This is a genomic window from Rhizobacter sp. P5_A1, from assembly GCF_056400745.1.
Map to the genome: position 1 here is coordinate 224712 of NZ_JBFUKR010000006.1, position 53127 is coordinate 277838.

Annotated in this window: 60 protein-coding genes and 1 tRNA gene (2 of these 61 running past the window's edge); 24 read left to right on the forward strand and 37 right to left on the reverse strand. The window is 68.8% G+C overall.

Going from position 1 to position 53127, the window contains the following annotated elements; genetic code table 11:
* A protein-coding gene (locus AC1DTW_RS09035; RefSeq protein ID WP_477980711.1) for a septal ring lytic transglycosylase RlpA family protein crosses the window boundary here: on the reverse strand, nt 1-170 show its 5' portion. Its footprint begins 862 nt before the window's first position; the window shows 170 of its 1032 coding nt (coding positions 1-170); it begins with the start codon at nt 168-170; the stop codon falls past the left edge of the window.
* A gap of 199 nt (nt 171-369) precedes the next feature.
* On the opposite strand from AC1DTW_RS09035, the gene AC1DTW_RS09040 reads away from it, so the two are divergent.
* Both AC1DTW_RS09040 and AC1DTW_RS09045 read left to right on the forward strand, forming a co-directional pair.
* A complete protein-coding gene (locus AC1DTW_RS09040; protein ID WP_477980712.1) occupies nt 370-729 on the forward strand; it encodes a PRC-barrel domain-containing protein in 360 nt (119 codons plus the stop codon).
* Between the two features lie 43 nt (nt 730-772).
* Nucleotides 773-2707: a B12-binding domain-containing radical SAM protein gene (locus AC1DTW_RS09045; protein WP_477980713.1), complete on the forward strand. Its 1935-nt coding sequence runs from the start codon at nt 773-775 to the stop codon at nt 2705-2707.
* Nucleotides 2708-2920: 213 nt separating this feature from the next.
* Here AC1DTW_RS09045 and AC1DTW_RS09050 read toward each other — a convergent pair whose 3' ends face one another.
* From AC1DTW_RS09050 to AC1DTW_RS09060, 3 genes are read right to left on the reverse strand one after another with little or no spacing between them, the layout of a single operon-like run.
* Entirely contained in the window at nt 2921-3520 is a 600-nt protein-coding gene (locus tag AC1DTW_RS09050; RefSeq protein ID WP_477980714.1) for a type I restriction enzyme endonuclease domain-containing protein, read from the reverse strand.
* Between the two features lie 24 nt (nt 3521-3544).
* The gene (locus tag AC1DTW_RS09055; RefSeq protein ID WP_477980715.1) at nt 3545-4672 is read right to left on the reverse strand and encodes a virulence RhuM family protein; all 1128 of its coding nucleotides are present in this window, start codon (nt 4670-4672) and stop codon (nt 3545-3547) included.
* Nucleotides 4662-6344: a type I restriction-modification system subunit M gene (locus AC1DTW_RS09060; RefSeq protein WP_477980716.1), complete on the reverse strand. Its 1683-nt coding sequence runs from the start codon at nt 6342-6344 to the stop codon at nt 4662-4664. Before AC1DTW_RS09060 ends, AC1DTW_RS09055 begins: the two co-directional genes overlap by 11 nt.
* 449 nt (nt 6345-6793) lie before the next feature.
* On the opposite strand from AC1DTW_RS09060, the gene AC1DTW_RS09065 reads away from it, so the two are divergent.
* Both AC1DTW_RS09065 and AC1DTW_RS09070 read left to right on the forward strand, forming a co-directional pair.
* Complete coding sequence (locus AC1DTW_RS09065; RefSeq protein WP_477980717.1) at nt 6794-7207, forward strand: VOC family protein; 414 nt, start codon at nt 6794-6796, stop codon at nt 7205-7207.
* Between the two features lie 40 nt (nt 7208-7247).
* Nucleotides 7248-7778: an SRPBCC family protein gene (locus AC1DTW_RS09070; RefSeq protein ID WP_477980718.1), complete on the forward strand. Its 531-nt coding sequence runs from the start codon at nt 7248-7250 to the stop codon at nt 7776-7778.
* A gap of 28 nt (nt 7779-7806) precedes the next feature.
* Here the strand turns inward: AC1DTW_RS09070 and AC1DTW_RS09075 are convergent, their stop codons facing one another.
* On the reverse strand, nt 7807-8934 hold the full coding sequence (locus AC1DTW_RS09075; RefSeq protein WP_477980719.1) for an MBL fold metallo-hydrolase: 1128 nt from the start codon (nt 8932-8934) through the stop codon (nt 7807-7809).
* Nucleotides 8935-8998: 64 nt separating this feature from the next.
* Here AC1DTW_RS09075 and AC1DTW_RS09080 point away from each other — a divergent pair, with 64 nt between their 5' ends.
* Nucleotides 8999-9289, forward strand: a complete 291-nt coding sequence (locus tag AC1DTW_RS09080; RefSeq protein ID WP_477980720.1) for a hypothetical protein — start codon at nt 8999-9001, stop codon at nt 9287-9289.
* Nucleotides 9290-9297: 8 nt separating this feature from the next.
* Here AC1DTW_RS09080 and pcaF read toward each other — a convergent pair whose 3' ends face one another.
* From pcaF to AC1DTW_RS09105, 5 genes are all read right to left on the reverse strand, one after another.
* Nucleotides 9298-10503, reverse strand: a complete 1206-nt coding sequence (gene pcaF / locus AC1DTW_RS09085; protein WP_477980721.1) for a 3-oxoadipyl-CoA thiolase — start codon at nt 10501-10503, stop codon at nt 9298-9300.
* A gap of 17 nt (nt 10504-10520) precedes the next feature.
* Nucleotides 10521-11156: a 3-oxoacid CoA-transferase subunit B gene (locus tag AC1DTW_RS09090; protein WP_477980722.1), complete on the reverse strand. Its 636-nt coding sequence runs from the start codon at nt 11154-11156 to the stop codon at nt 10521-10523.
* Nucleotides 11157-11169: 13 nt separating this feature from the next.
* On the reverse strand, nt 11170-11871 hold the full coding sequence (locus AC1DTW_RS09095; protein ID WP_477980723.1) for a 3-oxoacid CoA-transferase subunit A: 702 nt from the start codon (nt 11869-11871) through the stop codon (nt 11170-11172).
* Nucleotides 11872-11968: 97 nt separating this feature from the next.
* On the reverse strand, nt 11969-12277 hold the full coding sequence (locus AC1DTW_RS09100) for a hypothetical protein (RefSeq protein WP_477980725.1): 309 nt from the start codon (nt 12275-12277) through the stop codon (nt 11969-11971).
* Nucleotides 12278-12310: 33 nt separating this feature from the next.
* The gene (locus AC1DTW_RS09105) at nt 12311-12631 is read right to left on the reverse strand and encodes a hypothetical protein (protein WP_477980726.1); all 321 of its coding nucleotides are present in this window, start codon (nt 12629-12631) and stop codon (nt 12311-12313) included.
* A 127-nt stretch (nt 12632-12758) separates the two neighbouring features.
* Between AC1DTW_RS09105 and AC1DTW_RS09110 the strand changes: the two genes are divergently transcribed.
* The 3 genes from AC1DTW_RS09110 to AC1DTW_RS09120 all read left to right on the forward strand — a co-directional run bounded on the left by AC1DTW_RS09110 (nt 12759) and on the right by AC1DTW_RS09120 (nt 15088).
* A complete protein-coding gene (locus tag AC1DTW_RS09110; protein ID WP_477980727.1) occupies nt 12759-13745 on the forward strand; it encodes an NAD-dependent epimerase/dehydratase family protein in 987 nt (328 codons plus the stop codon).
* Nucleotides 13746-14567, forward strand: coding sequence for a helix-turn-helix domain-containing protein (locus AC1DTW_RS09115; RefSeq protein ID WP_477980728.1), 822 nt, complete (start codon nt 13746-13748; stop codon nt 14565-14567).
* Between the two features lie 68 nt (nt 14568-14635).
* Nucleotides 14636-15088, forward strand: a complete 453-nt coding sequence (locus tag AC1DTW_RS09120) for a VOC family protein (protein ID WP_477980729.1) — start codon at nt 14636-14638, stop codon at nt 15086-15088.
* Here the strand turns inward: AC1DTW_RS09120 and AC1DTW_RS09125 are convergent.
* The 3 genes from AC1DTW_RS09125 to garD form a co-directional block, all read right to left on the reverse strand.
* Complete coding sequence (locus AC1DTW_RS09125) at nt 15085-15846, reverse strand: ABC transporter permease (protein ID WP_477980730.1); 762 nt, start codon at nt 15844-15846, stop codon at nt 15085-15087. The two genes, AC1DTW_RS09120 and AC1DTW_RS09125, sit on opposite strands and share 4 nt — an antisense overlap.
* Nucleotides 15843-16772: an ABC transporter ATP-binding protein gene (locus AC1DTW_RS09130; RefSeq protein ID WP_477980732.1), complete on the reverse strand. Its 930-nt coding sequence runs from the start codon at nt 16770-16772 to the stop codon at nt 15843-15845. The genes AC1DTW_RS09125 and AC1DTW_RS09130 overlap by 4 nt, the downstream gene beginning before the upstream one ends.
* A gap of 102 nt (nt 16773-16874) precedes the next feature.
* A complete protein-coding gene (gene garD, locus AC1DTW_RS09135; protein ID WP_477980733.1) occupies nt 16875-18476 on the reverse strand; it encodes a galactarate dehydratase in 1602 nt (533 codons plus the stop codon).
* A gap of 176 nt (nt 18477-18652) precedes the next feature.
* Here garD and AC1DTW_RS09140 point away from each other — a divergent pair, with 176 nt between their 5' ends.
* The 3 genes from AC1DTW_RS09140 to AC1DTW_RS09150 are packed head-to-tail and all read left to right on the forward strand — an operon-like array spanning nt 18653 to nt 20885.
* Nucleotides 18653-19627, forward strand: coding sequence for a Bug family tripartite tricarboxylate transporter substrate binding protein (locus AC1DTW_RS09140; RefSeq protein ID WP_477980786.1), 975 nt, complete (start codon nt 18653-18655; stop codon nt 19625-19627).
* Complete coding sequence (locus AC1DTW_RS09145) at nt 19624-20532, forward strand: NAD(P)-dependent oxidoreductase (protein WP_477980734.1); 909 nt, start codon at nt 19624-19626, stop codon at nt 20530-20532. The genes AC1DTW_RS09140 and AC1DTW_RS09145 overlap by 4 nt, the downstream gene beginning before the upstream one ends.
* Nucleotides 20529-20885 carry a translation initiation factor Sui1 gene (locus AC1DTW_RS09150; RefSeq protein ID WP_477980735.1) on the forward strand — a complete coding sequence of 119 codons (357 nt, stop codon included), beginning with the start codon at nt 20529-20531 and terminating at the stop codon, nt 20883-20885. Before AC1DTW_RS09145 ends, AC1DTW_RS09150 begins: the two co-directional genes overlap by 4 nt.
* Before the next feature lie 23 nt (nt 20886-20908).
* On the opposite strand, the gene AC1DTW_RS09155 is transcribed toward AC1DTW_RS09150, so the two are convergent.
* Genes AC1DTW_RS09155 through AC1DTW_RS09195 form a run of 9 tightly spaced genes read right to left on the reverse strand, consistent with a single transcriptional unit; the run spans nt 20909 to nt 29789 of the window.
* Nucleotides 20909-22171, reverse strand: a complete 1263-nt coding sequence (locus tag AC1DTW_RS09155) for a YbfB/YjiJ family MFS transporter (RefSeq protein ID WP_477980736.1) — start codon at nt 22169-22171, stop codon at nt 20909-20911.
* Complete coding sequence (locus AC1DTW_RS09160) at nt 22168-22719, reverse strand: DUF3617 domain-containing protein (RefSeq protein ID WP_477980737.1); 552 nt, start codon at nt 22717-22719, stop codon at nt 22168-22170. The genes AC1DTW_RS09155 and AC1DTW_RS09160 overlap by 4 nt, the downstream gene beginning before the upstream one ends.
* The gene (locus AC1DTW_RS09165) at nt 22716-23567 is read right to left on the reverse strand and encodes an RDD family protein (protein WP_477980738.1); all 852 of its coding nucleotides are present in this window, start codon (nt 23565-23567) and stop codon (nt 22716-22718) included. The genes AC1DTW_RS09160 and AC1DTW_RS09165 overlap by 4 nt, the downstream gene beginning before the upstream one ends.
* A gap of 41 nt (nt 23568-23608) precedes the next feature.
* The gene (gene chrA / locus AC1DTW_RS09170) at nt 23609-24988 is read right to left on the reverse strand and encodes a chromate efflux transporter (RefSeq protein ID WP_477980739.1); all 1380 of its coding nucleotides are present in this window, start codon (nt 24986-24988) and stop codon (nt 23609-23611) included.
* 29 nt (nt 24989-25017) lie between these two features.
* Nucleotides 25018-26052 (reverse strand): lactonase family protein, encoded by a 1035-nt coding sequence (locus AC1DTW_RS09175; RefSeq protein WP_477980740.1) that lies wholly within the window; start codon nt 26050-26052, stop codon nt 25018-25020.
* Between the two features lie 50 nt (nt 26053-26102).
* Entirely contained in the window at nt 26103-27455 is a 1353-nt protein-coding gene (locus tag AC1DTW_RS09180; RefSeq protein ID WP_477980741.1) for a TRAP transporter large permease, read from the reverse strand.
* The gene (locus tag AC1DTW_RS09185; protein ID WP_477980742.1) at nt 27446-27940 is read right to left on the reverse strand and encodes a TRAP transporter small permease; all 495 of its coding nucleotides are present in this window, start codon (nt 27938-27940) and stop codon (nt 27446-27448) included. The genes AC1DTW_RS09180 and AC1DTW_RS09185 overlap by 10 nt, the downstream gene beginning before the upstream one ends.
* 22 nt (nt 27941-27962) lie before the next feature.
* Nucleotides 27963-28949, reverse strand: a complete 987-nt coding sequence (locus tag AC1DTW_RS09190; RefSeq protein WP_477980743.1) for a TRAP transporter substrate-binding protein — start codon at nt 28947-28949, stop codon at nt 27963-27965.
* Between the two features lie 45 nt (nt 28950-28994).
* Complete coding sequence (locus tag AC1DTW_RS09195) at nt 28995-29789, reverse strand: NAD-dependent epimerase/dehydratase family protein (RefSeq protein WP_477980744.1); 795 nt, start codon at nt 29787-29789, stop codon at nt 28995-28997.
* A gap of 203 nt (nt 29790-29992) precedes the next feature.
* Here AC1DTW_RS09195 and AC1DTW_RS09200 point away from each other — a divergent pair, with 203 nt between their 5' ends.
* The 8 genes from AC1DTW_RS09200 (at nt 29993) to AC1DTW_RS09235 (ending at nt 36454) form a co-directional block, all read left to right on the forward strand.
* Nucleotides 29993-30727: a FadR/GntR family transcriptional regulator gene (locus tag AC1DTW_RS09200; RefSeq protein WP_477980745.1), complete on the forward strand. Its 735-nt coding sequence runs from the start codon at nt 29993-29995 to the stop codon at nt 30725-30727.
* A gap of 134 nt (nt 30728-30861) precedes the next feature.
* Entirely contained in the window at nt 30862-31314 is a 453-nt protein-coding gene (locus tag AC1DTW_RS09205; protein ID WP_477980746.1) for a nuclear transport factor 2 family protein, read from the forward strand.
* A gap of 20 nt (nt 31315-31334) precedes the next feature.
* The gene (gene gudD / locus AC1DTW_RS09210) at nt 31335-32699 is read left to right on the forward strand and encodes a glucarate dehydratase (protein WP_477980747.1); all 1365 of its coding nucleotides are present in this window, start codon (nt 31335-31337) and stop codon (nt 32697-32699) included.
* 36 nt (nt 32700-32735) lie between these two features.
* Nucleotides 32736-33707 (forward strand): Bug family tripartite tricarboxylate transporter substrate binding protein, encoded by a 972-nt coding sequence (locus AC1DTW_RS09215; RefSeq protein ID WP_477980748.1) that lies wholly within the window; start codon nt 32736-32738, stop codon nt 33705-33707.
* A 24-nt stretch (nt 33708-33731) separates the two neighbouring features.
* Nucleotides 33732-34520: a 2-dehydro-3-deoxyglucarate aldolase gene (garL, locus tag AC1DTW_RS09220; protein WP_477980749.1), complete on the forward strand. Its 789-nt coding sequence runs from the start codon at nt 33732-33734 to the stop codon at nt 34518-34520.
* 30 nt (nt 34521-34550) lie between these two features.
* Nucleotides 34551-35459: a 2-hydroxy-3-oxopropionate reductase gene (gene glxR / locus AC1DTW_RS09225; protein WP_477980750.1), complete on the forward strand. Its 909-nt coding sequence runs from the start codon at nt 34551-34553 to the stop codon at nt 35457-35459.
* Between the two features lie 174 nt (nt 35460-35633).
* Nucleotides 35634-35879, forward strand: a complete 246-nt coding sequence (locus AC1DTW_RS09230) for a GlsB/YeaQ/YmgE family stress response membrane protein (protein ID WP_477980751.1) — start codon at nt 35634-35636, stop codon at nt 35877-35879.
* A 32-nt stretch (nt 35880-35911) separates the two neighbouring features.
* On the forward strand, nt 35912-36454 hold the full coding sequence (locus AC1DTW_RS09235) for a hypothetical protein (protein ID WP_477980752.1): 543 nt from the start codon (nt 35912-35914) through the stop codon (nt 36452-36454).
* 21 nt (nt 36455-36475) lie between these two features.
* Here the strand turns inward: AC1DTW_RS09235 and AC1DTW_RS09240 are convergent, their stop codons facing one another.
* From AC1DTW_RS09240 to AC1DTW_RS09260, 5 genes are all read right to left on the reverse strand, one after another.
* Nucleotides 36476-38260 carry a response regulator gene (locus AC1DTW_RS09240; protein WP_477980753.1) on the reverse strand — a complete coding sequence of 595 codons (1785 nt, stop codon included), beginning with the start codon at nt 38258-38260 and terminating at the stop codon, nt 36476-36478.
* A gap of 14 nt (nt 38261-38274) precedes the next feature.
* The gene (locus AC1DTW_RS09245; protein WP_477980754.1) at nt 38275-38676 is read right to left on the reverse strand and encodes a response regulator; all 402 of its coding nucleotides are present in this window, start codon (nt 38674-38676) and stop codon (nt 38275-38277) included.
* Between the two features lie 3 nt (nt 38677-38679).
* Complete coding sequence (locus AC1DTW_RS09250) at nt 38680-40158, reverse strand: PAS domain-containing sensor histidine kinase (protein ID WP_477980755.1); 1479 nt, start codon at nt 40156-40158, stop codon at nt 38680-38682.
* 74 nt (nt 40159-40232) lie between these two features.
* A complete protein-coding gene (locus AC1DTW_RS09255; RefSeq protein WP_477980756.1) occupies nt 40233-41225 on the reverse strand; it encodes a M14 family metallopeptidase in 993 nt (330 codons plus the stop codon).
* Between the two features lie 73 nt (nt 41226-41298).
* Nucleotides 41299-41374, reverse strand: a tRNA-Arg gene (locus AC1DTW_RS09260).
* A 156-nt stretch (nt 41375-41530) separates the two neighbouring features.
* Here AC1DTW_RS09260 and AC1DTW_RS09265 point away from each other — a divergent pair.
* Nucleotides 41531-42412, forward strand: a complete 882-nt coding sequence (locus AC1DTW_RS09265; protein WP_477980757.1) for a c-type cytochrome — start codon at nt 41531-41533, stop codon at nt 42410-42412.
* Between the two features lie 63 nt (nt 42413-42475).
* Here AC1DTW_RS09265 and AC1DTW_RS09270 read toward each other — a convergent pair whose 3' ends face one another.
* From AC1DTW_RS09270 to AC1DTW_RS09300, 7 genes are read right to left on the reverse strand one after another with little or no spacing between them, the layout of a single operon-like run.
* The gene (locus AC1DTW_RS09270) at nt 42476-43009 is read right to left on the reverse strand and encodes a DUF2946 family protein (RefSeq protein ID WP_477980759.1); all 534 of its coding nucleotides are present in this window, start codon (nt 43007-43009) and stop codon (nt 42476-42478) included.
* Between the two features lie 14 nt (nt 43010-43023).
* Nucleotides 43024-43989 (reverse strand): YheT family hydrolase, encoded by a 966-nt coding sequence (locus AC1DTW_RS09275; protein WP_477980760.1) that lies wholly within the window; start codon nt 43987-43989, stop codon nt 43024-43026.
* 7 nt (nt 43990-43996) lie between these two features.
* Entirely contained in the window at nt 43997-44443 is a 447-nt protein-coding gene (locus AC1DTW_RS09280; RefSeq protein ID WP_477980762.1) for a YybH family protein, read from the reverse strand.
* A gap of 6 nt (nt 44444-44449) precedes the next feature.
* Nucleotides 44450-45334, reverse strand: coding sequence for a formyltetrahydrofolate deformylase (gene purU / locus AC1DTW_RS09285; protein ID WP_477980763.1), 885 nt, complete (start codon nt 45332-45334; stop codon nt 44450-44452).
* Nucleotides 45335-45388: 54 nt separating this feature from the next.
* Nucleotides 45389-46393 (reverse strand): lipopolysaccharide heptosyltransferase II, encoded by a 1005-nt coding sequence (gene waaF / locus AC1DTW_RS09290; RefSeq protein WP_477980764.1) that lies wholly within the window; start codon nt 46391-46393, stop codon nt 45389-45391.
* 4 nt (nt 46394-46397) lie between these two features.
* Nucleotides 46398-46616 carry a zinc-finger domain-containing protein gene (locus tag AC1DTW_RS09295; RefSeq protein ID WP_477980765.1) on the reverse strand — a complete coding sequence of 73 codons (219 nt, stop codon included), beginning with the start codon at nt 46614-46616 and terminating at the stop codon, nt 46398-46400.
* An 11-nt stretch (nt 46617-46627) separates the two neighbouring features.
* The gene (locus AC1DTW_RS09300) at nt 46628-47551 is read right to left on the reverse strand and encodes a branched-chain amino acid transaminase (protein ID WP_477980766.1); all 924 of its coding nucleotides are present in this window, start codon (nt 47549-47551) and stop codon (nt 46628-46630) included.
* 284 nt (nt 47552-47835) lie between these two features.
* Here AC1DTW_RS09300 and AC1DTW_RS09305 point away from each other — a divergent pair, with 284 nt between their 5' ends.
* From AC1DTW_RS09305 to AC1DTW_RS09320, 4 genes are all read left to right on the forward strand, one after another.
* On the forward strand, nt 47836-48471 hold the full coding sequence (locus AC1DTW_RS09305; RefSeq protein ID WP_477980767.1) for a PEPxxWA-CTERM sorting domain-containing protein: 636 nt from the start codon (nt 47836-47838) through the stop codon (nt 48469-48471).
* A 280-nt stretch (nt 48472-48751) separates the two neighbouring features.
* Nucleotides 48752-49438 carry a PEPxxWA-CTERM sorting domain-containing protein gene (locus tag AC1DTW_RS09310; RefSeq protein ID WP_477980768.1) on the forward strand — a complete coding sequence of 229 codons (687 nt, stop codon included), beginning with the start codon at nt 48752-48754 and terminating at the stop codon, nt 49436-49438.
* A 277-nt stretch (nt 49439-49715) separates the two neighbouring features.
* On the forward strand, nt 49716-50333 hold the full coding sequence (locus AC1DTW_RS09315; RefSeq protein ID WP_477980769.1) for a PEPxxWA-CTERM sorting domain-containing protein: 618 nt from the start codon (nt 49716-49718) through the stop codon (nt 50331-50333).
* Nucleotides 50334-50435: 102 nt separating this feature from the next.
* A complete protein-coding gene (locus tag AC1DTW_RS09320) occupies nt 50436-50903 on the forward strand; it encodes an SET domain-containing protein (protein ID WP_477980770.1) in 468 nt (155 codons plus the stop codon).
* A 12-nt stretch (nt 50904-50915) separates the two neighbouring features.
* On the opposite strand, the gene AC1DTW_RS09325 is transcribed toward AC1DTW_RS09320, so the two are convergent.
* From AC1DTW_RS09325 to AC1DTW_RS09335, 3 genes are all read right to left on the reverse strand, one after another.
* Nucleotides 50916-51716, reverse strand: coding sequence for an isocitrate lyase/PEP mutase family protein (locus tag AC1DTW_RS09325; protein ID WP_477980771.1), 801 nt, complete (start codon nt 51714-51716; stop codon nt 50916-50918).
* A 74-nt stretch (nt 51717-51790) separates the two neighbouring features.
* Nucleotides 51791-52156, reverse strand: a complete 366-nt coding sequence (locus tag AC1DTW_RS09330) for a nuclear transport factor 2 family protein (RefSeq protein WP_477980773.1) — start codon at nt 52154-52156, stop codon at nt 51791-51793.
* A 19-nt stretch (nt 52157-52175) separates the two neighbouring features.
* A protein-coding gene (locus AC1DTW_RS09335; RefSeq protein ID WP_477980774.1) for a molybdopterin cofactor-binding domain-containing protein crosses the window boundary here: on the reverse strand, nt 52176-53127 show its end. It continues 2636 nt past the right edge of the window; 952 of the gene's 3588 nt are visible here — the last part of the coding sequence; its start codon lies beyond the right edge, outside the window — the gene reads right to left on this strand; it ends in the stop codon at nt 52176-52178.

The following is a 53127-nucleotide window of genomic DNA, read 5'->3' on the forward strand; positions in this document are numbered from 1 at the left end:
ACGCGCGCGAGATCGGTCGGCGGATTCGCGTCGGCGCCGTCGCGCTCGGAAGACGGCCCGCGCTGCGGCCCCGAGGCGCAGCCCGCGAGCACGGCCGCGCACAACAGTGCGGCGGCGCCGAGCGGCGTGCGCGCCCGCATCCAGGCGCGGAGCCGATCGGTCGATTGCATGGGGCCAGACCATACACGAGGCGCCCCGCGCCAGCGGTGACGGCATGCGTCAACCGTTTCCTACAAGGGCTCGGGCGCACGACCGATCCTCGCGCGCCCGGGCGAGGCGGATAAATGGGCCCGTCGGCGCGATGCCGCCGAACACGCACCGCGCCCTGCGCGCGGACTCCATTTCCAACCCTGCCTCCAAGGAGACTCGATGAACACCGCCACCTCCACCGTCACCAGCGACGTGATCTCGTCCGACATGGTCGAAGGCACCACGGTCTACAACCCGGAAGGCGACAAGCTCGGCTCCATCGACGACCTGATGATCGACAAGCGCTCCGGCCAGGTCCGCTACGCGGTGCTCGAATTCGGCGGCTTTCTCGGCATCGGCACCGACCGCTATCCGCTGCCGTGGGGCATGCTGAAGTACGACACCGCGAAGGACGGCTACGTCGTCCCGCTCGACAAGGCCAAGCTCGAGAAGGCGCCGCGCTACTCGCTCGACAACCTGCCCGACTACACGCCGGAGTACAGCAAGCGCGTCAACACCTACTACGGCATCGACTGGTAACCCGCGCGCCTGAAGAGCGGCCGCTGCGTGGCAGACTCGGGCCATGCCGGCCGCCCCACTTCCTTTGCCGCTGCGCGTGCTCTCGGTGATCCCGCCGATGACGCAGCTGAACACGCCGTATCCGTCGACCGCGTACCTGACCGGGTTCCTGCGCTCGCGCGGCGTCGATGCCGTGCAGGAAGACCTCGCGCTCGCGCTGGTGTTGACCTTGTTCTCGGCCGACGGGCTGCGCCAGTTGCGCGCAACGATCGACGCGCAGCCTGAACGCACGCCGCGCGTCGACGCGTTCGTCGCGCAGTTCGACCGCTATCTCGCGACGATCGACCCGACGATCGCGTTCCTGCAAGGCCGCGATCCGACGATCGGCCATCGCATCGCCAGCCGAAGCTTTCTCCCGGAAGGCCCGCGCTTCGATTCGCTCGAGGTCTACATCGCCGAGGAGGGCGAAGACCCGCTCGCCTGGGCCTTCGGCGCGCTCGGCATGCAAGACCGCGCGCGGCACCTCGCGACGCTCTACCTGAACGACGTCGCCGACGTGCTGCGCGACGCGGTCGACCCGCGCTTCGAGTTCGTGCGCTACGCCGAATCGCTGGCGCAGAGCCAGCCGACCTTCGAGCCGCTCGCCGACGCGCTCGCCGCAGCGCCGAACCTGATCGACCGCACGCTGGTCGATCTGACGCTGGCGGCCGTGCGCCGCCATGCGCCGCAGGTCGTGCTGGTCTCGGTGCCGTTCCCCGGTTCGGTCTACGCGGCGTTCCGGATCGCGCAGGCGATCAAGGCCTTCGACCCGGCGATCGTCACGGTGCTCGGCGGCGGCTTCGTCAACACCGAGTTGCGCGAGCTCGCCGAGCCGCGCGTGTTCGATCACTTCGATTTCGTCACGCTCGACGCCGGCGAGCGCCCGCTGCTCGCGCTGCTCGAGCACCTGCAGGGCAAGCGCTCGCGCCAGCGCCTGGTGCGCACGTTCGCGCGAGACCCCGGCACGCGGCGTGTCGACTACATCCAGTGGATCGAGGCCGACATCGCGTTCGCCGAGATCGGCACGCCGACCTGGGACGGCTTGCCGCTCGCGCGCTACCTGTCGCTGCTCGACATGCTCAACCCGATGCACCGGCTGTGGTCGGACGGGCGCTGGAACAAGCTGACCGTCGCACACGGCTGCTACTGGAAGAAGTGCAGCTTCTGCGACGTGAGCCTGGACTACATCTCGCGCTACGAAGGCGCCTCGGCCGCGCTGCTCGTCGACCGCATCGAGGCGATCGTCGGCGAGACCGGCCAGACCGGCTTCCACTTCGTCGACGAGGCCGCGCCGCCGAAGGCCTTGAAGACGCTCGCCGCCGAGTTGCAGCGGCGGCAGCTTTCGATCTCGTGGTGGGGCAACATCCGCTTCGAGAAGTCGTTCAGCGCCGAGCTCTGCCAGCAGCTCGCCGACAGCGGCTGCATCGCGATCTCGGGCGGGCTCGAGGTCGCCTCCGACCGGCTGCTGAACCTGATGAAGAAGGGCGTCTCGGTCGAACAGGTCGCGCGCGTGACGAAGGCGTTCTCCGACGCCGGCATCCTGGTCCACGCGTACCTGATGTACGGCTTCCCGACCCAGACCGTGCAGGACACGGTCGACGCGCTCGAGTACGTGCGCCAGTTGTTCGAGGCCGGCTGCATCCAGTCGGGCTTCTTCCACCGCTTCGCGTGTACGGTGCACTCGCCGGTCGGCCGTGACCCGAGCGAGTACGGCGTCACGTTGCAGGCGCTGCCGACGCTGCCGCCGAACACCGCATTCGCGAAGAACGACATCGGCTTCGTCGATCCGACCGGCACCGACCACGACGCGCTCGGCCTGGCGCTGAAGAAGGCGCTCTACAACTACATGCACGGCATCGGGCTCGATGAAGACGTGCGCAGTTGGTTCGCCGGCCCGGTGCCGAAGACCAAGGTGCCGCGCCACCGCATCGCACGGGCGCTGGCGGCCGCATCGGCCTGAAGTGAAATTCACCGCATTGAGCCGTGGGGGTGTGTCCGCTCTTCCACCCTCGGGCAGTTTCCCTGACGCTCACCTCGACCGAGCGAGTGACCGCTTCAACTTGGCAGCTCCTCAAGATTGACTACCGCCACTGGAGGCCAAGCATTCGCGCTCGCTCGGGGCCGCCTCGTGCATGCGGTAGTTCGGCCTTCCGAGACTGAGCGAAAGCCACTTCTACTGCTGCGAGTTTTCCGTCGACAATTCCGCCTGTCGCAACACGAGCAACGTCGCTCCTTCCGCGAGATCCGGCGGGTAGCCGTACCTGGCCAGCAGCCGGCGAACATTGCGGCGCAATGTTGCCCGCACCGACTCGCGCTCGGTCCAGTCGAGCTTGGGCATCTTCTTGACCATTTCGGTCAGCTCGCGTGCCATCAGTCGCAATGTGTCGCTCTTCATCACCTCTCTCGCCGAGCCGTTCTCGGCGAGCGCGTCGTAGAACGCAGTCTCTTCGCTGCTCAGGCCGAGCTCTTGTCCGTGGCTCTCGTCTATCAAACCGACTTGGCCGACAGTGCCCCAGCATGTGAAGATGAGATCGCCTCGGCGAACAATTGAGCGTGCGAACTCGGACGCTTTGGCCGGGCTGACGAAGACGAGGTTTTCGTCAATCAGTCGCAGATCTAGGGTGTCGGTTAGATTGCTTCCTCTTATGACGGGCACGCCGATCGGCTCAAAGAATCTCGAGCTGATCGCAGAACCGAAGGGGCCTGTTGCCAGTGCGTTAGAGGACTTCGCCGCAAGATCTACCACGGCCACTTCCTGCCAGTTGCTCGTCATAACGGCACTTGGCAAGTTAGAGCTTCATTCATCCCTGCCGCCTCCCGTCCTATCCTTCCGGACAGGTTTCTTCGCTGTTGTCTTCGCTCCTCGCCCTCGCGCCGGTGCTGCGCCGGCCCCCAGCCGCTTCACGTCCGAGACCGCTCGGTCGAAATCGCTACTTGGCTGCGCGGCCTCCAATCGTCGGCGCCCAGCGTCGTATTGCTCGAACTGCGCGTGCGCATGTTCCTCGGCCAGCTGATGCGAGACAGCGCCCGCGTGGGTAAGGATGTTGCGCTCGTTGAACTGCAAAAAGGCGTCGAGCCGCTGCACCCATTCGGCCATGTGCATGGTCTTCTTCCGCCGAGCCTGGTCTTCGGCGAAATCCAAGTACATGGTCACGGCGCGGTTGAGTTCGGTGATCTCTGCCTGCGACAGGTAGTTCTTGGCGACGGAAACATCGGCCTTCCGGATGGGGCCGTGCGGCGCGTTCTTCCACGTGGTCAGGCCCATGTTGGGCTTCACCGCGTCGGCACGGCCCCTGATGACCTCCGCGGCGGTGCCGCCGTGGATGGCGAAGTGCAGCTTGTTCTGTACGGTGGCGAAGAAGGTCTGGCTGAGCGGGTGGGCCGCGTCGTAGTCGATGCTGGTCGCGTAGATGTCGGTGATCTTTTGATAGAACATCCGCTCGGAGGCGCGGATGGCGCGGATTCGCTCGAGCAGCTCGTCGAAGTAGTCGGTGCCGAGGGATCGGCCTTCCTTCAATCGCTCGTCGTCCAGCGTGAAGCCCTTGACCAGCAGCTCGGACAAGCGGGCGGTGGCCCACTGTCGGAACGCGGTGCCGCGGGCGGAGCGGACCCGATAGCCGACGGCCAAGATCGCGTCGAGGCTGTAGTGGTCGACAGCCCGGCTGACCTGTCGGCTGCCCTCGGTTTGAACTATCCGGAAACTCCGGATAGTTGCCTCCGGGGCGAGTTCTCCCTCGCCGTAGATGTTGACCAGGTGCTCGTTGGCTGTCTTCACCGATACCTGAAATAGCTCGGCGATCAGGCGCTGCGACAGCCACACGGTGCGGCCCTCCAGGCGCACTTGGAGGTGGGTGGCCCCATCCTGATAGATGAGGACCTGACCGTCTGGCGGCGCCGGCTCAGTTGGCTCGGTCTTATCGGGCATCGCCCACCTTTTTCAATTGCTCACGCACGACGGCCATCAAGCGCTCGCCCTCGCCAAAGCACGCCTCCAGTTCAGCCAGCAAACGCGGGTACTTCTCGGCGAACGGTTCGCCGTCGTCCACTTGCTCCTCGGCGCCGACGTAGCGGCCAGGGGTGAGCACGAAGCCATGCTTGCCGATACCGGCGATCGTTTCGGCCTTGCAGAAACCGGGGATGTCGCGGTAGGCCCAGGTGCCATGCTGCGCCTCGTTCCACCACGCGGGCGCAGGCTCGCCGCGCCACTGGCGGAAGGCGTAGACGACGCGGCCGAGGTCGGAATCGAAGTTCGGGTCACCCATGCCGTCGGCCAGCATGCTCTCGCCATCGTCGCCGCCGGTCAGCACGCGCAGCGTGCGCGTCTGCATCGCGCCGAGCTTGCGCGCGTCGATGAAGAGCGTCTCGCCTTGGCGGTTGCGCCCGCCGTGCTTCAGGTTGCGGCCGGTCTTGTCGCGGGTGAGAAACCACAGGCAGGCGGGGATGCCGGTGGTCAGGAAGAGCTGGGCCGGCAGCGCGACGATGCACTCCACCAGGTCGGCCTCGACGATGCGTTGGCGGATCTCGCCCTCGCCACCGGAGCCTGAAGAGAGCGAGCCGTTCGCCATCACGAAGCCGGCCACGCCGCCGCCACGACCGTTGGGCGGGGCCAGGTGGTGGATGAAGTGCTGAATCCACGCATAGTTGGCATTGCCAACAGGCGGGGTACCGTAGCGCCAGCGCACGTTTTCAGCCAGCAGCTTGCCCGACCAGTCCGAAATGTTGAACGGCGGGTTGGCGAGGATGTAGTCGGCCTTGAGGTCCGGGTGTAGATCGCGCAGAAAGCTGTCGGCCGGCTGCGCACCGAGGTTGGCCTCGATGCCGCGGATGGCGAGGTTCATGTGCGCCAGCCGCCAGGTGGTGGGGTTGGACTCCTGGCCGAAGATCGAGAGGTCGGTCTTCTGCCCGCCGTGCGCTTCCACGAAGCGCTCCGACTGCACGAACATGCCGGCGGAGCCGCAGCAGGGGTCGTACACGCGACCCACGTACGGTTCGAGCATCTCGACCAGTAGGCGCACGATGCTGCGCGGCGTGAAGAACTCGCCGCCAAGCTTGCCTTCGGCGGCGGCGAACTTGCTGAGGAAGTATTCGTAGACGCGGCCGAGCGTGTCGCGCGCCTTGGATCGGTCACCCTTGAAGCCGATGTCCGCGATCAGCTTGACCAGTTCGTTCATCTTCTCCGGCGCGATGCCACGGCGGGCGTAGTCCCGCGGCAGCTTGCCCTTGAGGTTCGGGTTGTCGCGCTCGACGGCAAGGATGGCGTCGTCGATCAGTGTGGCGATCTCAGGGCGGGCAGCCTGGTTCTGGAGGTTCTGCCAGCGTGCCTCGGGAGGCACCCAGAAAACCCGTTCGGCGGTGTACTCGTCGCGGTTCTCCAGCAAACTTTCAAGGTGTGGTCCGGTGATGCCATCGGTGGCCAGCTCAGCCTTCAATTCCTCACGCCGCGCCTCGAAAGAGTCCGAGATGTACTTTAGGAAAAGTAGGCCAAGGACGACGTGTTTGTATTCAGCGGCATCCACCTGTCCGCGCAGCGTATCAGCCGCCTTCCAAAGAATCTCGGCACGTGCAAGGTCGGTGTTGTTGGTGTCGGCAATCGCCATCAGGGCTCCGTTTGGACTCGTCCTATCCGGCGAGCTGGGCGACAGCCAAAGTCTCGGCTACTACCCACCGTTGGCTGGCGACGCAGCTCTCGTAGCCGGTGGCAGGCGGCATGGTATCAAGAAGACCAGGCCGACCGAGAACGCTTGCGCCACCGCATAGCCGATCCGCAGTTGCGCGTCGAAGGACTGCAGGGGTCGACCGACAGCCAAGACCGCAGCCGCCTTCCATGCGTCGCGCCGTGGCGCACAACGCCATGGACGAGAGAGCGCGCGCCGCCTCGCGAGGCTCGGAGGCAGTCAACCGGCTCTGACACTGACACCGCGTCGGCGCCCGGTGTTGCCACGCTGATCCGTGTCCACCGGCGAGTGAACTGGGGGCTGGATGTCGGCCAGCGCATCCGCTATCTTCCTCGAGGGCGCACGACGCCCGAACCCTCAAGGAGACAGAGATGCAACTCGCCCCCTACCTGTTCTTCGATGGCCGCTGCGAAGAGGCCGCCGAGTTCTACAAGAAGGCCATCGGTGCGGAAGTCACGATGATGATGCGCTACCGCGACAGCCCCGAGCCGCACCCGCCCGGCATGGTGCCGCCCGGCTATGAGAACAAGGTGATGCACATGAGCCTGCAGATCGGCGCCAACAACCTGATGGCGGCCGACGACTGCACCGGTCATCCGACGTTTCAAGGCTTCACGCTGTCGCTCGCCGCGAAGGACGAGGCCGAGGCGGACAAGCTGTTCGCCGCGCTGGGCGCCGGTGGGGAGGTCAAGATGCCGCTGACGAAGACCTTCTTCTCGCCGAAGTTCGGCATGTTGACCGACCGCTTCGGCGTCGGCTGGATGGTGCTCGTCAGCACCGCCTGATCGCGCGGCCCGAGAACAACAACCGCCGGGGAGAAGAAGCATGCTGAAGACCATCGCCCTCATCGTCGCCGCGCTGGTCGCCGGCGTGCTGATCTTCGCCTCGACCAAGCCCGACACGTTCAGCGTGCAGCGCTCGGCGACGATCAAGGCGCCGCCCGAGAAGGTCTTCGCGGTGCTGAACGACTTTCACCGCTGGCCCGAGTGGTCGCCCTGGGAAAAGCTCGACCCGGCGATGAAGCGCACGCTCGGCGGGTCGGCGGCCGGCAAGGGCGCGACCTACGCGTGGGAAGGCAACGGCAAGGCCGGCGCGGGCCGCATGGAGATCATCGAATCGGTGCCGGCCCGCAAGGTCGGCATCCAGCTCGACTTCATCAAGCCCTTCGAAGGCCACGACATCGCCGAGTTCACGCTGACGCCGCAGGGCGACGCCGGCACCCAGCTGAACTGGTCGATGCGCGGCCCGACGCCGTTTGTCTCGAAGCTGATGCAGGTGTTCGTGAACATGGACACGATGATCGGCAAGGACTTCGAAGAGGGCCTCGCGAACCTGAAGGCGCTGGCCGAGAAGTGATGCCGCAGGCGACCTTGGGGTCGTCATTTCAGTCGATCGGCCAGGGCATCGACTTCGGCAGCGTCATCGGTTCGGCATCGGGCGTGGGTGCTCGCGGCGCGCGCTCGCGCACATCGACCTCGCGCCACCACGGCGTGACGGTCTCGGCCCGCGACGGCTCGACCGGCTCGCCGAGCCGCGGCATCACGAGTTGCGCACCCTGCTTCGGGCCGAGCGCGAGCAGCGTCTCGGCGGGCTCGTCCCAATCATGCACCGCGAGCGCGAACGTGCCCCAGTGCACCGGCAGGAACGCGCCGCCGCCGAGCAGCTTGTAGGCTTCGAGCGCGTGCTCGGGCCCGAGGTGGATGTCGCCCCACGACGGGTGGAACGCGCCGACCTCGAGCATCACCAGATCGAACCGGCCGAGGCGTTCGCGGATCGATGCGTACTCGCTCGTCAGGCCGGTGTCGCCGCTGAAGAAGACCGAGTGCTTCGCGCCGCGGATCGCCAGCGACGACCACAGTGTCGCGTTGCGATCTTTCAGCCCGCGGCCCGAGAAGTGCTGCGACGGGGCCGCGGTGATCGTCAGCTCGGAGCCTGGCAGCGTGTGCGATTCCCACCAGTCGAGCTCGGTGATCCGTTCGGGCGCGATGCCGAAGGCCTCGAGGTGCGCACCGACGCCGAGCGAGGTCACGAACGGCACGTTCGTGCGTGCGAGCTCGCGGATCGTCGGGTAGTCGAGGTGGTCGTAGTGGTCGTGCGAGACGAGCACGAGGTCGATCGGCGGCAATGCGCTCAGCGCCACCGGCACCGGCTGGAAGCGCTTCGGCCCGGCGATGCGCGACGGCGACGCGCGCGGGCCCCAGACCGGATCGGTCAGCACGCGCCGGCCGTCGATCTCGATCAGCACGGTCGAGTGGCCGAGCCAGGTCGCACGCAGCCCGGTGTCGGGCGGCTTCGCCCAGGTCTCGAGCGGGTTCAGCGACGGCAGCGCCGCGCGCGGCACGCGGCGCGGGCCGCCGCACAGGAACTCGCTCAGCGTCGGCTTCGGCGCGCTCAGGTCGCGCAGCCCCGGCGCGATCGGGTGCAGGTTGCGAAACGTTTCGCCGGACCACAGCTTCGAGGCCTTGATGCGCTCGAGCCGAGCGCCTTCCGGTCGTTTGCCGAGTGATTTCATCTGCGCTGCCACCCCGGATTGCAAAAGCCGCACGATACGCCGGGTTGCATGGCAAGATCGCCGCATGGGTCAGGGCTTCGGCATCGAATCGCATGGCACGCACGTCCACGGCGCTCTGCGCCAGCGCGTGCGCTATCTCGTGGTGATCGACGCGGCTGGCGAATCGCTCGCGCGGCTGTTCAGCGAGACACGCGAGCAGGTCGCCGAGTTCGATGCGAGCACCGAAGAGGTCGCGGTGATGACGCGCGGCCTCAATGCCGCGCGCGACGCAGGCGGCGCCGAATGGGATCGCGCGCTGCAAAGCCATAGCGCGGCCGAACGCGCGGCCGCCGAGGTCTACACGCTCGACGTATAGCGCTGCCGCTAGACCCGTTCGACGACGATCGCGATGCCCTGGCCGACGCCGATGCACATCGTGCACAGCGCGTAGCGGCCGCGGGTCTGGTGCAGCTGGTTGACCGCGGTCGTCACGAGCCGCGCGCCGCTCGCGCCAAGCGGGTGACCGAGCGCGATCGCGCCGCCGTTCGGGTTCACGCGCGCATCGTCGTCGGCGAGGCCGAGGTCGCGCAGCACCGCGAGGCCCTGCGCGGCAAAGGCCTCGTTGAGTTCGATCACGTCGATCTGCGCCAGCGACAGGCCGGTCAGCTCGAGCACCTTGCGCGTCGCCGGCGCCGGGCCGAAGCCCATGATGCGCGGGGCGACGCCGGCGGTGGCCATGCCGACGACGCGGGCGCGCGGCGTCAGCCCGTGGCGCGCAGCCGCCGCTTCGCTCGCGAGCAGCAGCGCGCAGGCGCCGTCGTTGACGCCCGAGGCGTTGCCGGCGGTCACGGTGCCATCGGGGCGCACGACGCCCTTGAGCTTGCCGAGCGCTTCCATCGAGGTCTCGCGCGGGTGCTCGTCTTTCGTCACGCTGATCGGCTCGCCCTTCTTCTGCGCGACGCTGACCGGCGTGATCTCGGCGTCGAAGAAGCCGCTCTGCTGCGCCGCGACGGCCTTGAGCTGCGAGGCCAGCGCCATGCGGTCCTGCGCCTCGCGCTCGATCCTGAAATCGGTCGCGACGTTCTCGGCGGTCTCGGGCATCGAGTCGACGCCGTACTGCTGCTTCATCAGCTTGTTGACGAAGCGCCAGCCGATCGTCGTGTCGTAGACCGCGTTGCTGCGGCTGAACGCGCTCTCGGCCTTCGGCATCACGAACGGCGCGCGGCTCATGCTCTCGACGCCGCCGGCGATCATCAGCTGCGCCTCGCCCGACTTGATCGCGCGCGCGGCGGTGCCGATCGCGTCCATGCCGGAGCCGCACAGGCGGTTCACCGTCGAGCCGGGCACGTCGAGCGGCAGCCCGGCGAGCAGCGCGGCCATGCGCGCGACGTTGCGATTGTCTTCGCCGGCCTGGTTCGCGCAGCCGTAGATCACGTCGGCGACCGCGGCCCAGTCGACCTTCGGGTTGCGCGCCATCAGCGCGCGGATCGGGATCGCGCCGAGGTCGTCGGTGCGCACCGAACTGAGCGCGCCGGCGTAGCGGCCGAACGGGGTGCGGATCGCGTCGCAGATGAAGGCGGGGGTGGTCATGGCGAGATCTCCTGTGCTCATGCGATCAGCGGCACACCGCTGAGCGTCTGCAATTCTTCGAACGACAGGCCGTCGACGATCTCGACGACCTTCAGGCCCTGCGGCGTCACGTCGATCACCGCGAGGTCGGTGTAGATGCGGCTGACGCAGCCGATGCCGGTCAGCGGGTAGCTGCACTGCGTGACGATCTTGCTCTCGCCCTGCTTGGTCAGGTGCTCCATCATCACGAAGGTCGCCCTTGCGCCGATCGCCAGATCCATCGCGCCGCCGACCGCGGGGATCGCATCGGCGCCCCCGGTGTGCCAGTTCGCGAGGTCGCCGCCGACCGAGACCTGGAACGCGCCGAGCACGCAGATGTCGAGGTGGCCGCCGCGCATCATCGCGAAACTGTCGGCGTGGTGGAAGTACGCGCCGCCGGGCAGCAGCGTGACCGGCTGCTTGCCGGCGTTGATCAGGTCGTAATCTTCCGCGCCGGGCGCCGGCGCCGGGCCCATGCCGAGCAGGCCGTTCTCGCTGTGCAGGAAGATCTCGCGCTCTTTCGGCAGGTGGTTCGCGACCAGCGTCGGCAGGCCGATGCCGAGGTTCACGTAGGCGCCTTCGGGGATGTCGCGCGCGACGCGGGCGGCCATCTGCACGCGGTTGAGTTTTTGCATGGTGGCGTCTCCGTCAGGCCGCTTGCTTGAAGCCGGCGGGGCCGGTGGCGCTGCGCGGCACCTGGACGACGCGCTGCACGAAGATGCCCGGCGTCACGATGTTCTCCGGGTCGAGTTCGCCGAGCTCGACGAACTCGTGCACCGACGCGACCGTCAGCTTCGCGGCCGTCGCCATGATCGGCCCGAAGTTGCGCGCGGTCTTGCGGTAGGTCAGGTTGCCCCAGCGGTCGCCGCGCTCGGCCTTGATCAGCGCCAGGTCGGCATGGATCGGCGACTCGAGCACGTACATGCGGCCGTCGATCTGGCGCGTTTCCTTGCCCTTCGCGAGCTCGGTGCCGTAGCCGGTCGGCGAGAAGAATCCGCCGATGCCGGCGCCGGCGGCGCGGATGCGCTCGGCCAGGTTGCCCTGCGGCACGAGCTCGAGTTCGAGCTGGCCGCTGCGGTACAGGCCGTCGAAGACCTGCGAGTCGGCCTGGCGCGGGAACGAGCAGATGATCTTGCGCACGCGCCCGGCCTTCAGCAGCGCCGCCAGGCCGGTCTCGCCGTTGCCGGCGTTGTTGTTGACGATCACGAGATCGCGCGCGCCCTGGGCGATCAGCGCGTCGATCAGTTCGTTCGGCTGGCCGGCGCCGCCGAAGCCGCCGATCATCACCGTGGCGCCATCGGGCGTGCCGGCGACGGCGTCCGCAACGGACGCGACCTGTTTGTTGACCATCGCGGGGCTGGGCCTTTTCTTCGGGAGTGCTGGGGAACGACGCACCCGGGGGCGCGACGGCAAACCCGAAGAATAGCCTCAGTCGGCAGGAGCCGCGCTACCGCTCGATGCGCTCCATGTCGTGCACCTCGCGCTCGTGCGTCGGCGGGCCGTCGAGCGAGATGGTCTCCCAGCCGCTGTCATAGTCGACGACGATGAAACGCCGCTCCGGCAGATGGCCATGCGTCGACGGGAACAACGCGAACACCTGGTGGCCGTCGTGGATCGCGCGCACCGCGTCGATCACCGGTACGACCGTCTCGGGCGCGGCCCAGTCGTTCTTGCGCGTGTTCACTTCGCCCCAGTAGACGTGCGTGACGCGCCCGTCCTGGTCGAGCCGCACCTTGGAAACGGCGAACACCTTCATGGCGGCTCCCCCTCCGCTTGCGATTCGCGGATGCTACTGCTTGGGCGTCGCGCCGTCTTCGAGCTTCTCGCCGCCTCGCTTGATCGCCTGCCCGGTCTTGCGCACGCCCTTGCCGACCGCGTGACCGACCTTCTGCGCGCCATGCTTGATCGCCGAACCGGCGCGGTGCGCCCCGCGCTTGATGGCGTTCTCGGTGCGCTCTGCCGGACCCGGCTGCACGTTGCGGTAGTCGTCGTAGGCCTGGTCCATGCGCTGCTGCCGGGCGGCCTCGGAGCCCGGGTCGGCGGCCAGCGCCGCGGTCGATGAAGCGCCGATGAGCAGCGCGGCGATCAGGATCAGTCGGGTACGGTCCATGTCGGCCCCTCGAGGTTGCGGAAGCCCCGACGGTAGGGTCGGCCGCGTCGACGAACCACCGGTCGAGGTCGCGCCGCGCTGTCGGCAGCGTCCTACGCACCGGTCAATCGCCGCTAAACTTTTGCCGATGAGGATTCTCGTCACCGGCAGCGCCGGGCACCTCGGCGAAGCGCTGATGCGCCGCCTGCGCGAAACGCCGCACGAGGCGCTCGGCGTCGACGTGCTGGCATCGCCGTTCACGACCCACGTCGGCTCGATCGCCGACCGCGCGCTGGTCGCACGCTGCCTGCGCGGCGTCGACGCGGTGCTGCACACCGCCACGCTGCACAAGCCGCATGTCGGCACGCACAGCGCGCAGGACTTCGTCGACACCAACATCACCGGCACGCTGAACCTGCTCGAAGAGGCCGCGGCGGGACAGGTCGGCGCGTTCGTGTTCACCAGCACGACCAGCACCTTCGGTGGCGCGCTGACGCCGCCGCCCGGCGCGCCGGCGGCCTGGGTCACTGAGACGCTGCGGCCGGTGCCGAAGAACATCTACGGGGTCACCAAGGTCGCCGCCGAAGACCTGTGCGAACTGTTCCAGCGCCGCCATGGGCTGCCGTGCATCGTGCTGCGCACCTCGCGCTTCTTCCCCGAGCCCGACGACGACCCCCAGGCGCGCGAGCGCTACAGCCCGGCGAATGCCCAGGTCAACGAACTGCTGAACCGGCGCGTCGACATCGACGACGTGGTCGCGGCGCAGCTCTGCGCGATCGAGCGCGCCGCGCAGATCGGGTTCGGGCGCTACATCATCAGCGCGACCTCGCCGTTCGGCAGCGACGAGTTGCAGGCGCTGCGCGACGATCTGCCCGCCGCGGTCGCACGCCACGTGCCGCAGTTCGAGGCCGAGTACCGCCGCCGCGGCTGGGCGATGTTTCCAGACATCGACCGCGTCTACGTCAACGCGAAGGCCCGCGACGAGCTCGGCTGGCGCCCGCGCTTCGACTTCGCCGCGGCGATCGAGCGGCTGCGCGCCGGCGCCGACCACCGCAGCGCGCTCGCGCAGCAGATCGGCAGCAAGGGCTACCACGCGACGCGCTTCAGCGCCGACGGGCCGTATCCGGTGCGCTAGATGACCGAGGGGTTCCACAGCCGCTGCCCGGTCGCGCCGCTCGATCGCTTCATCGCGACGCTGTGGACAAATCACCGCACCACCGGCCTGGCGCACGCCCGCGAGTGGGGCCTGCCGACCGGCTGCGCCGACCTGGTCATCGCGCTCGACGGGCAATGCCTGCGGCGCTTCGAGCATGCGAACGATGCGCTCGGCCGAAGCTTCGCCGGCGGCGTGTTGCAGGGCGCGCAGGAGCGTTCCGCGTTGCGCGACACCTCGCATGCCGCGCTCGTCGTCGGCGCGCATTTCTGGCCAGGCGGCCTGGCGGGATTCCGGGCCGAACCGGCGCAGGCCTTCGCCGGCCTGACGCTGTCGCTCGACGATGTCTGGCCGGGCCTGGCCGACGAGCTGCGCGAGCAGCTCGGGTCGGCCGGCGGCCTCGACGACCCGCAGCGGCGCCTGCGCGGCCTCGAACAAGCCCTGCTGCGCCGTCTGCGCGTCGGCGTCACGCCCGACGCGATGGTCGAATGGGCGACGCGGCAGCTCGGCGGCGGCGCCGCGGTCGGCGCGGTGCAGCGCGCCAGCGGCTTCGCCGCTGCGACCTTCATCGCGCGCTACCGCGCGGCCTGCGGCCTGACGCCGAAGCGCCATGCCGCACTGATGCGCTTCCAGGCCCTGCTGCGTGCAGCGCCGTCGCGCGACCCGTGGGCGGCACTCGCGGCAGACGCGGGCTACGCCGACCAGGCGCACCTGACGCGCCAGTTCGTGCAGCTCGCCGGGATGACGCCGGGGCACTATCGCCGCCACGCGACCGCCTTCGCGACGCACGTGGCCTGCGCCTGAAATTTTCTTCAAGACTGAGAGCGACGTTCGACCTAGCCTTCGACCCTCAGCCTCACGGAGCAGCGACGATGAAGATCCATGAAGTTTTCCCCTACCTGCGCGTCAACGACGCCGCGCGCGCGATCGACTTCTACGGCCGTGCGTTCGGCGCGGTCGAGAAGTTCCGGCTCACCGAGCCGTCGGGCCGGATCGGCCACGCGGAACTGCAACTCGGCCCGATCGTGCTGATGCTCAGCGAGGCCTATCCGGAATATGGTCTGCTCGCGCCGCAGGCCGGCAGCAGCGTGCTCGGCGCGTCGATCCATCTGCATGTCGACGACTGCGACGCGTTGGCGGCACACGTGGTCGCGCTCGGCGCGACGCTGCAGATGCCGCCGGTCGACCAGTTCTACGGCGAACGCTCGTGCCGCGTGCTGGACCCGTTCGGCCACCAATGGCTGCTCGGCCACGAGATCGAGGCCGTCACGCCGCAGGAAATGCAGCGCCGCTACGACGAGATCATGAAGAACAGCCAGTGCTAGGACTTGATCCGCCAGCCGGTCCGCAGGATCCAGGTCGCGACGCCCAACGCGCCGAAGAAGAACACCAGCGTCACCGAGAAACTGATGCCGATGTGCATCTCGGCGCTGCCGAAGAAGCTCCAGCGAAAGCCGCTGATCAGGTAGACCGACGGGTTCAGCATCGAGAGCTTCTGCCACACCGCGGGCAGCATCTTGATCGAATAGAACGGTCCGCCGAGAAAGGTCAGCGGCATCACGATCAGCATCGGGATCAGCTGCAGCTTCTCGAAGCCGTCGGCCCAGATGCCGATGATGAAGCCGAACAGGCTGAACGTGACGGCTGTGAGCACCAGGAACAGGAACATCCACACCGGGTGCTCGATGTGGATCGGCACGAACACCGCGGCGGTGCCGAGGATGATCAGCCCGATCACCACCGACTTGGTCGCCGCGGCGCCGACATAACTCAGCACGATCTCGACATGCGAGATCGGCGCCGAGAGCAGCTCGTAGATCGTGCCGGTGAACTTCGGAAAGTAGATGCCGAACGACGCGTTCGAGATGCTCTGCGTCAGCACCGACAGCATGATCAGCCCGGGCACGATGAACGCGCCGTAGGTGACGCCGTCGATGCGGTCGATGCGCGAGCCGATCGCCGAGCCGAAGACGACGAAATAAAGCGCGGTCGAGAGCACCGGCGAGATGATGCTTTGCGTGATCGTGCGCCAGGTGCGCGCCATCTCGAAGCGGTAGATCGCGCGGATCGCGTGCAGGTTCATCGTGCCGACTCCTGGACCAGGTTGACGAAGATGTCTTCGAGCGAGCTCTGCGTCGTGTGCAGGTCGCGCAGCTGGATGCCGGCGCGGCCGAGGTCTTCGAGCAGCGCCGCCACCGCACCCTGCGAGGCGCGCGGATCGTAGACGTAGGTGAGTTCGTTGCCGTCGGCGCTGGTCGTCAGCCCGTGCGCGGCGAGGCTGGCCGGTATCTGCGCGAGCGGCGCCTGCAGTTGCAGCGTCAGCTGCTTCTTGCCGAGCTTGTGCATCAGCGTGACCTTGTCTTCGACGAGGATGATCTTGCCGTGGCTGATCACGCCGACGCGGTCGGCCATGTCCTCGGCCTCTTCGATGTAGTGCGTCGTCAGCACGATCGTGACGCCGGATTCGCGCAGCTGGCGCACCATCGCCCACATGTCCTTGCGAAGCGCGACATCGACGCCGGCGGTCGGCTCGTCGAGGAACAGCACGCGCGGTTCGTGCGACAAGGCCTTCGCGATCATCACGCGGCGCTTCATGCCGCCCGAGAGCTGCATGATCTTGTTGTCCTTCTTGTCCCACAGCGACAGCGCGCGCAGCGTCTTCTCGATGTGCGCCGGGTCCGCCGGCTTGCCGAACAGGCCGCGGCTGAACGACACGGTCGCCCACACGGTCTCGAACGCGTCGGTCGTCAGCTCCTGCGGCACCAGGCCGATCATCGCGCGCACCGCGCGGTAGTCGGCGCCGATGTCGAGCCCGGCGACCGTGACGCGGCCCTGGTCGAGCCGCACGATGCCGCAGATCAACCCGATCAGCGTGGTCTTGCCGGCGCCGTTCGGGCCCAGCAGCGCGAAGATCTCGCCCTGCTGGATCTCGAGATCGATGTGGTCGAGCGCGTGAAAGCCGGATGCGTAGGTCTTCGAGACATCGGCGACGGAGATGATGGCTGGCATGAGATCCTGGCGGCAGTGAGTGACGCGTGAAGCGCCGCGGCCGGTCGGCGCGGCCGGCCAGTATCGCCGCTGGCGCGCCGCGCCGCATGCGCCGTTCGAAGCTCAGGTCACCGGCGCCGGGTTGAACAGCACCAGCGCGTTGTGCAGCTTCCAGTGTTCCGCCCAGGTCTTCCTGCGGCCGCTGGCGACATCGAGCATCAGGCGGAAGAGCTCCCAGCCGAGCTCCTCGATCGTCGCGTCGCCATCGGCGATGCGTCCGGCGTTCAGGTCCATCAGGTCGTGCCAGCGGCGCGCCAGGTCGCTGCGCGTCGCGACCTTGATCACCGGCACCTCGGCCAGGCCGTAGGGCGTGCCGCGGCCGGTCGTGAAGACGTGCAGGTTGATGCCGGCGGCGAGCTGCAGGGTGCCGCAGATGAAGTCGCTGGCGGGTGTCGCCGCGTAGACCAGGCCGCTCTTGATGCCGCGGTCGCGCAGCTTCTCGCCGGGCGACAGCACGCCCGAGATCGGCGCGCTGCCGCTCTTGACGATCGAGCCCATCGCCTTCTCGACGATGTTCGACAGGCCGCCCTTCTTGTTGCCCGGTGTCGTGTTCGCGCTGCGGTCGACGCGGCCCTTCGCGAGGTAGGCGTCGTACCAGGCCATCTCGCGGATCATCGCGTCGGCGACCTCGGGTGTGGTCGCGCGCGCAGTGAGCTGGTCGATGCCGTCGCGCACTTCGGTCGTCTCGCTGAACATCACGGTTGCGCCGGCGCGCACCAGCAGGTCGGTGCAGAAGCCGACCGCCGGGTTCGCGGTGACGCCGCTGAACGCATCGCTGCCACCGCACTGCACGCCGACGACGAGCGCACTCGCCGGGCAGGTCTCGCGCCGGCGCGCGTTCAGGCGCTCGAGGTGCTCCTCGGCGGTGGCCATGATCGAGTCGATCATCGACATGAAGCCGACATGCGCTTCGTCCTGCAGGCAGACGACATCGAGCGCCGGCTCTTCGGTCGCGCCGATGTCGGCGACGTTGCGCTCGTCGACGATCGCGAACGACCCCGGCGGCAGCAGCCGCTCCGGCTGCAGCTTCTCGCAGCCCAGGCTCACGACCATCACCTCGCCGCCGAAGTTCGGGTTCAGGCTGATGTTGCGCAAGGTGCGGATCGGGATGATCGCGTCCGGCGCGTCGATCGCGACGCCGCAGCCATAGCTGTGCTCGAGCCCGACGACATCGTCGACGTTCGGGTACTTCGGCAGCAGCTCGGCCTTGATGCGCCCGACCGCGAACTCGAGCACGCCGGCCACGCACTGCACCGTCGTCGTGATCGCGAGGATGTTGCGCGAGCCGACCGAACCGTCGGCGTTGCGGTAGCCCTCGAAGGTGTGGCCGTCGAGCGGCGGCAGCGCGGCGGGTTTGATCGTGGCGATCGGCAGGCCCTCGAGCGAGCGCGCGTCGGGCATCTCGAGCAGGCGCTCGTGGACCCAGCTGCCGGCAGGAATCGCGCGCATCGCACGGCCGATCACGACGTTGTAGCGCCGCACCGCGGCGCCGGCCTCGATGTCGACCAGCGCGACCTTGTGCCCCTGCGGCACCTTGTCGACCAGCGTCAACCCGGACGCGAACACCGTGCCGGCCGGCAGCCCTCCATCGTTCGCGACGATCGCGACGTTGTCGAGCGGGTGCATCGTGATGAACAGCGGCGGGCGAACGGGGAGCTGGGACATGGCAGGTGGCGGGCTCGGGGGTGAAGCTGGCGCGCGGGAGTTGCGGCGCCGACGCGGTGATGATTCTCGGGCAATTCTTTCGCCCGGTTGCAGCGCTGGGCATCAGCACCGATTGACGCGGCGCCACTTTGCGACAATCGTCATACGTTTGGAACCAGGAGACTTTTCGCATGTTGATGACCCGCCGTACCGTCACCCTCGCCGCCGCCCTCGGCTGGCTCACCGGCGCCGCCCGCGCGCAGGACAAATGGCCCGGCAAGCCGATCACCTACATCGTGCCGTTCCCGGCCGGCGGTACGACCGACGTGCTCGGGCGCCTGATCGGCCAGAAGCTCGGCGCGGCGCTCGGCACGACAATCGTCGTCGACAACCGCGGCGGCGCCGGCGGCGGCCTCGGCTCCGAGATCGCGGCGCGCGCCGCGCCGGACGGCTACACGCTGCTCGGCGGCACGGTCAGCTCGCACGCGATCAACGTCAGCCTGTACCCGAAGCTCGGCTACGACCCGATCAAGTCATTCACGCCGATCACGCTGATCGGCACGAACCCGGTCGTGCTGGTCGTGAACCAGGCGAGCCCGTACAAGACGCTCGCCGACATCGTCGCCGCAGCGAAGGCGAAGAAGCCGCTGAGCTCGGCCTCGGCCGGCAGCGGCACCTCGCAGCACCTCGCGCTGGAGCTGCTGAAGTGGAAGGCGGGCGTCGACATCACGCACATCCCGTACAAGGGCAGCGGCCCGGCGATTCAGGACGTGATCGGCGGCCAGGTCGACATGATGTTCGACACCAGCGTCGTCGCCGGCCCGCACATCGACAGCGGCAAGCTGCGCGCGATTGCGGTCAGCTCGGCCAGGCGCCTGCCGTCGATGCCGAACGTGCCGACCGTCGCCGAGAGCGGCGTGCCGGGCCTGGCCGATTACGAAGTGACCTCGTGGCAGGCGATCTTCGCGCCGGCCGGCACGCCGAAGGCGATCGTCGATCGGCTGCATGCAGAGATCGGCAAGATCATGAAGGAGCCCGAGATCCAGGAGCGCATCGCCAAGCTCGGCATGCAGGGCGCCGACCTGACGATCGAGCAGATCGCCGCGTTCCAGAAGGCCGAGGTCGCGAAGTGGGCCGCGGTGATCAAGGCCGCGAACATCAAGCTGGAGTGAACACCACCATGCAGAAGATCGGCTTCATCGGCGCATCGGGAATGATGGGCCACGGCATCGCGAAGAACCTGCGCGCGAAGGGCCACCCGCTCGCGCTGACGGTGCACCGCAACCGCGAGCGCGTCGCCGACCTGCTCGCCGCCGGCGCGACCGAGGCGAGCTCGCCGGCCGCGCTGGCAACGTCGTGCGACATCGTGTTCATCTGCGTCACCGGCTCGCCGCAGGTCGAGGCCGCGGTGACCGGCGCGAACGGGCTGCTCTCGACCGCGACAGAGGGCCTGCTGATCGTCGACTGCTCGACCAGCGAACCCGATTCGACGACCCGGCTGCGCGAGCAGTGCGCGGCCGCCGGTGTCGCGTTCATCGATGCGCCGCTCGCGCGCACGCCGGTCGAGGCCGAGCTCGGCAAGCTCAACGTGATGGTCGGCGCCAGCGACGCGCACTTCGCGCTGCTGCAGCCGGTGATCACGGGCTTCGCCGAGAACGTGATCCACGTCGGCGGCCCCGGCGCGGGCCACACGATCAAGCTGCTGAACAACTTCATCGCGCAGGCGATCTGCACCGCGACCGCCGAGGCCTTCGCGGTCGGCCAGCGCGCCGGGGTCGACCTGGCCAAGCTGGTCGAGCTGGTCTCGGCCGGCGCGGTCAATTCCGGCTTGTTCCAGGCGATGGCGAAGACGCTCGGCGGTGACATGGCCGGCCTCAGGTTCGAGCTCGACAACGCGCGCAAGGACCTGCGCTACTACACGCACCTGGCCGAATCGCTGAACGTGCCGTCGATCGTCGGCGAAGCGGTGCACCAGTCGCTCGCGCTCGCGAGTGCGCTCGGCTTTGGGGCCAAGTACGTGCCGGCGCTGGTCGAGGCGCAGGAGCAGCTGACCGGCGCGAAGATCGTGCGCCGATGAAGAGCCGATCGACCGGCGGGCTGGTCTATTCGACCGACAGCGGCCGCATGTGCCCGGGCTGCCGCCAGCCGGTCGACGCCTGCGTCTGTGGCCAGAAATCGGCGCCGGCGGGCGACGGCATCGTGCGCGTCTCGCGCGAGACCAAGGGCCGCGCCGGCAAGGGCGTGACGCTGGTCAAGGGCCTCGCGCTCGACGCCGCCGCACTCGCCGCGCTCGGCAAACAGCTGAAGGCCGCCTGCGGCTCGGGCGGCACCGTGAAAGACGGCGTGATCGAGATCCAGGGCGACCACTGCGAGCGCGTGATCGATCGGCTGAAGCAGGACGGCTGGATCGCCAAGCGCGCCGGCGGCTGAGCCCGCGCAGCGAATGAAGCCCGTCAGGCCCGCCGCACCGGATAGGCCCTGACCATCCAGAGGTACAGCGCCGCGCCGAGCAGCAGCGCGCTCGCGGCGATCTCGAGCGACAGCGTGAAGCCGGCGCCGGCATTCGCGCTGCGCTTCAGCAGCTGCGCGACCAGCGGAGGCCCGACGATCTGCCCGATGCCGTACATGGCGGTCAGCAGCCCCATGAAGCTCGGCGCGAGCGCGGGTCGCAGACGGCGCACCTCCTGCATCGCGAAGAAGGTGATCGCGGTGAACGGGATGCCGAGCAGCAGGCTGCCGAGCGTGAAGCCCGCGAGGCTCGGGCTCCAGACGCTGACACCGATCGCGCCGGCCTGCACGAGGTAGCAGCCGGCGAGCAGCAGGCGCAGGTCGCCGCTGGTCTTCAGCCGCGTCGACAGCAGCGCGCCGCCGACCACGCCGAGGCCGAAGATCGGCCAGAACATGTCGAGCCACGGCGAACCCGGCAGCGCCTCGCGCGCGATCACCGGCAGGAAGGTCGCGGTGACGATGTAGCCGAAGCCGGCGATGCCGTAGGCCAGCGTCAGGCAGGCGATCTCGGCGCGGCCGTGCCCGACGCCGCTGCCGCCGCCCGCCCCACGAGCCGCGTTCGCGCTCGCGGCCGGCTGCGGCCCGGCACTGGCGCGAAAGACGCGCCACACCCCTGCCGTCAGCCCGAATGCGAGCACGCCGAAGATCGCCCAGCCGGTCGCCGCGCGCCACTGCCACTGCACCATGCCGCTGGCGAACAGCCCGCTGACGACGATGCCGGCGCCCGGCCCGGTGTACATCACGCCGCCGAGCGCCGCAGCGTCGCGCCGCGCGAGTTGCGCGAGGCACCAGCCCGAGGTGTAGACGAAGACCACCGCGCTCGCGACGCCGGCCGCGAAGCGCAGCAGCGGCCAGAGCGCGGCCATCGGCAGCGCCATCGCGAGCGTCAGCAGGCCGGTCGCGACGAGGCCGGCACGCACCAGCCACGGCCCGTTGATCGCCGGCAGCCGCGGCGCCCTGGCCCAGATCCACGGCTGGAAGGTGCAGAGCAGCGCGCCGGCGAGGTAGCCGAGGTAGTTCGCACTCGCGAGCCAGCTCGCGGCATGCAGATCGATCACGCCGTCGTGCAGCATCATCGGCAGCAGCGGCGTGAACGCGAAGCGGCCGATGCCCATCGCGACCGCGAGCGAGACCGCCCCGGCGAGCGCGACGGCCCAGCGGCCCGCGCCTTCGGAATGAGACCCCGGGGCCGGCGCGCGACCCGTCACTGGGCCGGCAACGCGATCGGCTTGACCGCGCCGCAATCGGCCGACAGCCACTTGCCGCTCAGCTCCATGCGCATCTGCTGCGGCTGGCCCTGGGCCGTCGTCGTGACGGTCGACGTGCCGCTGTAGGCCTTGTCGCCGGCGTAGGTCAGTTCGCCCTCGCCGCGCATCGGGTGCGGCTTGCTGCATTCGAAGCGGTACTTCAGTGTGTTGCCGCTGCGGGTCAGCTGCTGGCGGCTGCAGTCGGCGTTCAGCTGCGGTTCGGCGGGCTTGGCGGCCTGCTCCTTCGTCAAGCAGAACTTCGCGGTCGTGCCCTTCGCGCCCATCGTGACACCGCGGCTGGCCATCATCTCCTCGACCTTGCGGCGCTGCTCGGGCGGCATCGCGGCCATCTGCTGCTGCATCTGCTCCATGGCCCGTTCCATCTCGCCGTTCTGCGTCTTCATCGTGAACGTGTGTTCCCACAGCCCGGGCGCCTGGGTTTGCGCGTTCGCGCACAGTGCGGTCGACAACACGATCGCGGCGGCAGGCAGGACGATCATCGACTTCATCGTGGTTCCTCGGCAGAAGGCGGGCTCTTTGGTTCGGCCAGTTTACGGCGCAAGTCGATCACGACGGTGTGGGCCGTCTTGTCCTGGATCGCCTGGCGGTTCGGGTCCCACAGCACTTGCGCAAAGCCGAACAGGCCCGTCGCCATGCCGGCCGCATAGCCGCCGTAGCGCTTGAACGCGCGCAGCGCGGTCAGCGGCTTCCCGGTCAGCTCGACAACGCGCAGGCCGAGCAGGCGCTTGCCGATGGTCTGGCCCTGCCACCACACCGGCAGCAGCGAGAAGTAGGCGATCGCCCAGCCCAGCCCGAGCCCGACGTCGTCGGCCCAGGTGCGAATCTGCTCGTTCAGGTCGAAGGCCTTCGGCTTGCGCGCCTCGACGAGTTGGGCCTGCAGCACCGCGATGCGCGTCTGCGCCGTCTGCAGCGGTGTCAGCCCGGGAATCGCTTCGGGCAGGCCGTCGGTCGCGAGGCCCTTCTTCAACTCACTGGCCAGCGCACGCGCCTCGCGCTCCTCGTCATGCACCGAGCCGCGCTCGACCCAGGCCTGCTGCACGCCGAACGCGAGCAGTGCCGCGGCCAGCGCCCACAGCAGCCAGCGGCGCCGCGGCGTGTCGACCGCGCGCAATCCGCGCAGGTGCACCAGCGCGATCACCGCGAAGCCGGCCAGCAGCCACACGTTGCCGAGGTTCGACAGCAGCGCGACGATCGCGACATCGATCGTGATCGCGAACAGGCGCCGGCCCGGCCGCGCGAGCGGCGCGCCGAGCAGCGCCGGGTCGACGTTCAGGTCATCGGGCGTGACGCGGTCGCGCGGGTCGGGCGTTGGTGCGATGGCGTTCGGAGGCGGCACAGGTCGGATTCGTCGCAGCGGTGCCGCGACTGTATCCGCGCTCAGCGAGCCAGCGCTTGGAGAAACGTGACGAGCAGCCCGGCCGCCGCACAGGCCGCGAGCAGCGGCAACACACCGACCTTGAAGCGGAACAGCGCCAGCGCGGCGGCCAGCGTGATCAGCGCCGACGCGACGCTGAACGACCCGTGCAAGCCCTGCGGCCACAGCACGTGGAACGCGAAGAACAGCGCCAGGTTCAGGATCAAGCCGACGACGGCGGCGGTGATCGCTGTCAGCGGCGCGGTGAACTTCAGCTGGCCGTGCGTCGACTCGACCAGCGGCCCGCCGGCGAGGATGAACACGAACGACGGCAGGAACGTGAAGAAGGTGACGACGCCGGCCGCGAGCGCCGCGCCGAGGAACAGCGCGTCGGGCCCGAGCACCTGCCTGGCCCAGCCGCCGACGAAGCCGACGAACGCGACCACCATGATCAGCGGCCCCGGTGTGGTCTCGCCGAGCGCGAGGCCGTCGATCATCTGCGCGCCGCTGAGCCAGTGCTGGTGCTCGACCGCCCCCTGGTACACGTAGGGCAGCACCGCATAGGCGCCGCCGAAGGTCAGCAGCGCGGCCTTCGTGAAGAACCAGGCCATCTGCGTCAGCGTGCCATCGACCCCGAACGCGGCGAGCAGCGCGGCGATCGCGACGACCCACAGCCCGATGCCGATCAGCAGCACGCGCGCGAGCCGGCCGCGCGTGAAGCGGGCGTGCGGCGGCGTCGGCGTCGTGTCGTCGATCAGCGCCGGGCCGTAGCCCGGCTGCGCGGCGCCGTGGCCGCCGCCGAGCGCGAAGGTCGCCGGCGCGTGGCGGCCGCCGAGATGCCCGATCAGGCCCGCGGCCAGCACGATCGCCGGGAACGGCACGTCGAACGCGAAGATCGCAATGAAGGCCGCCGCGGCGATCGCCCACAGCCAGCGGTTCTTCAGCGCGCGCGAGCCGATGCGGTGCGCCGCATGCACGACCAGCGCGGCGACCGCGGGCTTCAGGCCGAAGAAGATGCCGGCGACCAGCGGCACGTGGCCGAACGCGACATAGATCCACGACAGCGCGATCAGGATGATCAGCGACGGCAGCACGAACAACCCGCCGGCGACGACGCCGCCGCGGCCGCGGTGCATCAGCCAGCCGATGTAGGTCGCGAGCTGCTGCGCCTCGGGGCCGGGCAGCACCATGCAGAAATTGAGCGCATGCAGGAAGCGCTTCTCGCTGATCCAGCGGCGGCGCTCGACGAGCTCGGTGTGCATGATCGCGATCTGCCCGGCCGGCCCGCCGAAGCTGATGAAGCCGAGCTTGAGCCAGAACGCGAGCGCCTCGCGGAAACTGACGGCACGCGGCGCGGCGGCGCGCTCGTCCGAACGCTCGTCGGCGGGCAGGTCGGTCGTCACGCGCTCGACGACGGCATTGACCGGCGGCCTCAGGGCAGCTCGACGATCTCGATCCAGTTCGGGTTCTTGCCGACGCCGTAGCGCTGCAGCGCCGAGAGCGCGCCGCTGGCCGGATCGATCGCGTAGACGGCGACGGCGTGCGACTCCTGACCCGAGGCGAGGAGGTAGCGACCGGACGGGTCGATCGCGAAGCCGCGCGGCGTCTTCTCGGTCGGCACCTGGGCCTGCGTCTGCAGCTGGCCGGTGGCGGCATCGACGGCGTAGACGGTGATCGTGTTCGAGGTCCGCTCGGAGGCGTAGAGATGGCGACCATCGGGCGCGAGGTGCAGGTCGGCGGCCCAGGGCTTGCCGGCGAACCCGGGTGGCAATGCGCTCGTGCGCTGAACCTCCCGCAGGCTGCCGCCGGCGGCATCGAAGTCGAACACGTAGAGCGAGGCATCGAGCTCGCACAGCAGGTAGAGCCGGCGCTGCGCCGCATCCCACACGAAGTGACGCGGGCCCGACTTCGCGCCGGTGGCGATCAACGCGGGCTCGTTCGGGCTGAGCTGGCCGGTGGCCGCATCGAAGCGCCAGAGCGAGACGTTGTCGCCGCCCAGGCTGGTGGCCAGCACGAAACGGTTGGCCGCATCGGCATGGATCGCATGCGCGTTGGGTCGGGTGGGTATCAGTTGCTGGACCGCGCCGACCCGGCCGTCCTTGTCGATCGCGTTGACGGTGATCTTGTGGCCGCCATACGACGCAGCGAACAGCCAGCGCCCGCTGCGGTCGGTGTCGATGTTGGCCATGCTGTCGGCCAGCGCGGCCTCGCCGAGCTTCTTCAGCCGGCCGCTCGCGGGATCGATCGCGAAGCTCGCCACACGGAAGGGCTGCGAGCGCAGCGCCGCGTAGAGCACGCGCTTGTCGGGGCTCAGCGCCATGGGCATCACGGTGCCGCCGACGGGCACGGTCTCGACGGCCGCCAGCGCGCCGGTCGCGCGGTCCAGCGAGAGCACCGAGATCTCCTGGCTGTCGGCATTCGCGACATAGACGATGGTGGCGGCGCGCGCCGCGATCGAGGTGCTCATCAGGGCGAGTATCCAGAGGATGGGGCGAAAGCGCATCACGGCAACTCCGGTCAAAGCACGGGATGGCCGGTGATCAGCGTCGGCAGCCAGGTCGAGAACGCCGGCACGTAGGTCACCAGCGTGATCGCGATGAAGATCGCGAGGTAGTACGGCCAGGCGGTCTTGGTCGCCTCGCCGATCGAGATGTTGCCGATCGCGCAGCCGACGAACTGCACCGTGCCGACCGGCGGGTGCACCAGGCCCAGCGCGCAGTTCAGCAGCAGCATCATCCCGAACTGCACCGGGCCGACGCCCATCTGGATCGCCAGCGGCAGGAACAGCGGCGTCGTGATCAGGATGTGCGCCGCCATGTCCAGGAAGATGCCGAGGATGATCTGGATGATGTTGATGTACAGCAGCATGAGCCACGGCGTGGTCGTCGCGGTCAGCAGCGCGGCCTCGATCGCGTCGGGGATCTCGAGGTAGGCCATCTGGTAGCGCAGCATGTTCGACACGCCGATCAGCAGCAGGATCACGCCGGTCGTCTTCGAGGCCCGCGCGAGCGACTTCATCAGGTTGGTGCGCGTCATCGTGCGGTAGAGCAGCACGGTGAGGATCAGCGAGTACGTGACGGCGATCGCCGCGGCCTCGGTCGCGGTCGTGATGCCCTGCATCACGCAGAACAGGATGATGAAGATCACGCCGAGGCCGGGCAGCGATGCGATGAACGAGCGCAGCACCGCGTTCCAGCCGGGGAAACGCTGCACCATCGATTGGCCGTCGATGCTCTTCGGGTAACCGTACTTCGCGGCCTGCCAGTACGCGGCGACGAGCATGCAGACCATGATCCAGAACACCGGGATCAGGCCGGCGAACATCAGATCGCCGATCGACACGCCCTTGATCACGTGCGTGCCGATCATGCCGGTGGCGGCCTGCGCGGCGAACGCGTAGATGATCATGTTGTGCGAGGTCGGCATCAGCGCGCCGGACAGCGAGGCGTGCGTCGTCACGTTGACCGCGTAGGCCGCGCTGTAGCCCTCGCGCTTCATGATCGGGATCATCACGCCGCCCATCGCCGAGGTGTCGGCCACCGGCGAGCCCGAGACGCCGCCGAACAGGGTCGAGGCCATCACGTTCGCCAGGCCGAGGCCGCCCTTCCAGTGGCCGACCAGGCTGCGCGCGAAGTCGACGATCTTGTCGGCGATGCCGCCGTGCAGCATCAGCTCGCCGGAGAAGATGAAGAACGGGATCGCGAGGAACGAGAACACGTTCATGCCCGAGACCATCATCTGGATCGCGGTCTCGAACGGCAGGCCCTCGACGGCGAAGGTCGCGAGGCAGGCCAGGCCGATCGCGAACGCGACCGGCACGCCCAGGACCAGCAGGACGACGAAGCCCAAGCACAGAACCGTCAATGCCATGAACGAACCACCTTGGTACGAGACAACTTGGCGATCAGGTGCTCGATGGAGAACACGGCGATCAGGGTGCCGCCGATCACGACAGGCAAGTAGCGGTAGGCCTCGGACAGGCCCAGCGTCGGTATCGTGCTGCCATGGGTCGAGATCGCCATCTCGACGCTCCCGACCAGCAGGGCCAGGCCGAACACGATGCTCAACAGGTGGACGGCGATGCCGCACCAGAACTGCAGCCGCACCGACAGCATCGCGACCAGCGAATCGAGGCCGATGTGCCCGGCATCGCGCACGCCGGCCGCGGCGCCGAACATCGCCACCGAGATCACGAGCAGCAGCGCGACCTGCTCGACGTACGGCGGGGCATTGTTGAACGCATAGCGCAGCACGACGCCGTAGACGACGACGCTGAGCAGGCCGGCGAGACAGGCGCAGGCGAGGTACATCGCCCACCGCGACAGCCGCGCGTTGACCGCGGTGAGCCAGCTCATCGCTGCGCCCTCACGGCAATCATCACTTCGTGTTGACGATGTCCGACACCAGCGCCTTCAACTCAGGCGTGCTGGCGAACTTGTCCCAGACCGGCTTCTCGGCCTCGACGAAGGACTTGCGATCGATCTCGGCGGCGGGAACGATCTTCGCGCCGCCCTTGATCACGGCGGCCTTGGCGTCCTTCTCCTTGGCTTCCCAGAGCGTGACGTAGTAGGGCACCGAGGCCTTCGCGGCCTTGCGGATCGCGACCTGCTCCTCGGGCGTCAGCGTGTCCCAGATCTTCTTCGAGAACACCAGCACCTCGGGCGCCATCGAATGCATGGTCTCCGAGTACACCGGCGCCGACTCGAAGTGCTTGGCTTCGTCGTAGGACGGGTAGTTGTTCTCGGCCGCATCGAGCAGGCCGGTCTTCAGGCCGGTGTAGACCTCGGCGAAGGGCATCGGCGTGGCGGATGCGCCCATCGCACCGACCAGGCTGACCCACAGGTCCGAGGGCTGCACGCGCAGCTTCAGGCCCTTGGTGTCGGCCAGCGACCTGATCGGCTTCTTCGCGTAGATCGAACGCGCGCCGCTCTCGTACAGCGCCAGGCCGATGAAGCCGGCCTTCTCGAACGCCGCGAGGACCTTGTCGCCCTGCGGGCCGTACATGGTCTTGCGGAAGTGCTCGATGTCGCGGAACAGGAAGGGCAGCGCCGGCACCATCGACTCGGGCACGATGCCGTTGAAGGCCGCGGTGTTGACGCGCACCATGTCGAGCGCGCCGATCTTCACCTGCTCGACGGTGTCTTTCTCGGAGCCGAGCGAGCTGTCGCCGAAGATCTTGATCGTGTCCTTGCCGCCGGTCGCCTTGGAGAGCTCCTCGCTCATGTGCATCACCGCCCGGTTGGTCGGATAGTCCTTGGCATGCACTTCGGCGGAGCGGAAGGTGCGCGCCGTCGCGGCCGAAGTCGACAGTGCGAGCACCGCGATCGCGAGCAGGCTGGGCAAGGTCTTGAGCTGGAATTTCATGGTCGTCTCCGTTGGGATTCTTGGGTGTGATCGATCAGGCGCGGCTCATCGGAACGGGCCCTTGGTGACGAAGCCGCCACCCTGGTACAGCGTGGCCGGGTCGTTCGGGTCGAGCACCGGCTGGCGTGCTTCGGCGGCCGCGCGGAACGGCTCGGAGCTGTCCTGCGGGCGGTAGCCGATATGCCTGGCCGGGCCGTTGTCCCACCAGGTCGTCTTGTTGTCGGACATCCCGTAGACCACGCTGTGGCCGACGACCGGCGCCGTCAGGCCGGCGACGACGAGCCGCTCGAGGTCGTCGTAGCTGAGCCAGGTCGCCAGCATGCGGCGGTCCTTCGGCTCGCGGAACGACGAGCCGATGCGCAGGCTGACCGTCTCGATGCCGTAGCGATCGAAGTAGAACTGCGCGAGGTTCTCGCCGAAGGCCTTGCTGATGCCGTAATAGCCGTCGGGTCGCATCGGCATCCGCGCGTCGATCACCTCGTCCTGCCGGTAGAAGCCGGTCACGTGGTTCGAGCTCGCGAACACGATGCGCCGCACGCCGTGCTGGCGCGCCGCTTCGTACAGGTTGTAGAGGCCGACGATGTTGGCCTGCAGGATCGGCCCGAACGGGCCCTCGACCGAGACGCCGCCGAGGTGCACGACCGCGTCGACACCGGCGAGCAGCGCGAGCATGGCGTCGGGCCGCTCGAGCGCCGCGGGCACCAGCTCCTCGCCCGGCGCGGCGCTGCCGAGATCGGCGATGTCGCTGACGCGAAGCACGCCACAATGCGCCTTCAGCCGCACACGCAACTCGCGGCCCAGGCCGCCGGCTGCGCCGGTCAGCAGCAGGCGGGCGAACATCGGAGCAGTGGCGTCACGGGTCATCGGGCGGCGTTCTCGGGGCAAAGAATGGAAGCGGCAGACGGAGGGTTAGCGCGGATTGTTTTCGCCGCACGCCGGACGGATGCTTTTCCAAATGTCATCGGTTGTCGTACAACTGCGACGATGGTATCAACCCACCAACCTCTGTCAATGGCGCCCCGTCGGGGTTTGTACCGAAGCCGATGAACCCGATTCCCCCGCTGCGACGCGCCCGCACGCTGGCCCATGAACTGGTCGAGTCGCTCGGCGACCGGATCCGCGACGGCCGCCTCGCACCCGGCACCAAGCTGCCGACCGAGGCCGCGTTCATGGGCGAGTTCGGCGTCAGCCGCACCGTCGTGCGCGAGGCGATCTCGAAGCTGCAGGCCTCAGGGCTGGTCGAGACGCGCCACGGCGTCGGCACCTTCGTCGTCGGGATGGGCGACGGCTCGGCGTTCCGCATCGCGCCCGAGCAGCTCGCGACCTTGCGCGACGTGGTCGCGATGCTCGAGTTGCGCATCGGCGTCGAGACCGAGGCCGCCGGCCTCGCGGCGCAGCGCCGCACCGCGCAGAACCTGGTCGTGATGCGCGATGCGCTGGATGCATTCACGCAGGCGGTCGAGGCCGGCCGCGATGCGGTCGCGGCCGACTTCCAGTTCCACCAGGAGATCACGCGCGCGACGCAGAATCCGCACTTCGCGAACCTGCTCGCGACGCTCGGCACGATGATCATCCCGCGCGCCCGGCTCGACCCGTCGCGCCCGCCCGATGAAGAGCGTCTCGCCTACCTGCGGCGCGTCAACGCCGAGCACCTGAGCATCCTCGACGCGATCGAGAACCAGGACGTCGAGGCCGCGCGCGCCGCGATGCGCACCCACCTGGCGAACAGCCGCGAGCGCCGCCGGCGTGCCGCCGCGCTGAACGGCGAGCAGCACTGATCGGCGCTTGCCGGGGCTTGTGCCGAAGGCGGCCTTGCTCTACGATAGTTGTACGATGACTGACAACTGAGCGCCTGCCGACAGGCCAACTCGGTGCCAATCGTTCAGCGCCACAACAAGCCGGGGGAGACACCATGTTGAAAAAATTGATCGCGATCGCGTTGGTCGCCGGGCTCGCCGGCTGCGCGACGCGCGCACCCTCCGGTGCTGCCGCCGACGACGGCGCGGCCGTCGCCGCGGCGGCCGAGAAGCTGCGCGTCGCGATGATCGACCCGACCCGCGAGAGCCTCGACGCCCTCGTCGCCGACGACCTGAGCTACGGCCACTCCGGCGGCAAGGTCGACACGAAGGCGAGCTTCATCGCCGACCTGCTCGATGCCAGATCCGACTTCGTGACGATCGCGATCAGCGACCAGACGATCAAGGTCGTCGACGGTCAGCTCGCGATCGTGCGCCACACGCTCGCGGCCGACACCAACGACGCGGGCAAGCCCGGCAAGGTGACGATCAAGATCCTCGGCGTCTGGGCCAAGCAGGCCGGTCAATGGAAGCTGGTCGCGCGCCAGGCGGTGCGCCCGCCGGCGTGAACGCGCGAACCACCACCACGATGAGCTCAACTTCCATCCCGGCGATCGATCCGAGCCCGCGCGGCACGCCACGCGTCACCGCGCTGCGCGTGATCCCGGTCGCCGGCCGCGACTCGATGCTGCTGAACCTGAGCGGCGCGCACGGCCCGTTCTTCACGCGCAACCTCGTGATCGTCAGCGACAGCGCCGGCCACACCGGCGTCGGCGAAGTGCCGGGCGGCGAGGCGATCCGCAAGACGCTCGAAGACGCGGGCACCCTGATCGTCGGCGAGCCGATCGGCGCGCTGCAGCGCCTGCTCGGCGCGGTGCGCACGCGCTTCGCGGATCGCGACACCGGCGGGCGCGGCGCGCAGACCTTCGATCTGCGCACCACGATCCACGTCGTCACCGCGATCGAAGCGGCGCTGCTCGACCTGCTCGGCCAGCACCTCGGGCTGCCGGTCGCGGCGCTGCTCGGCGAAGGCCAGCAGCGCGATGCGGTCGAGATGCTGGGCTACCTGTTCTTCGTCGGCGACAAGGCGAAGACCGATCTGCCTTACGACAGCGCGCCCGATGCCGACGACGACTGGCTGCGCCTGCGCCACGAGGCCGCGCTGACACCGGAGGCGGTCGTGCGCCTGGCCGAAGCCGCGCAGGCGCGCTACGGCTTCAACGACTTCAAGCTGAAGGGCGGCGTGCTCGCCGGCGAGGCCGAGGTCGATGCGATCCGCGCGTTGCACGCGCGCTTCCCGACCGCGCGCGTCACGCTCGACCCGAACGGCGGCTGGCTGCTGAAAGACGCGATCCGCCTGATGCGCGACCTGCACGGCGTGCTCGCGTATGCCGAAGACCCGTGCGGCGCCGAAGACGGTTTCTCGGGCCGCGAGGTGATGGCCGAGTTCCGCCGCGCGACCGGCCTGCCGACGGCGACCAACATGATCGCGACCGACTGGCGCCAGCTGACCCATGCGCTCGCGCTGCAGGCGGTCGACATCCCGCTCGCCGACCCGCACTTCTGGACCCTGGCCGGCTCGGTGCGCGTTGCGCAGACCTGCCGCGACTGGGGCCTGACCTGGGGCTCGCATTCGAACAATCACTTCGATGTGTCGCTGGCGATGTTCACGCATGTCGCCGCGGCGGCGCCCGGGCGCGTCACCGCCATCGACACGCACTGGATCTGGCAGGACGGCCAGCGCCTGACGACGCAGCCGCTGCAGATCAAGGGCGGCCTCGTCGAGGTGCCGAAGACGCCGGGGCTGGGCGTGACGCTCGACATGGTCGAGGTCGAGCGCGCCCACCGGCTCTACAACCAACACGGTCTGGGCGCGCGCGACGATGGCGTGGCGATGCAGTACCTGATCCCGAACTGGCGCTTCGACCCGAAGCGGCCCTGCCTGGTGCGCTGAGCGCCGACGCGACCTCGACGATCTCCCGGAGACCCGATGAACAAGCGCAAGACCCTGATCGCCGCGGCCGCCGTTCTGGCCGTCGGCCTCGCGACCCCGCTGGCCCAGGCGCAGACCTGGCCGAGCAAGCCGATCCACATCATCGTGCCGTACACGCCGGGCGGCTCGTCGGACATCATCGCGCGCGCGATCAGCGGGCCGCTCGCCGAGGCGCTGAAGACGACCGTCGTCGTCGAGAACCGACCCGGCGCGAACGGCAACACCGGCACCGACGCGGTCGCGAAGTCGCCCGGCGACGGCTACACGATCCTGCTCTGCGACGTCGGCGCGCTGGCGATCACCGCGTCGGTCTATACCAAGATGCCGTTCGATCCGAGCCAGGACCTGAAGGGCGTCGGCATGCTCGCGTACTCGCCGCACCTGCTGGTCGTGCACCCGTCGGTGCCGGCGAACAACCTGAAGGAGCTGGTCGCGCTGTCGAAGACGACGAAGCTGAACTTCGCGGTCACCGCGATCGGCAGCGCGCCGCATCTGGCGGGCGTCGCGGTCGAGAAGGCGACCGGCGCGAAGTGGGAGTACATCCCGTACAAGGGCGGCTCGCAGGCGATCACCGACACGATCGCCGGCCAGACCCAGGTGCTGATGAACGGCATGCTCGCGACCCTGCCGTTCGTGCAGTCGGGCAAGCTGAAGGTGCTGGGCGTCTCGAAGCCGACGCGCGTGCCGCTGCTCGCGAACGTGCCGACGATCGCGGAGCAAGGTGTGGCCGGCTTCGAATCGGGCACCTGGCAAGGTGTGCTGGTGCCGGCCTCGACGCCGCCGGCGCTGATCGCGCGGCTCTCGGCCGAGCTGACGAAGATCATCCGCTCGCCCGAAGTGCGCGCGCGGCTGACCGCGCAGGGCGCCGAGGTCTACACGATGTCGCCGGCCGAGTTCGGCCCGTTCTTCGAGGCCGAACGCAAGCGCTGGGCGAGCGTCGTCACCAAGGGCGGCATCAAGATCGATTGATTGATTGAACCTGGACTCCTCACGATGACACTGCCCACCCCGTACAAACCGTTCCCGAACAGCTTTCGTGCCGACCTGCGCGCCGGCAAGACGCTGATCGGCTGCTGGTGCTCGCTGGCGAACCCGATCACGACCGAGGTGCTCGGCGTCGCCGGCTTCGACTGGCTGCTGCTCGACGGCGAGCATTCGCCGAACGACGTGATCACCTTCATCCCGCAGCTGATGGCGCTGAAGGACAGCCCGAGCGCGCCGGTCGTGCGGCCGTCGTGGAACAACCCGGTCGAGCTGAAGCGGCTGCTCGACGGCGGCTTCTACAACTTCCTGATCCCGTTCATCGAAACCGCCGACGAAGCCCGGCGCGCGGTCGCCGCGACGCGCTACCCGCCGCAGGGATTCCGCGGCGTCTCGGTCTCGCAGCGCAGCAACCGCTTCGGCACCGTCGCCGGCTACTTCGACGGCGTCAACGAGCAGATCTGCGTGATGGTGCAGATCGAGAGCCGCAAGGGCGTCGCGGCCGCGGCCGAGATCGCCGCGGTCGACGGCGTCGACGGCCTGTTCGTCGGGCCCTCGGACCTGGCGGCCGGCTTCGGTCACCTCGGCAACGCGAGCCACCCGGAAGTGCAGGACGCGATGGCGCAGATCTTCGCGGCCGGCCGCGCCGCCGGCAAGCCGATCGGCATCCTCGCGCCGGTCGAGGCCGACGCGCGCCGCTACATCGCGATGGGCGCGACCTTCGTCGCGGTCGGCAGCGACCTGGGCGTGTTCCGCGCCGGCACGCAGGCCCTGCGCGACCGCTACCTGGCCGGCGCCTGAACCTCGTTGTCAAGAAATCTGGAGCCACACATGAGCAAACTCGGATTCATCGGCCTCGGCATCATGGGGCTGCCGATGGCGCTGCGGCTGCGCGCCGGCGGCCACGAGCTCTTCATCCACACGCGCAGCGAGCCGAAGCCCGAAATCATCGCCGCGGGTGCGCAGCGCTGCGCCAGCGCGCGCGAGGTCGCGCAGCGCGCCGACATCGTCTTCATCATGGTGCCGGACACGCCCGACGTCGCGACCGTGCTGTTCGGCGACGATGGCGTGGCAGCGGGTCTGTCGAAATCGGGAAGCGACCCTGCGGGCCGCGTCGACAAGACCGTCGTCGACATGAGCTCGATCTCGCCGATCGAGACCAAGGCCTTCGCGCAGAAGATCAACGCGCTCGGCTGCGACTACCTCGACGCGCCGGTCTCCGGCGGCGAGGTCGGCGCGAAGGCCGGCACGCTGACCATCATGGTCGGCGGCCCTGAGACCGCGTTCGAGCGCGTCAGGCCGCTGTTCGAGCTGATGGGCAAGAACATCACCCTGGTCGGCGCCAATGGCGATGGCCAGACCTGCAAGGTCGCCAACCAGATCATCGTCGCGCTGAACATCGCCGCGGTCGGCGAGGCGCTGGTGTTCGCCTCGAAGGCCGGTGCCGACCCGGCCAAGGTGCGCCAGGCGCTGATGGGCGGCTTCGCGGCCTCGCGCATCCTCGAGGTGCACGGCGAGCGGATGATCAAGCGCACGTTCGCACCCGGCTTTCGGATCGGGCTGCACCAGAAGGACCTGAGCCTGGCGCTGGCCGGCGCGCGCGCGCTGGGTGTCGCGCTGCCGCAGACGGCCGGCGCGGCGCAGCTGATGCAGGCCTGCGCCGCCCATGGCGGGCAGGACCTCGACCACTCGGCGCTGGTGCAGGCGCTGGAGCTGATGGCCGGGCACCCGGTCGCATGAGCCAGCGCGCCTGACCGGTAAGGTTTCACACCCGTGTGGCCCGCGCGGCCACACGCGGCAGAGACTTCGCCGCTTAAGCCCCGAAACGCCGCGCCATGCTTTGCGCGCGCCGCGAACCGCCCCGAGACTGCCGCACCGTTGCCACCCCGGCAACTCGACACATCGGAGCTTCGCGTGGAATTGATCTGGACCCTTCTGATCGGCTTTGTCGCCGGTCTCGTCGCCAAAATGCTGACCCCCGGCTCCGGCCCGGGCGGCTTCTTCCTGACTGCCGCGCTCGGCATCGGGGGCTCGCTCGCAGCGACCTACCTCGGCCGCGCCGCCGGCCTGTATGCCGCTGGCCAGTCCGCCGGCTTCATCGGCGCGATCATCGGCGCCGTCGTGCTGCTGCTGGGCTACCACCTGGCCGCGAAGAAGTAGGCCGCACCACCCCAACCTCGAAGGAATTCATCATGGCATTCGATCTCGGCAGCCTGCTGCAGCAATACATCGGCGGCGCGGCCGCCCCGGCCTCACAGGCCGAAGCTCACTTCGATCAGGCCGCGCAGAACGCGCCGACCGACATCCTCAGCAGCGGCCTGGCGGCGATGTTCCGTTCCGATTCGACGCCGGCCTTCGGCGAGATGGCAGGCCAGCTGTTCGGCCAGTCGAACCCGAACCAGCAGGCCGGCATGCTGAACTCGCTGATCGCCGGGATGGGCCCGGCGGTGCTGGCCTCGCTGCTGAACCAGGGCGGCTCCGGCGGCGGCCTGCTCGGCGGCCTGCTGGGCCGGCTGACCGGGGGCGGAGCGACGCCGCAGCTGACGCCCGATCAGGCCTCGCAGTTGTCGCCCGAGCAGGTGCAGGTGATCGCGAGCCATGCCGAGCAGGCGAACCCCGGCATCATCGACCAGCTGAGCCAGTTCTACGCCGAGCACCCGACGCTCGTGAAGACCGTCGGCAGCGCCGCGCTCAGCATCGCGCTGGCGAAGATGGCGGAGCACGCCCGCGCCTGATCGCGGGCCGCGCTTGGGTGCTCAGGCGCCGGGCGCGGCCGTGCCGAAGCTGAAGTAGAAGGTGGCGCCCTGGCCGGGCTCGCTCTCGGCCCAGAGGCGGCCGCCGTGGTGGTCGACGATGCGCTTGACAATCGACAGCCCGACGCCGGAGCCCTCGAAGCGCGAGCCGTGCAGCCGATGGAACGGCTTGAACAGGCGCTGCGCGCCCGCGGCATCGAAGCCGACGCCGTTGTCGCGCACGAAGAACAGCGCAGCCTCTGGCGTGCCGACCCGCCCGATGCGGATCTCCGGCCGCGGCGCATCGGATGCGAACTTCAGCGCATTGCCGATCAGGTTCACCAGCAGCTGCCGCGCCAGGCCCAGATCGGCGTCGACCTCGGCCAGCGGCTCGACGACCACCGGCAGCGTCTCGCTCGGGCCGGCCTGCGGCAGCGTTGCGAGCACCTCGCCGACCAGCGCACGCAGGTCGAAGCGCTGGCGCACCGGCGTCGCGTCGGTGGCGCGCGCGAGGGCCAGCAAGGCATCGACCAGGTGCGTCGTCGCATCGGCCTGGGTCGCGATCGCCCCCAGGAACTGCGTGGCTTCGTCGTTCCGGTTTTCGGCGATGAACTCCTGCGCCAGCCGCGCCGCGCCGGCGATGCCGCCGAGCGGCCCGCGCAGGTCGTGCGAGACGCTGCGGTTGAAGCTCTCGAGCCCCTCGATCACGTCGTGCAGTTCGGCGGTGCGCTGCCTGACGCGCTGCTCCAGGCTGTCGTTGGCGACGCTCAGGTCGCGGGCGACGCGCTTGCGTTCCTCGACCTCGATTTCCAGCTGTTCCGCGGTGCGCTTGATCTGCTTGTACAGGCTGCCGTTTTCGTAGATGCGGCCGGCCTGCGCCGCGTAGATCGCCAGGATGTGCTCGTCGCTGTCAGCGAAGCTGTCGGCGCCCAGCTTGTCGATCAACAGGATCCAGCCATAGGCGCGGTTCAACGAAACGATCGGCGCGACCAGGCCGCTGTGCCAGGGCGGGAACTCGCCGGGCAGCCCGGCACCGGCCGGGTCGCCGCCGGGACTGACGAAGCGGCGCGCGCGGCCATCGGCCATCGCCTGACCGAGCACACCCACACCGGCATCGAGGGCCGTCAGCGAGCGCAGCCGTTCGCCCTCGGCCGCCGCGAGACCCCAGCTCGTGACGTGCATCGTCTCGCCGTCGTTCGTGTCGCGCACCGCCAGCACGGCGTGGCGCGCACCGAGCAGGTCGCGGGCGCCGCGGCAGACCTTGTCGAGCAGAACGTGCGGATCGCGCTCGGAGGCCAGCTGCAGGTTCAGATCGGTCAGCGCCGAGAGTCGCTGGTTCGCCTTTTCGAGTTCGTCGACCTTCAGCGCCAGCTTGTCGGTCAGCAGGCGCAGGTGCTCGCGGTCGAACAGGGTCGTGTCGGCCATCGGCTCGACCGCCTTCACGTGGCCGAGCGCCCGTTCGATCGCGCGCAGGATCTCTTCGGGCTCGGAGGGCTTGATCAGCACGTCCGAAACGCCGCACGACGCCGCCAGCGTGCGCGCCTCGCGCTCCATGAACGTCGCGGTGTAGAAGACCACGTGGGTGTGCGCGATGCTCGGATCGGCGCGCAGCTGGCGCACGAATTCGTAGCCGTCCATCGTCGGCATCAGGATGTCGCAGATGACGAGGTCGGGCCGCGCCGCGCGCACCTGCGCGAGGGCCAGGTGGCCGTCGGCGGCCTCGAGCGAGGCGTGTCCGGCGTGCGTCAGCAGCGTCACGAGCAGGTCGCGGTTCGGAGCGTGGTCGTCGACGACAAGAACTTTCGCCATCAGCCGGGCGCTCGTCAGTGCGCTGCCGCAGGTGGCTGCGAGCGCAGCGCCGCGGGCAGGAACGCCTCGATCTGGTCGACGAAGCGCTCGGGTTCGATCGGCTTCGACAGGTAGCCGTCGAAGCCGGCCGTCATCACCTTCTCGCGGTCGTTGGGCATCGAGAAGGCCGTCACCGCGACGATCACCGCCGTCGCGGTGACGGAGTCGGCGCGCAGCTGCTCGAGCACCTGGTAACCGTCGAGCAGCGGCATCTGGAGATCGCAGACGATCAGGTCAGGCCGCTCCTGACGCGCCAGCGCGATGCCCTGCGCGCCGTCGCGCGCCTGCAGCACGATGTGGCCGCTGAACGTCAGCAGGTAGCGCACCAGCTCGAGGTTGGCCGCGTTGTCTTCGACGACAAGGATGCGCGCGGCCATCGTCTAGGCGCCCGGCAGCACGAGCGTGAAGCGGCTGCCCTTGCCGCTCTCGCTGCGAAACACGATCTTGCCGCCGAGCAGCTCGGCGAGCTTCTGGCTCAGGTGCAGGCCAAGGCCGGTTCCCTCGGGCGCGTTCGGGCGCGCGCTGTTGACGCGCGTGAACGCGCCGAAGAGCTTGTCCTGGTCGGCGAGCGGGATGCCGATCCCGCTGTCCTCGACCTGCACTTCGACCTGCTGCACGCCGTCCGCCGGCTCGACGCGCAGCGTCAGGCTGACAGCGCCGGACTCGGTGAACTTGATCGCGTTGCCGGCCAGGTTGAAGATGATCTGGCTCAGCGCGCGGCGATCGGTGCCCAGCACGATCGGCAGCTCGGGGATGTGAACCATGAACTCGAGGCCCTTGTCGTGCGCCTGCGGCCGCAGCGCGGCGGCCACTTCCTGGAGCACCGCGTTGCAGTCGACCGCCTCGAAGACCAGCTCGACCTTGCCGGCCTCGATCTTGGAGACGTCGAGCAGGTCATTGATCAGCGCCAGCAGGTGGCGCGCGCTCGACTGGACCGTGCGCAGCTGCTTCTGCTGCTCGTCGTTCAGCGGCCCGGGCAACTTCATCAGCAGCGTGCCGGTGAAGCCGATGATCGCGTTCAGCGGCGTGCGCAGCTCGTGGCTCATGCCGGCGAGAAATCGGTCCTTGGCCTGGTTCGCGTTCGCGAGCTCCTGGTTCTTCTCCTGCAGGGCCTTCTCGAAGCGCTTGCGCTCGCTGATGTCGCGAATCGCGCTCATCACGAACGCGCTCTCTTCGGTGCGCAGCGGGCTCAGGCTGATCTCGATCGGGAACTCGCTGCCGTCCTTGCGCAGCCCGGCGAGATCGAGCCCCGAGCCCATCGCGCGCTTGCGCGGCTGCAGGAAGTAGCTCGAGCGATGCCCGACATGCGCCTTGCGATAACGCTCCGGCAGCAGCGCATCGACCGAGCGGCCGCGCAGCTCGCCGGCCTCGTAGCCGAACAGGCGTTCGGCCTGGCTGTTGGCGATCACGATGTGGCCGGTGGGGTTGGCCATCACGATGCCGTCGGGCGTCGACTCGAGCAGGTCACGAAAGCGCGCCTCCATCAGTTTGGCGTCGCGCAGCACTTTGATGTGGGTCACGTCCTTCTCGGCCGACAGAATCAGCGCGGCGCCATCGGCCGCGTGCACGAGCCGGGTGGAGACGTCGACATAGAGCAGCGAGCCGTCGCGGCGCCGCCGCACCGACTCGTAGGTGCCGGCACCGCGGTCGAGCGTTTCGCGCAGGCGCTGCGCCTGCTCGTCGGCGCGATCGGGCGGCACGATCAACTCGGCCAGCGAACGGCCGCGTGCCGCCTCGGCATCGAAGCCGAAGATGGCATGCGCGCCGCTGCTCCATTGCAGGACTTGCCCCTGCGTCGTCAGCAGGATCAGCGCGTCCGGCGACTGATTCGCCATCAGCGCCATCGCTTCGGTTTCCATCGATCCGGGATCCGCGGAATGCCTTGGTGGCGGCATTAAAGCAGGCATCCCGCGAGCCCACCAGCTGTCAGACCTTACAGGTGTCGGGCCACGGGTGGCGGCCCGGCCGCGAACCGCGGGGAAGCCTGGGCGAGATAGAACCACTCCTGCCCCGTCTGGCCCGCGGGGTTCGGAAACACGATCCGGGCATCGCTGGGGGCCCGCAGCGGCGTGCCGTCGTGCCGGGTGCCGATGAGCTCGCCCGCGCGCACGCGATCGAAGCTGGCCCATTCGCGGCTGAAGCGGTCGCCTTCATGGGCCTTGTCGACCACCTCGAACAAGTGGAGCGCCTCGACGCCGGCCACCGGCGACGGCGGCGGCGCGTCGATCAGGCGCAGGTGCGCCAGCGTGTTCCGAATCGCCTGGTAGGCGACCTGCGGCGCCTGCGGATCGTCGTGCTGGCCGCATTCGAGCGTGAATCCCCAGCCGCCCACCCTTCGCATGTACTCGGTCGTGCCGACACCGAAATCGGGATCCAGATCGAGCCCGGCGTCATTCGGCTGCGCCTGTTGGCCGATGCGCCGATTCACGCCGGCGGCGTAGGTCTCGAGCCAGCCATCGACGATGCGACGCACGCCGAGCCGCGCCGCCAACGCCTCTTCGAGCTCGGCGTGCGCGAACGGTTCGAGGGTGCCGGCGTTGTTCTCGGGGCCCACCATCGCGAACGGTTCGCCGGCGGTGTGAAACGAGTGCAGGTCGAGCAGCACATCATGGCGCGCCAGCAGCGGGCACAGCCAGTTGGCGATGTGATCCTCGAACTCGCGCGGATCGTCGGTCGGTGCCAGCCTGCGGTTGAGGTTTCGGTCGCCCTGCCGCTGGCGGCGCTCGTACGCGAGCGGATTGGTGATCGGCACGAACGTGACCGAACCTGCGGCGAGGGCGAGCCGGCCGTGCTCGATGTCGTCGACCACGCGCCGAATCGCGACGCTGCCGCAGGTCTCGTTGCCGTGGACCGCGCCGGTGACGATCAGGCGCGCGCCTCGCGCCGTCGGCGCAGCGAAGTGGATCGACTCGAAGGGGCGCAGCATGTGGCAAGAATACGGTCAGTCGGCAGTGGCCGGCCGACGCGAATCGCAAGACCATTCGCGGTGCGCGCGACGCTGGTGCGCCCGGCTGGGATCGAACCAGCAACCCCTGCCTTCGGAGGGCAGTACTCTATCCATTGAGCTACGGACGCGGCGCGTGATTCTACCAGCGCACCCTGCGCGGCCCGGTGCGGCGTTCGGGCGGCGCAGACGCCGGCCCTATAATTTGCAGGTTTTGCGCGGGCCCTTTCGGGGCTTGGGGCTCGCCGGCCCGCTCGCGTCACCGACTTGCGCAGTTTGAGGATCTCATGAGCGACGCCCAGAACCAGCACGATCACGATGGCCCGCACGAAGGCCCCATCAAGACGCCGAAGCAACTGATCCTCGCGGTCCTGTATGCATTCGTCGTGCCGATCATCGTGATCGTGTTGCTCGTCGAGTACGTGACCAGCGACCCGCGGCCGGCCGCCGGAACGCAGGCGCTGACGGCCGAATCGGTTTCGCAGCGCATCCAGCCGGTCGGCGTGGTGCAGGTCAAGGACGCATCCGACCTGTCGACGCTGAAGACCGGCGAGCAGGTCTTCGCCGCGCAGTGCACGACCTGCCACACAGCGGGCCTCGTCGGCGCCCCCAAGTTCGGCGATGCCGATGCCTGGGCGCCGCGCGTCAAGACCGGCTACGACGCGCTGCTGCACTCGGCGTTGGCCGGCAAGGGCAACATGGGCGCACAAGGCGGCGGCGATTTCACCGATCTGGAGATCGGGCGCGCCGTGGTCTACATGGCGAACAAGGCCGGCGCGAAGTTCGACGAGCCGAAGGCGCCGGCGGCGGGCACCTCGGCTCCCGCCGCGACGACGACCGCGCAAGCCGCCGCGCCGGCCCCGACGCCGGCGGCCACGCCCGCTGCGACCGTCGCCGCGACCGAGCCTGCGAAGGCGGCCGATGCCAGTGCGGTGCCGGCGCTGTACGCGCAGACCTGCCAGACCTGTCACGCCACCGGCGTCGCGAATGCGCCGAAGCTTGGCGACAAGGCAGCCTGGGCACCGCGCCTCGCCGCCGCGAAGGATGTCGATGGCCTGACCGCGAGCGCGATCAAGGGCAAGGGCGCGATGCCGCCAAAGGGCGGCTCGGCCGCGTCGGATGCCGAGATCAAGGCGGTCGTGACCTACATGGTCAACAGCGTCAAGTGATCGTCTTGCGCCGATCGGCGCGATCGAAAAGCCGGCTCGCGAGCCGGCTTTTTTTGCGCCCGCTCAGACTCCCGGCGCCGGCTTGAGCCGATAGGCGAAACGCGGCGGCAGGCTGTCGAAGCGCGCCTCGGTCGGGGACCAGTGCGCGGCCTCGACGGCATCGGCCGCGAGTTCCATGTCGAGCGTGTGCACGACGCCGAAGCCGAGGTCGGTCGCCAGGAACAGCCGGCCGTGTTCATCGAGCCATGCACTGTCGACGCGTGCCGGCAGCCCCGTGTGACTCGTGACGGCCGGCGCGCCGCCGGCGCCCGCGCTCAGGCGCCAGACCCATGGCGCCGCCTCGAGCTCGACATACACGCGCTGCGGCCCGTTCTGGAAGAACCAGCAGCCCGCGTCGTCGTGCAGGTAGTTGCGCTCGATGAACTCGCGCAGCTTCTCGTGCTGGATGCGGCTGCCCTTGACGCGCGGGAACGGCCCGGCGTGCTGGATGCGCTCGTCGCGCATGTACCAGTCGCCGCGCGCGTCGAGCGCGAGCCAGTCGTAGCAGTGCGGCACGTTGGGCCACTTCTTCAGCGCCTGCTTGACGATCTCGTCCATGCGCGAATGTTGGCTCAGATCTGCCCGGTCATCCAGCCCATGACCCGCTCGGGCAAGGTGAGAAGGTGGCCCGGCCAGCGCCCGGCCGGAAAGCCGACGTGCCCGCCGTGCCGCGGCTGCCACAAGGTCACGAACGCGCCGACCTCGCGCCGCTGCGGCAGGCTGTGCGCCGGCAGGAACGGGTCGTTGAGCGCATTCAGCACCAGCGCGGGAATGCGGATGCGCGCCAGGTGCGGTTTCGCGGAGCCGCGCGACCAGTAGTCGTCGGTGTCGCGGAAGCCGTGCAGCGGCGCGGTGAACACGTTGTCGAATTCGTACAGCGTGCGAGCGGCCATCAGGCGCTCGCGGTCGAACAGCCCCGGATGCTGCGCGAGCTTGCGCAAGGCCTTCGGCTTCATCGTGCGCAGGAACATCGGCGTGTAGACCTGCCGGTTGAAGCCGGCGCCGATCGCGCGGCCGCCGGCCGCCAGGTCGAGCGGCGCGGAAATCGCGCAGATCGCACCGACGCTCTGCGCGGCCGTCTCGCCGGCCTCTTCGGCCCAGCGCAGCAACGCGTTGCCGCCGAGCGAGACGCCGACGGCGACGACGCGGCCGCGCTGCCGGCTGCGCACGCGCCGCAGGATCCAGTCGATCTCCTCGTGGTCGCCCGAGTGGTAGGCGCGCGGCGCGAGATTCAGCTCGCCCGAGCAGCCGCGAAAGTGCGGCACGACGAAGCGCCAGCCGTGTGCCCGCGCCCAGTGCGCGAAGGCCTGCGCATAGTGGCTCGCCGACGATCCTTCGAGGCCGTGGAACAGCACCAGCAGCGGTGCTTCGGCGTTGTCGCCCTGCCAGTCCACGTCGATGAAGTCGCCGTCCGGTGTGGCCCAGCGTTCGCGCGTGAAGCGCGGCATGGGTCCTTCGAAGCGCCGCGAGAAGAGCGCGGGCCAGATCGTCTGCGCATTGCCGCCGACCAGCCAGCGCGGCGCGAGGTAGCGTTCCATCGCGCCGTCAATGCAGCACCGATGCCGCCTCGACGATCTCCTGCACCGCGCGCGGCGTGCCCGGGCTCGCGTGGTGCGCGACCAGTCGCCAGCCCTGCGCCGTTTGCACATAGACGTTGGTCGCGACGACCCAGGCCGATTGCGGGCCCTCGGTACTCATGATCTGGATGTGTTCGAGCACGCTGTGCACCGCGCAGGCCAGCGTCTGCAGCCGCCGCACCTTCTCGGGCCGCGCGTTGATCGCGCCGTTCGCGAAGATCGCCTCGAAGGCCGAGCAGATCGCCGCGGCGCCGACGACGCGCGGCCCGCCGGGGTGCACGCAGCTGATCTCGTCGTCGTCGGACCAGACCGCCATCAGCCGGTCGATGTCGCCGCGCTGCAGCGCCTCGTAGAACTGCTGCTCGATCTCGTCGGGCGACGCGAGCGGCGCCGCAGCGGATTTGGAACGGGCCATGGTCGTTCAGGTAAAGACGACGGTCTTGCGGCCATTGAGCAGGACCCGGTGCTCGACATGCCAGCGCACCGCGCGTGCCAGCACGACGCTCTCCACGTCACGGCCGACCGCGGTGAAGTCTTCGGGGCTGCGCGAGTGGTCGACGCGTTCGACGTCCTGCTCGATGATCGGCCCCTCGTCGAGTTCGGCGGTCACGTAATGCGCGGTCGCGCCGATCAGCTTCACGCCGCGCTCGTGCGCCTGGTAGTACGGCTTCGCGCCCTTGAAGCTGGGCAGGAAGCTGTGGTGGATGTTGATCGCGCGGCCCTTCAGGAATTCGCAGAATTCGGGGCTCAGGATCTGCATGTAGCGCGCCAGCACGACCAGGTCGATCTGCTGCTCGCTGACGAGGCGCTCGACCCGCGCCTCCTGCGCGCGCTTTGCGCCAGCGTCCGCGCCGGTGGGCAACGGCCAGTGGTGGAACGGCACGCCGTGGCTCGCGCAGAGCTCGGCGAAATCGGGGTGGTTCGAGACGACGCCGGCAATATCGGCCGGCAGCTGGTCCGACTGGCAGCGAAACAGCAGGTCGTTCAGGCAGTGGCCGTGCCGGCTGACCATCAACAGCAGGCGAGGCCGGCGCCCGAGCGCGTGAACGCGCAGGTCCATCGCGAACTTCGCGCGCAGCGGCGCGACCAGTGTCTCGAGCGCGGCCGGATCGGCGAGCGCGTCGGGCGCCTCGAAGTGCACGCGCATGAAGAACAGCCCGGTCGCATCGGCGCTCAGCACGTCGCCGAACTGCTGCGAGTCGAGGATGTTGCAGCCGGCCTCGTACAAGAGGCCGGACACGGCGTAGACGATGCCTTTGGCATCGCGGCACGACAGGGTGAGGATGAACTCGCGGGAACTGGGCATGGGGGGAGCTTCGCTGCCCGCGGATTGTACGAACGCCCCGCGGCCCGCCGACGATCAGGGGCTGGACGACGCGTTCTCGAGCGCCGCCTCGACCCGCTCGGCGCTGACGCCGGTCAGGCAGCGCGTGTGGCCGAAGCGGCAGACGCGGTCGAAGCACGGTGCGCAGTCGAGCTGCAGCTCTTCCTTCAGCCACAGCACCCGCGCGCGCGGGTTCAGCGGCGGCGTGTGCTCGGGGCTGGTCGAGCCGAAAACCGCGGCCTGCGGCACGCCGAACGCAGCCGCCACGTGCATCAGGCCGGAATCGTTGCTGACAACGCCGCGCGCCGCGGCGATCAGCGCCATCGCATCCTGCAGCGATGTCTCGCCGGCCAGCACGCGGCAGGCCCCCGGGGCATGCGCGGCGATCTGCGCGCCGAGCGCCGCCTCTTTCGCGGAACCGAGCAGCAACACCGGCTGGCTGTGCCGCCGGTGCAGCGAACGCGCGAGCTCGGCGTAGTGCTCGGCGGGCCACAGCTTGGCCGGACCGTACTCGGCGCCGGGCGCGAAGACCCAGTAGGCGCCGGGGCTCACGCCCGCATCTTTCGTCGCCTGATCGAGAACCGGCTGATCGAATCTAAGCAGTGGGCGCTCACCTTCTGGCACAGGCGAGCCGGCCAGCGCGCTGTAGAACGCCACCATCGGCGGCCGGCCCGCCGGGTTCGGCAAGCGCCGGTTCAGCAGCAGGACGCGGCCTTCGCCGCGATAGCCGATCCGCACCGGGATGCGCGCGAGCCACGGGATCAGCGCCGACTTCAGCGAGTTCGGCAGCACGTACGCGGTGTCGAAGCGACCGCGAAGCTCGGCGGCGACGCGGCGACGCGCGGCCCAGTCGAGCCGGCCGTGAGCGAACGGCAGTTCGATCACCTCGGCGACCTGCGCCATCGCGCGGTAAACCGGCGCGACCCAGGGCAACGCGGCGACCGTCAGCCGCTCGCCGCGTGCGGCGAGGCGTGCCAGCAGCGGCTCGCTCATCACCGCATCGCCGATCCATTGCGGCGCGATGACCAGCGAGCGCGTCACGGCGTCAATGCGCGTGGACCTTCTCGCCGGCCTTCAGCTGGTAGACCGTGCCGCAGTACGGGCACTTGCCGATGCCGGTCGTCACGACATCGATGAAGACGCGCGGGTGCCCGCTCCACAGCGGCATCTTCGGGTTCGGGCAGAACACCACGCCCGGACCCTCCAGGTCTTTCGCGGTGACCTCCACGCTTGCGGTGGGGTTTGCCAGGGATTCGCGGCTCATCGTTGCTGCCCTCAGACCTTGCTCAGCCACTCGGCGTACTTGGGATTGCGCCCGTTCACGATGTCGAAGAACGCGCTCTGGATCTTCTCGGTGATCGGGCCGCGCGAGCCGGAGCCGAGCTCGATGCGGTCGAGCTCGCGGATCGGCGTGACCTCGGCGGCGGTGCCGGTGAAGAAGGCCTCGTCGGCGATGTAGACCTCGTCGCGCGTGATGCGCTTCTCGACCACCTTCAGCCCCAGGTCGGCGCAGATCGCGAACACGGTGTTGCGGGTGATGCCGTTCAGCGCGCCGGCCGACAGGTCGGGCGTGTAGATCACGCCGTTCTTGACGACGAACAGGTTCTCGCCGGCGCCTTCGCTGACGAAGCCGTTCGCGTCGAGCAGCATCGCCTCGTCGTAGCCGTCTTCGGTCGCTTCCATGTTGGCAAGGATCGAGTTGGTGTAGTTGCTGACCGCCTTGGCCTGCGTCATCGTGATGTTGACGTGGTGGCGGGTGTAGCTCGAGATCTTCACGCGGATGCCGCGCCGCATGCCCTCTTCGCCGAGGTAGGCGCCCCAGGGCCACGCCGCGACCATCAGGTGCACCGTGTTGCCCTTCGGCGAGACGCCGAGCTTCTCGGAGCCGATCCAGGTCAGCGGCCGCAGGTAGCACGACTCGAGCTTGTTCTCGCGGACCACGTCGAGCTGCGCCTGCATGACCTGCTCGAACGAGTACGGGATCTTCATGCGCAGGATCTTCGCGCTGTTGAAAAGCCGCTCGGTATGCTCGTGGAGCCGGAAGATCGCGGTGCCATTGACGGTGTTGTAAGCACGTACTCCCTCGAAAGCGCCGCAGCCGTAATGAAGCGTGTGGGTCAGGACGTGGATCTTGGCGTCGCGCCAGTCCACCATCTTCCCGTCCATCCAGATCTTGCCGTCGCGATCGTCCATTGACATCCCGTGCTCCCAGTTGCCTCCGAGTGAGCGCGATTCTACGGCCGCCACCCCTGGCGCCCGCCGCGCAGCGCCCCGCGTCGCCACGGCAAGAGATGAGCTCGAAATAGCACGAACCCCCTAGAAAAGCATCGCTTTCGGTCCGCCGCCCCCCGCAACCCGGGGGGCCAGAACGCTAGGCCCATAGCGAGCATCCAGTAACAATCCGCCCAAGCCGAATCGCTCCAGAGATGTTTTTGTGAGAAACGACCGGCGATTGTCCTCAAACGTCTGTCTTAGGAGTCTTCATGAAGCTTTCTCGTTCTGTTCTTGGCGCTGCCGCCGCCGTAGCGATCTCAGCCCTCGCCCTGCCCGCCTTCGCGGACAGCTATACGTTCAACGACGGCGGGAGCCAATTTCCGAGCCCTGGCAACTATGGCAGTGTCACGCTCGAGCAAGTCGGCGCTAACGTCACCTTCTCTGTCGCCGTCAATGACCCATTTGATTTCGTCAACACAGGCAACCCCCAGACCGCGCATGCGGCGTTCACGTTCAACGCGACAGGTGTCGCGCTGAGTGACATCACGGCCATCAGCATGACTGGCGGAGGCGCCACGCTGTATGCGGCGACGAACCCCGGCGGTAACTCTCCGTTCGGCAATTTCAACTTCGGCATTTTCGGCGACTGCAACGGCAACTGCCCGGCGTCCGGTCCTCTGACGTTCACCGTGCTGAACGCAAGCGTGGCCGATTTTCTTTCGAAGAGCACGGCAGGGAATCCCAACGCCTACTTCGCAGCCGACATCATCGGCAACGGCGCTACCGGCGCTGTCGGCGTGACCGACGTCACTCCGCCAGTTCCGGAACCCGAGACCTACGCGCTGATGCTCGCCGGCCTCGGCGTGGTCGGCTTCATGGCTCGCCGCCGCAAGCAGCAAGCCTGATCGTCGGCTCGGCGGCAAGCCGAGCCCGCAGAGCAAAGGCGCCCTTCGGGGCGCCTTTGTCGTTTCTGGACGCTCGAACCACGCGTGCGGACCGCGGTTACGCGTCAGGCGCCCAAGCAAATTCAAGCCTCAAGCTAGGGGCCGCAAGGCCTGTACCTTAGGGGCCGTGACATCTTGTGTCGATGGGAAGCAAAGCGGACAGTCTGCAAGGTGGAGGTTGGTCGAGAGCTTGCCTCATGGCTGCCGCCACGGTGCGTCACCAGCTCACTAGGAGATTGCTATGAATGCAATGTTGTTGAAGATCTCAGCCTTGGTTCCGCCCTGCGCGGCTCTCGCGCTGGCGGCGTTCGCCGGGCCCGTCGGCGCCCAGACCCCCCTGACACTGACGGACGTCACCCAGAAGAACACCACCCAGCCGCAGGATATCCAATGCATCATCACTGGCCAAAGCTGCCCAGGTGGCCAGCAGACCATGGATTATTTCAACTACAAGCAGGGCGGCGGCGGGGCGGATCACGACATCACCAGTGATCCGAACACGGCAGGTCAGAACGGCGTTCCGCTGGTGACCGACTACACCGTGGGCTACCTGGAGAGCTTCGCCGGCAAGACGTTCGATGTGGGGATCGACGTCAACACGACGAGCGCCGCGAGCGAGACGCTCACCCTCTTCGATGTGTCTGTCGGTGGCACCATCGTCTACGAATTCAGCGGCTCCCAGAACCTCGCGGCGACCGCCTTCAACGGCAACGGGTTCTACGACTGGCTTCTCAGTTCGATCGATCTGACGCCGTATGCCTCGACCGACATCGTGACCTTCCGTGCCGTGTGGACCGGCGATGTGGACGGGTACGAGTCCTTCTTCCTGATCCCCACGGCCGTCCCCGAGCCCGGAAGCTATGCCATGCTGATCGCAGGTCTCGGCGTGGTTGGATACATGGCGCGTCGTCGTCGGCAGCAAACCTGATCCACCGAGCGTTTGCGTCGACAGCAGCCCCGCCGCAGCACTGCGGCGGGGCTTGTTTCCTTGCCGAATCCGAACCTCGACGACCGCTCCGAAGATCAGGTCGCTCGGCAATTTCAAGGTCCAAGGTAGGGGACTTGGTATCAGGACTTTAGGGGGTGTAACAGCTTGTGTAGTTCGACCACAAGGCACAGAGTGCAAGTGCGCCACAGCCGGGGAGGAAGTTCCGGACGAAGGCGCTACTCGGCTTCTCACTGAGCAACACCTTCAGGAGTTCAACATGAGCCTTTCCATTTCACGGATGTCGATTCTTGCAGCTTCGATGGTCGCCATCGGTTTGTGGAGCACGCCCGCACGGGCCGTCGACTCAGAGGGCGTCACCTATACCTCTTCGTACCTCTCACTCGGGGGCGACGTCTATCAGCTCACACTCGGCATTGACGCCATTGGCAATACCTTTGGCGCGACCTTCTTGACGGCCGTGGCCATCAATCCAGGCGGGACCTTCAGTAACGTGTCGCTGATCTCCTCTCCGCCCGTGTACGCGGATTGGGCCTACCATGCTGGAGGCCTGCCGGCGGGCTCTTCGCCCACGTGCAACGGCAGTGGCACAGCGTACTTCTGTTACGACAATACAAATGGTGGCTCCTCGACCGGATCGGCGATGACCTTCGTATTTCAATTTACGGACGCCGGCGTCGACTTGTCTGGGCCCGTGGTCAAGGTCGCTTGGCTCGACACGGAGAACAATAACGCCTATGGCGGCGATGGTGGGCATCACTTCTCCGCACAGGTTCCTGTCACCCCCCCCGTCCCCGAGCCTGGAACCTACGCGCTCATGCTCGCCGGTCTCGGCGTGGTCGGTTTCATGGCGCGCCGCCGCCAGCAGCAAGCCTGAATTTCGCGAGGTCCCCGCGCAACAAGAGCCCCGCTTCGGCGGGGTGTTTCGCTGCCAGATCGCTCGCCCTCGCTCGTATCCCAGCGCGCGACAATCGGCGCCATGCCTGTTCTGCAGTCGCTGCCCCCCGCTGTTGCGCCCTCGTCGACCGCCGTCCCACGGCCCGGCCCGCAGAAATACGCGGTCGATGTTCGGCGCAGCCGCATCGACGGCCAGGGCGCGTTCGCGGCCGAGCCGGTTCCCGCGCGCCGCAAGATCGGTGAGATCCGCGGCGAGGCGATCAGCGTGCGCGAGGCGCGCCGCCGCGCGAAGGGCGTTGCGCGGATCATGATCGTCGAGCTCAGCGACAAGCGCGCGATCGACGCATCGCAGTCGACCGACCCGCTGCGCTTCACGAACCACTCGTGCCAGCCGAACGCGGTGCTGCGCATCCGTCAGGGGCGGGTCGAGTTCTATGCGATGCGCGACGTGAACGCCGGTGAGGAACTCACCGTGAACTACGGCGAGACGCACCACGAGGGCAAGCTGCGCTGCCGTTGCGGCGCGCCGGGGTGCGTCGGCCGGCTCTGAGCCCGACGCGGCTCACAAGCGATCGAGGTAGCCGAAGGTTCCGGTTTCCTTCACCTCGCGCGCGGCCGACTGCAGGCCCGCCATCGCCGCGCGGTACAGCGAGGTCGCCAGGCTGACGCGCCGCACGCCGGCCGCCTGCAGCTCGGCGACGCTGAAGGACTTGCCCTTGATGCTGTTCATGAAGCTGACCGGCTTCGTCAGCGACGCGCAGACCGTGCGCACCGCGTCGAGATCGGGCAGGCCGGGCGCGAAGAGCACGTCGGCGCCGGCCTTCTCGAAGGCCTGCAGGCGCTTGATCGTGTCGTCGAGATCGGGCTTGCCACGCAGATAGTTCTCGGTTCGCGCGGTCAGCGTGAACGGAAACGGCTGCGCGCGGGCCGCGTCGACCGCCGCCGCGACGCGCTCGACCGCGTGGTTGAAATCGTAGAGCGGCTTGGCGGGGTCGCCGCTCGCGTCCTCGATCGAACCGCCGCACAGGCCGACCTCGCCGGCGAGGCGGATCGTCAGCGCGGCATCGGCCGGCGCATGGCCGAAGCCGTTCTCCAGATCGGCGGCGACCGGCAGATCGGTCGCCAGCACGATCGCCCGGGCGTGCGCGATCGCCTCGTCGCGCGAGATCTCGCCGTCGCGCCGGCCGAGCGCCATCGCGCAGGCGGCGCTCGAGGTCGCGAGCGCCTCGAAGCCGAGTTTCGCGAGCAGCTGCGCGGTGCCGGCATCCCACGGGTTCGGCATCACGAAGATGCCGGAGCCGCGGTGCAGCTGCGCGAAGCGGGTGGCCTTGTCGGAGGGGCTCGGACGAGGGGTGTCGGTCATGTGGGTCTCCGTCGGTTCGCGCCATTCTGCCGCGCAACGCGTGCGCGCGTCGGCGGGCAGGTCGGCGGATCGGCTCAGCGCCGCAGCTGCCGCGGATCGTAGAAGAAGCGTTCGGCCGCGAGCTTGTCGCCGCGCCAGGTCTGCAAGGCCAGTTCCTCGAGCCGCAGCGCCGCGCCCGCAGTCGACGGGAAGACAAACTCCCAGTGCAGCACGACGCTGTCGCCGTCGATGATCGGCGGCGTCAGGCAGCGCGCCTGCGCGCGGCCGGCGGTCGCGAGCGTCTTGCGCTCGTGGGCGATCAGCGCCGGCAAGCCGACGCGCGGCGACTCGTTGTTCTCCTGCGCGGTCGCGTCGGCGGCGTAGTAGACCTCCATCGCCTCGACGTACTGGCCGGCTTCGACCATGCGGACGAAGGCGTCGATGTGTTCCCGGCTGGGCATCTCGATCTCCTCGATTGGATCAGTGCGCCGACGCGCGCACGCGCGCACTGGCCGCCGGCAAATCTTCCCACGCCGACTTGTCGGGCGCGAAGCGCCGGCGCATGTAGGCGGCGAGCTGGGCGACCTGCGCGTCGTCGAGGCTGTCGCGGAACGCGGGCATGAAGCCGATGTCTCGCGTCGCCGGCTCGCGGATGCCGTCGAGGATCACGCGCAGCAGGTTGTCGGGCCGCGCGCTGTGCAGGTTCGTGTTCAGCGCCAGCGCGATGTTCTGGCCGAGCAGCTGCGGGCCGCTGCCGTCGTGATGGCAGGCACCGCAGGCGGTCGTGAACAGGCGCTGGGCCGCGCCAGCCCCGATGGCTTCGCGGGTGTTGCTTTGCGCCACGAGTGCCGGCGCCCTCGGCGCAACGCCGGCCGCGCCGTCGTTGAACGACGCGAGGTAGCTCGCCATCGCGCGCAGGTCGCTGTCGGGCAAGGCGCCGAGCTGCTGCACGACCGGCGCCATCGGCCCGCTCGCGCTGCCGTGCGTGGTCGAGTGGCCGAAGCGCAGGTAGTCGAACAGCTCGGCCTCGGTCCACGGCAGCGGCGCATGGCTCAGCGATGTGAGCGGCGGTGCTTCCCAGCCTTCGACCATCGCGCCGCCCAGGTAGCCACGGCCGCCTTTCTCGGCGCCGAGCGCATCGCGCGCGGTGTGGCAGGCGCCGCAGTGGCCGAGGCCGTTGACGAGGTAGGCGCCGCGGTTCCATTCGGCCGATCGCGTCGCGACCGTGGGCGCCGGGCCGGGCGTCAGGTACAGCGCGTTCCACATGGCCATCAGCGGCCGCAGGCTGAACGGAAACGCGAGCTTCGTCTCGGGCACGGTCGAGGCCACCGGCGGCTGCGCCATCAGGTAGGCGTACAGGGCGGTCAGGTCGTCGTCGCTGGTCTGCGTGAACGCGGGGTACGGGAACGCCGGGTACAGGTGCTTGCCGTCG

What these genes read in the sequence shown, in the direction of transcription:
- AC1DTW_RS09040 (WP_477980712.1), top strand. Translation starts at nt 370, where the DNA reads ATGAACACCGCCACCTCCACCGTCACCAGCGACGTGATCTCGTCCGAC.
- AC1DTW_RS09045 (WP_477980713.1), top strand. Translation starts at nt 773, where the DNA reads ATGCCGGCCGCCCCACTTCCTTTGCCGCTGCGCGTGCTCTCGGTGATC.
- AC1DTW_RS09050 (WP_477980714.1), bottom strand. Translation starts at nt 3,520, where the DNA reads ATGACGAGCAACTGGCAGGAAGTGGCCGTGGTAGATCTTGCGGCGAAG.
- AC1DTW_RS09055 (WP_477980715.1), bottom strand. Translation starts at nt 4,672, where the DNA reads ATGCCCGATAAGACCGAGCCAACTGAGCCGGCGCCGCCAGACGGTCAG.
- AC1DTW_RS09060 (WP_477980716.1), bottom strand. Translation starts at nt 6,344, where the DNA reads ATGGCGATTGCCGACACCAACAACACCGACCTTGCACGTGCCGAGATT.
- AC1DTW_RS09065 (WP_477980717.1), top strand. Translation starts at nt 6,794, where the DNA reads ATGCAACTCGCCCCCTACCTGTTCTTCGATGGCCGCTGCGAAGAGGCC.
- AC1DTW_RS09070 (WP_477980718.1), top strand. Translation starts at nt 7,248, where the DNA reads ATGCTGAAGACCATCGCCCTCATCGTCGCCGCGCTGGTCGCCGGCGTG.
- AC1DTW_RS09075 (WP_477980719.1), bottom strand. Translation starts at nt 8,934, where the DNA reads ATGAAATCACTCGGCAAACGACCGGAAGGCGCTCGGCTCGAGCGCATC.
- AC1DTW_RS09080 (WP_477980720.1), top strand. Translation starts at nt 8,999, where the DNA reads ATGGGTCAGGGCTTCGGCATCGAATCGCATGGCACGCACGTCCACGGC.
- pcaF (WP_477980721.1), bottom strand. Translation starts at nt 10,503, where the DNA reads ATGACCACCCCCGCCTTCATCTGCGACGCGATCCGCACCCCGTTCGGC.
- AC1DTW_RS09090 (WP_477980722.1), bottom strand. Translation starts at nt 11,156, where the DNA reads ATGCAAAAACTCAACCGCGTGCAGATGGCCGCCCGCGTCGCGCGCGAC.
- AC1DTW_RS09095 (WP_477980723.1), bottom strand. Translation starts at nt 11,871, where the DNA reads ATGGTCAACAAACAGGTCGCGTCCGTTGCGGACGCCGTCGCCGGCACG.
- AC1DTW_RS09100 (WP_477980725.1), bottom strand. Translation starts at nt 12,277, where the DNA reads ATGAAGGTGTTCGCCGTTTCCAAGGTGCGGCTCGACCAGGACGGGCGC.
- AC1DTW_RS09105 (WP_477980726.1), bottom strand. Translation starts at nt 12,631, where the DNA reads ATGGACCGTACCCGACTGATCCTGATCGCCGCGCTGCTCATCGGCGCT.
- AC1DTW_RS09110 (WP_477980727.1), top strand. Translation starts at nt 12,759, where the DNA reads ATGAGGATTCTCGTCACCGGCAGCGCCGGGCACCTCGGCGAAGCGCTG.
- AC1DTW_RS09115 (WP_477980728.1), top strand. Translation starts at nt 13,746, where the DNA reads ATGACCGAGGGGTTCCACAGCCGCTGCCCGGTCGCGCCGCTCGATCGC.
- AC1DTW_RS09120 (WP_477980729.1), top strand. Translation starts at nt 14,636, where the DNA reads ATGAAGATCCATGAAGTTTTCCCCTACCTGCGCGTCAACGACGCCGCG.
- AC1DTW_RS09125 (WP_477980730.1), bottom strand. Translation starts at nt 15,846, where the DNA reads ATGAACCTGCACGCGATCCGCGCGATCTACCGCTTCGAGATGGCGCGC.
- AC1DTW_RS09130 (WP_477980732.1), bottom strand. Translation starts at nt 16,772, where the DNA reads ATGCCAGCCATCATCTCCGTCGCCGATGTCTCGAAGACCTACGCATCC.
- garD (WP_477980733.1), bottom strand. Translation starts at nt 18,476, where the DNA reads ATGTCCCAGCTCCCCGTTCGCCCGCCGCTGTTCATCACGATGCACCCG.
- AC1DTW_RS09140 (WP_477980786.1), top strand. Translation starts at nt 18,653, where the DNA reads ATGACCCGCCGTACCGTCACCCTCGCCGCCGCCCTCGGCTGGCTCACC.
- AC1DTW_RS09150 (WP_477980735.1), top strand. Translation starts at nt 20,529, where the DNA reads ATGAAGAGCCGATCGACCGGCGGGCTGGTCTATTCGACCGACAGCGGC.
- AC1DTW_RS09160 (WP_477980737.1), bottom strand. Translation starts at nt 22,719, where the DNA reads ATGAAGTCGATGATCGTCCTGCCTGCCGCCGCGATCGTGTTGTCGACC.
- AC1DTW_RS09175 (WP_477980740.1), bottom strand. Translation starts at nt 26,052, where the DNA reads ATGAGCACCTCGATCGCGGCGCGCGCCGCCACCATCGTCTATGTCGCG.
- AC1DTW_RS09180 (WP_477980741.1), bottom strand. Translation starts at nt 27,455, where the DNA reads ATGGCATTGACGGTTCTGTGCTTGGGCTTCGTCGTCCTGCTGGTCCTG.
- AC1DTW_RS09185 (WP_477980742.1), bottom strand. Translation starts at nt 27,940, where the DNA reads ATGAGCTGGCTCACCGCGGTCAACGCGCGGCTGTCGCGGTGGGCGATG.
- AC1DTW_RS09190 (WP_477980743.1), bottom strand. Translation starts at nt 28,949, where the DNA reads ATGAAATTCCAGCTCAAGACCTTGCCCAGCCTGCTCGCGATCGCGGTG.
- AC1DTW_RS09195 (WP_477980744.1), bottom strand. Translation starts at nt 29,789, where the DNA reads ATGTTCGCCCGCCTGCTGCTGACCGGCGCAGCCGGCGGCCTGGGCCGC.
- AC1DTW_RS09200 (WP_477980745.1), top strand. Translation starts at nt 29,993, where the DNA reads ATGAACCCGATTCCCCCGCTGCGACGCGCCCGCACGCTGGCCCATGAA.
- AC1DTW_RS09205 (WP_477980746.1), top strand. Translation starts at nt 30,862, where the DNA reads ATGTTGAAAAAATTGATCGCGATCGCGTTGGTCGCCGGGCTCGCCGGC.
- gudD (WP_477980747.1), top strand. Translation starts at nt 31,335, where the DNA reads ATGAGCTCAACTTCCATCCCGGCGATCGATCCGAGCCCGCGCGGCACG.
- AC1DTW_RS09215 (WP_477980748.1), top strand. Translation starts at nt 32,736, where the DNA reads ATGAACAAGCGCAAGACCCTGATCGCCGCGGCCGCCGTTCTGGCCGTC.
- garL (WP_477980749.1), top strand. Translation starts at nt 33,732, where the DNA reads ATGACACTGCCCACCCCGTACAAACCGTTCCCGAACAGCTTTCGTGCC.
- glxR (WP_477980750.1), top strand. Translation starts at nt 34,551, where the DNA reads ATGAGCAAACTCGGATTCATCGGCCTCGGCATCATGGGGCTGCCGATG.
- AC1DTW_RS09235 (WP_477980752.1), top strand. Translation starts at nt 35,912, where the DNA reads ATGGCATTCGATCTCGGCAGCCTGCTGCAGCAATACATCGGCGGCGCG.
- AC1DTW_RS09240 (WP_477980753.1), bottom strand. Translation starts at nt 38,260, where the DNA reads ATGGCGAAAGTTCTTGTCGTCGACGACCACGCTCCGAACCGCGACCTG.
- AC1DTW_RS09245 (WP_477980754.1), bottom strand. Translation starts at nt 38,676, where the DNA reads ATGGCCGCGCGCATCCTTGTCGTCGAAGACAACGCGGCCAACCTCGAG.
- AC1DTW_RS09250 (WP_477980755.1), bottom strand. Translation starts at nt 40,158, where the DNA reads ATGGAAACCGAAGCGATGGCGCTGATGGCGAATCAGTCGCCGGACGCG.
- AC1DTW_RS09255 (WP_477980756.1), bottom strand. Translation starts at nt 41,225, where the DNA reads ATGCTGCGCCCCTTCGAGTCGATCCACTTCGCTGCGCCGACGGCGCGA.
- AC1DTW_RS09265 (WP_477980757.1), top strand. Translation starts at nt 41,531, where the DNA reads ATGAGCGACGCCCAGAACCAGCACGATCACGATGGCCCGCACGAAGGC.
- AC1DTW_RS09270 (WP_477980759.1), bottom strand. Translation starts at nt 43,009, where the DNA reads ATGGACGAGATCGTCAAGCAGGCGCTGAAGAAGTGGCCCAACGTGCCG.
- AC1DTW_RS09275 (WP_477980760.1), bottom strand. Translation starts at nt 43,989, where the DNA reads ATGGAACGCTACCTCGCGCCGCGCTGGCTGGTCGGCGGCAATGCGCAG.
- AC1DTW_RS09280 (WP_477980762.1), bottom strand. Translation starts at nt 44,443, where the DNA reads ATGGCCCGTTCCAAATCCGCTGCGGCGCCGCTCGCGTCGCCCGACGAG.
- purU (WP_477980763.1), bottom strand. Translation starts at nt 45,334, where the DNA reads ATGCCCAGTTCCCGCGAGTTCATCCTCACCCTGTCGTGCCGCGATGCC.
- AC1DTW_RS09295 (WP_477980765.1), bottom strand. Translation starts at nt 46,616, where the DNA reads ATGAGCCGCGAATCCCTGGCAAACCCCACCGCAAGCGTGGAGGTCACC.
- AC1DTW_RS09300 (WP_477980766.1), bottom strand. Translation starts at nt 47,551, where the DNA reads ATGTCAATGGACGATCGCGACGGCAAGATCTGGATGGACGGGAAGATG.
- AC1DTW_RS09305 (WP_477980767.1), top strand. Translation starts at nt 47,836, where the DNA reads ATGAAGCTTTCTCGTTCTGTTCTTGGCGCTGCCGCCGCCGTAGCGATC.
- AC1DTW_RS09310 (WP_477980768.1), top strand. Translation starts at nt 48,752, where the DNA reads ATGAATGCAATGTTGTTGAAGATCTCAGCCTTGGTTCCGCCCTGCGCG.
- AC1DTW_RS09315 (WP_477980769.1), top strand. Translation starts at nt 49,716, where the DNA reads ATGAGCCTTTCCATTTCACGGATGTCGATTCTTGCAGCTTCGATGGTC.
- AC1DTW_RS09320 (WP_477980770.1), top strand. Translation starts at nt 50,436, where the DNA reads ATGCCTGTTCTGCAGTCGCTGCCCCCCGCTGTTGCGCCCTCGTCGACC.
- AC1DTW_RS09325 (WP_477980771.1), bottom strand. Translation starts at nt 51,716, where the DNA reads ATGACCGACACCCCTCGTCCGAGCCCCTCCGACAAGGCCACCCGCTTC.
- AC1DTW_RS09330 (WP_477980773.1), bottom strand. Translation starts at nt 52,156, where the DNA reads ATGCCCAGCCGGGAACACATCGACGCCTTCGTCCGCATGGTCGAAGCC.